The organism is Kribbella sp. NPDC056861 (assembly GCF_040687575.1).
Classification (GTDB): Bacteria; Actinomycetota; Actinomycetes; order Propionibacteriales; family Kribbellaceae; genus Kribbella.
On record NZ_JBFBNQ010000007.1, the window covers coordinates 306696 to 361770 of the forward strand.

Consider the following 55075-nt stretch of genomic DNA (forward strand, 5'->3'; position numbering starts at 1 on the left):
CCGGCTTCAAGGTGCGAGTGCTCAGCCGCAGCAGTCACCAGACCACGGACGGCATCGAGTACGCCGTCGGCAACCTGACCACCGGCGAAGGCATCGACGCCGCTGTCACCGGGGTCGACACCATCGTCCACCTGGCCGGCGAGGCCAAGGGCGACGACGAGAAGGCCCGCACCCTCGTCAACGCGGTGATCAAGGCCGGCGGCAAACCGCATCTCGTCTACATCTCCGTGGTCGGCGCCGACCACGAGTCCTTCGCGTACTTCGGTTTCAAGCGCGGCGCCGAGCAGGTGATCGCTGACTCCGGGCTGCCCTGGACCACGGTCCGCGCGACCCAGTTCCACGACCTGGTCCTGACTCTGGCCCAGGCCCTCGGCAAGCTGCCGGTCGTACCGGCGTTCAGCGGCTTCCGGGTCCAGCCGATCGATGCGCGCGACGTCGCCGACTGCCTGGTCGAGCTGGCCCAGGGGGAGCCGTCCGGTCTGGTCCCCGATATCGCCGGGCCGAGGATCTACACCCTGAAGGAGATCCTCGCCTCCTACCTCGCGGCGACCGGCCGCCGCCGCCCGCTGCTGCCGCTGCATCTCCCCGGCAAGGCGTCCTGCGTCTTCCGGACCGGCGTCAACCTCGCGCCCGCCCACGCCACCGGCGTCCATACCTGGGAAGCGTTCCTGGCCGACCGAGTGCGGTAGTAGATGATTTCCTGGTGACGAAGATCGAGGTACGCCGGGCCAAGCCGGACGACGCCGAGGCGCTGGTGCGGCTCCGCGCGCTGATGCTCGAAGCGATGGGCGCGGACACCGGCCCCGAGGATGCGCCCTGGCGACAGACAGCACTCCGGTTCTTCACCGAAGGCCTGGCCTCACCGGAGACCTTCGCCGCCTTCGTCGTGGACGACCCCGAGGCAGGAGTGGTGGCCAACGCGGTCGGCCACTGCAACCTCCACCCACCGGGCCCGAACGACATCACCACCACTCGCGGCTACCTCTACAACGTCAGCACCGAACCGGCCTTCCGTCGCCGTGGCCTCGCGAAGGCCTGCGTGATCAGCCTGCTCGACTGGTACCGCGACGAGACCGAGGCCGGCCAGATCGAACTGCACGCCACCGAGCAGGGCGACAGCCTGTACCGGTCCCTCGGTTTCGTCGACAGCAGCTACCCCGCGCAGCGGCTAAGAATCGTCCGCTGACCTCCACCAGGTATCGGTCGACCGGGTGTCTCGCAGAGCGTTGGTAGCGCAGTGCACCTCGCCACCCCCGAGGTGAGCCCAGAAGAAGTCCTCAACCCAGTGCACCCGTACGCCGTTACGCCGCAGCGCCCGCTCGGTCGCCTGCCGGAAGATGTCCCGGCCCGCCACCTTCGGCCCGTGCGGGTCAGGCGCGGCGAAGTCCTGCTTGGTCAGCGAAAGCCCGTTCACCAACCCCGGCGTCATGGCCCGAAGCAACCCGTAGCCGGCCACTCGCTCGAACAGGACCGGCAACCTGACCAGCTCACTGGCCGTCAACCCAGTTGCCTTCAGCAAGATCGCCAGCTGGTCGTCGATGTGCTGCGCCGCTGCCTCGTTGTCGGCCAGTTTCTTGCCATCAGCAAGCACTTGATCGATGGTCGGCTTCTTCTTCGCATTGGTGTCAGCGAACAGTTGCGCCTTCCCAGCGCCGTTCTGCTGCGCCTTCCGTAGCAGCTCGACCGCCAGCCGCGGATCCGCAACCGCCAGCGTCCACCCCCGCGCGTTGTCGGCCCGGACCACATGCGTCGTCTCATCCGCATGCCCCACCATCAACCACGACGTATCAACTACCACCGGTGGCTGAAACTCCTGCCCAGTCACCATCGTGATGAACCCAGCGTCCGGCCGCCGCGCTCCCGAGCCGTACAGCACCCGTCCGTGCGGATACCCGTCGTACGGTGGCAGCGCCTCGATGTTCCCGCCCATGTTCAGCAGATCGTCCAACCCATCGGACGCCACCGGGCTCAACTCCTGCACGATCCCGACATCAGGTCCACGCAGATCGCGGTACAGCAACCGGCCCGCCGGCCGCGGCGTCGCGACCATCTTCCCGTCGGCATCCGGCAACTCCCACACATTGCCCGACCGGATCAACACCCGCATCGTCTGGCTACCACCCGCGCCGTCCGTCGGCATGCTCGCCGTGGCCGGCTCAAAGGTGTCCTGCAGCCACATGTCCTTCCACCCGTCCGCAGTCCCCTGGATGAGCTTCACCTTCACCCGCGCCGCTCTGTCCAGAGACTTGACGAACGGCTCCCACTCGCCCGGAACCCCTTCTGGATAAGGCGCCTCACCACCCGGCCAACCAGCCCCCTTGTTCGGCTTGGCCGCCAACACGGTCTCAGCCCGCTGCAAGTCGTTCTGCAACATCAACGGCGCGACCCTGAGCTTGACCACATCCGTCGTGGACCGCCCCCGATCGGCAACCGTCAACGAGACCGACACCTGCCCATCCCACTTGGCCGGATCCCGAACCACATCCCGCCCCTCCAGCCCGACCCGTACTCCGCGCCGAAGCTGTTGGGCAGTCACCGTCGTGGTGGCCTTCCCCTCCACGAAGACCCGCGCCTTGTCTGCCGGTGTGACGCTGAGGCTGCCGACGGCCCGGCTGCTCAAGTTGCCATAGGCATTGACCTTGAGCGGCGCCAGATCGGCTGCATCCCGTGGTCCGTTGATCCGGTCGTCGGCCGCGTCATTGCAAGCAGCAAGCTTCCGGTCGACCTCCGCGCCGGCCCGATCGAGATCCGTTGGATCGACCCGGCAGCGGCGTTCGTCGTCATCGAGATTCGGCAGGAAGATCGCGCCCCGGGTGTTGGTCCAGCGATCCTCACCCACCTCGTCGGCGGCCGTCAGCCGCCCGTCCCTGTCCGTATCGGCCGTCAGTCCTGGTGAGGTCTGAGCTCCCCAAGCAAGCATCACCGGAGTACCGGAGAGGGTCAGCGTTGCGACGGCAAGGCCCGTGATCCAGCGCCCCATGTCACTCCCTGTAGTAATACGTCTGTGTTGTTTCCAGTAAACTAACACGGCTGTACCAAATCCGGGAGGTGGATTTCCTGCCTCCACCCCGGGGGAGGACAGAGAAGGGATTCCGCCTGATCAGGCAAGTACAGGGTGAGGACGCGCCCATCCGGGCGTGGAGTGAGGAGCCCGTTGATGCGCAAGACAAGGATCGCCGCCCTGGGAATCACGGCGGCGATCGCGGCCGGAGCCCTGTACCAGCTCCCCGCCAGCCCCTTCGCCCGCAACGGCTACCCAGAGCGACCAGCTTCGAACTCCACCGCCTCGACGCCCGCCCAGCCCCAGTCGGCCTCACCGGACCGCCGCGTCCAGCCCACCAGTCCGTCCGACCCAGGCAACGCGGTACCCCCAGATCCCGCGATCACCTACCCCACCCGCGGCACAACCACCCTCACGGTCCTCCCCGGCAACCCCACACCCATCGGCCGCTCCGGCAAGCTCTACACCTTCCAGATCGCCATCGAAGGCGGCATCAACGGCCTCGACCCCACCGCCTTCGCCGTCTTCGTCCGCGCAACCTACGCCGCCCCCCAAGGCTGGACAGCAGACGGCAAACGCAGATTCCGCCAGGTGGGCCCAGGCGAATCAGCCGACTTCCGCCTGATGCTCGTCACCCCCGCCACCCGCGACACCTACTGCGGCGGCACCTTCGACCGATACACCAGCTGCCGAATCGGCGACCGAGTAGTCCTCAACGTCGCCCGCTGGGCCAAAGGCGTCCCGAACTACGGCGCCGACCTCACGACGTACCGGCAGTACATGATCAACCACGAAACCGGCCACCGCCTGGGCAACGCCCACGAACTCTGCCCCGGCCCAGGCCAGCCGGCCCCCGTGATGCAGCAGCAAACCCTAGGCCTGCACGGCTGTACTGCGTACGCCTGGCCGTTCCGCGCCGGCCGGCGCTACGAGGGCGTCCTGGGCAAGTACGACGATCCGACGCCTACCAACTAGCCCGCGAGCTCAGTTGTTCGAGATCGTCGGCGGCAACTGATCGGCCACCGTCGCCGTGATCGCCGCCGACTCAAGCCCATCAGCAACCGTATGCAGCAACCGAATCAGCTGCGCCGCATCAGCCGGCCCAAGGATCCCCGTCACAACATCCAGCACCCGGACGGTCAACCCGTCCAACTGCGACAACCGAGCCTGCCCCAGCCCAGTCACGGCCAGTACCGGCGCAGTGCGCACCAGCCCAAGCGCGACCAGCTCAGCGATTGCCAGCTCGGCCTCGCCCGCAGTGGTCCCGACCTGCAGAGCGACAGCCTCGGCCGAATCCCGCCCGTTGGAGATGGCGCTCAGCACGAGCGCGGCCGGCATCTTGATCCCGACCGCGTCCTGCAGGCCGAGGATGAGTGGATGAGCGTGGCCGCGGACCCGCTCCACGGCGTCCAGCAGACGGAGTGCGTCGCTGATGTCGCCGATCAGGTGTTCGGTCTGGACGGTGGCGATCCCGGTCGGCATGACGACCCGGTCGGGAACCGCCAGGGCCTTGGTCCCAGCGTCTTCGATGGTCACCGCACCAGCCTACGGAGGCCACCAGGCCGGCTCGGCGTGTCGTACCTGAGGAAACGCTATGAATTGCGTCTCCCAAAGTATTCGAACAGGATTTCGAAGCGAGTAAACAAACGTTCACAAAATTCTGGACAATTGGCCAGAATTCGCGCGTGACCTTCGGTTCCGCTCGTCCGTTGGATCTGACGTGACGGTGAACACACGGCGCACCGGCACCGCGCTCGCTCCGCGATTAAGGCCGACCATCCTGGAACTGCATGGAGGACAAGTGACAACCGCCACCGCCACCCAGACGTCTGAGCGCCGACGCGTACGAGTCTGGTTCGGTGAGCACGTGATCGCCGACTACAACGCCGAGCCGGCGTTGGCCGAGCGGTACGCCCACGCCATGAGCCGTCGTTTCGCCGGACTGAAGGTCACCAACGACCCGATGCCGATCGTCGACCGGCTCCCCGACCCCCTGCCCGGCGAGCGCATGTGGGACGTAGCACCCCGCTGATCCATTGATCGGCGGCAGGTGAGAGCGGGCAATCTGCCCCTCGCCTGCCGCCCTCAATACTTCACATGCGCCTGAATGAATTACCCCCTGCTGTATTTACGCCCGAATACCGAAAAACATTCACCGTCCGCACCGGACATGCACGGACCCGCAAAGGCCCGCCGGTGCGGACGTTTTCCGTTCCGGCGTCTCAAGGAGTGATACCGCGACCTTTCCGAGCGGTCGCCGGCGGCTGACCGGTCGCCGCTCGTAGGGTGAGCAGTCATGCTCGGGTCGGTCGCCGAGTTCCTCGAGGTGATCGGCCCGCTGACCGACCCCGTGCAGTACGGCGGCCACCGCCGAGCCCGGCGACTTCACTGGGCGGAGTACACGAGGCAGCCACTTCGCCGCCCTCAAAGCCCCCGACCTGCTGGTGGAGGACCTCCGCACGTTCTTCCGTGGACTCCGCTAGAAAGCTGTCGTAAGGTCCGTGCAAAATCTATGCTGGCGGAAGTAGACATTCGGCGGCTGAGTGGGTAGTGTTCTTCGTGTTGACAGAGAAGAACAGCGAAGCTGACGTGGACAGCTAACGACCTGTCCAAAATTTTGAAGTCGCAGGACGGCGGACTCCGCCGGGCCGATCAGTGAAGGGGCTCGGGTTCCCGCCAGGATCTGGTCAGAGTTGCTGGAGCCAGTGGTCGAGAAGGGTTCCAGGCTTGACTTAAGTAGTTCGCAGTTGAGGTAGCAGTTCTGTGCTAGTGATCTATCCACCCAGGGCCCCGGTGCTTCGGCACCGGGGCCCTCCACTATGGATGCACCAGCAGGCCGACCAGGCTCAGAGCGGCCAGAGCGGCCAGCTAGTCAGCAGTACGAGCGGCAGGCGCGATCGACGCCGTACGCGCGCTTCGTCTGCGCCACCGCGGCGACGGGCGAGAGCTGCTTGCCGTCGTGCCAGGCGTTGAGGAAAGTTGCCGGCGGCACCGCGCCCCGCCGGATCCACCAGTGCCCGGCCTCGGTCGGCCAGCTGATCCCGAAGTGCAGATGCGGCGGCGTCCCCTGCGCGCTCCCGGTCTTCCCGGTCAGCCCGAGCGTCTGTCCCGCGCGCACCACCAGGCCGGGCTTGATGTCCGCCCCGACCACGGAGAGGTGCGATCCGTAGTACCGGACTCCGTCGACGCCGACCACCGAGACAGAGAGACCACCGCGATCGCGCCCGACGTTGGTCTTCTTGTCCCACGTGTCGACCAGGGTGATCTCGTCGACCCGGCCGTCGACCGGCGAGACGAACTTGCAGCCCTTCGCCGCGAAAATGTCCGACGCTGGATAGTCGTGATGACTCTGCGAGGCGTCCGCCCGGCAACCACCGACGGGGAACACGTACTTCGTGCCGCGGCTGACCGTGGTCGGTTGCGGGCTCGGGGCAACTGTCGGCACGGTCTCGACCGGAGTACTCCCGGTCGGTGCGAGGGGTTGCGACTGATTCGAGTCCGCGTCGTCGAAGCCGCCGGTCGCGGTGAACACGATCAGCCCGCCGCCGGCGACCACCAGAGCAGCAGACAGAAAGATCACCCACACAGAGCGCTTCACTGCGGCTCACCGTAACAGCCACCTGCACTCCATCTGCCGGTCATTCGACAACGCAATGATCCGGCCGGATTCAACCATCCGGGAGGACGCACGATGGAAGAGCACGGACACGGCCACGGGCATGGACACGGACACGGTCATGGGCACGGCCACGGACATGATCACGACCACCACCACCCGAACGCCGAGCTGGACGTCGCCACCACCGCGGCCCTCGACGAGTCGATCCCGGACACCGGCCTCTCACCGACCGAGCTGTCCCGCCGCGGCCTGCTCCGCTCGGCCGGCATCCTCGGTGGCGCCGCCGCGCTCGCCGTCTCCGGCACCGAGTTCGCCGCTGCGACCACGCCGACCGGATCCGTCTTCAGCTCCGGCAACCGCCCGAACGTCTGGCTGGCCGGCGATCACCACATCCACACCCAGCTGAGCTCCGACGGCATGTACCGGGTGATCGACCAGGCGCAGCACGCGGCCGCCAATGGCCTCGACTGGCTGGTGATCACCGACCACGGCGGCGCCACCCACGCCCGGATCGGCGTCGACCTGGTCAACCCGCAGATCAAGGCGGCCCGCTCGGAGCTGAAGGACACCCTGATCTTCCAGGGCCTGGAGTGGAACATCCCGGCCGCTGAGCACGGCACGGTCTTCGTCGCGCCGGGCAGTCGCGAGGTCGAGGTACTGAAGCAGTTCGAGAACTCGTACGACGGCAGCGTGAAGAACGCCTCCGGCAACACCCCGGCCAACGAACAGCTCGCGGTCTCCGGCATTCAGTGGCTCGGTCAGCAGGTCGACCGCCGCCGTGTCCAGGACGCTCTGTTCCTCGCGAACCACCCGGCCCGCAACGGCATCGACAGCCCGCACGAGATCCGCAACTGGCGCAACGCGGACCCGCGGATCGCCGTCGGCTTCGAGGGTGCGCCCGGTCACCAGGCCGGCGGTCTGCCCGTCGGTGTCGGTGCCGGTGGCGCGCGCGGCCTCTACGGCAACGCGCCGAACGCGAACTCCTTCCCTGGCTACCCGGCCGAGTCCTATCGGACCTGGGGTGGATTCGACTGGATGACGTCGACCGTCGGCGGCCTCTGGGACAGCCTGCTCGCCGAGGGCAAGCCGTGGTGGATCAGCGCGAACTCCGACTCGCACGTGAACTGGAACGAGACCTCCCGCCGTCCCGACGGCTCGGACCAGGCCCAGTTCGACCGCGACGGCCGCTACATGGACCCGGTCTACAGCGGCACGGTCAACCGCACCGCAGCCGACTTCTTCCCCGGCTACTACAGCCGCACGCATGTCGGCGCCGACCGCCGCGACTACCTCTCGGTGATGGAGGGCCTGCGCAACGGCCGCGTCTGGGTCGACCACGGCGCACTCGTCAAGGGCGTTGAGGTCGAGGTCCGGGAGGTCGGCAAGCGCCACGGTGAGCCGCTCGGCGGCGCGTTGCACGTACGCCGGGGTCGCGCGGTCGAGCTGGTCGTCCGGATCACCGCGCAGAACGTGCCGAACTGGGCCAACTTCGTCCCGTCCCTCAACCGCGTCGACGCGATCCGCGGCGCGGTGACGGGCGTCGTCAGCGACCGGGACACCTTCACTGCCCCCGGCACCAAGGTGATCCGCCAGTGGGACACCTCCGGCAAGCGCGGCACCTTCGAGCTCGTCCTGCCACTGGGCAAGGCCGAATCCCCGTACTACGTCCGCGTACGCGGTACCGACGGCAACCGCAGCCAGCCCGGCTACCTGGGCGCAGCGGTCGACCCGCAAGGCCCGCAACTGGATGTGGTCGGCGATGCTGACCCGTGGGCCGACCTGTGGTTCTACACGAACCCGATCTGGGTGCTGCCGACCCGATGATCATCGCTGTCGATGCCGACTCCGCCGACGCCGTGGAGGCCGAACACCTCCTCCACGGCCTACTGGAGTCCGCGACCGGTCCGGCAGTCGCCTGCACCCACGTGGTGCCAGGCGGCCACCTGGCCGTCTCCATCAGCGCAGCGGGCTTCGACCAGTCAGCACTGAACCAGGGAGTCGGCTCGGCGATCATCCGGGCGGGTGCAGCCGAGCCAGAGGTCGCAGGGCCGAGCCAGCTGATCCGCGGCGCGTATGTGGCCGCAGTACAGACAGCACTCGGTACTGCGGGCCGCCTGGTCGCCTTCCCCGGTCAGGAGAACGCCCGCGGCACCCTGACCGCCGCAGCCCTCCGCAACGACTGCGGCATCGACCAGCTGGAAGCACTCGGCGGACAACCCATCGAGGACACCACGCTGGTCGACACCCGTGACTACGTCCGCCCGATCCGCCGCGACGGCCAGGTGGTCCTACTGCTCCAGCCGGCCGCCGGCGGCGTACTGATCCCCTTTGAGGTCGAGGATCAGCTCAAGTGCTGCGCCAACCACTAACTGCGTTCGCCCCAGGCTGCTGAGCTCTGCAGCACGTCGGGCAGCGGGCCGATGACGCCCAGGCGTTGGGTGCAGCGCGTCAGGGCGACGTACAGGTCGCGGAGGCCTCGGGGCGACTCGATCAGGATGCCGTCGGGGTCGACGACCAGTACCGAGTCGAACTCGAGGCCCTTCGCTCCTGCCACCGTGAGGACGGTGACTCCAGCTACGTCGCCGACAGCCTCCCGCACCAGCTCGACCCGGTGCCGCGAGGTGATCACACCCACCTGCCCGTACTGCGTCTCCTCGTGCGCCACCTTGCTTACGTACGCCGCCTGCTCGGCCGGCGACGCATCTACGTGCCACGGCTTGATCCCGGTGGAGCGCACTGATTGCGGAGCGTTCAGGGTCGGGTCGATCTCCCGTAGTACGTCCGCTGCGAGCTCCATCACCTCAGCTGGCGTCCGATAGTTCAGCGTCAGCTCTGCCAGCCGCCACCGGTCCCCGAACGTCGGTGCCAGCGCTTGCCGCCAGCTAGTCCCGCCACCGGCCGCACCGGTCTGAGCGACATCGCCGACCAGTGTCATCGACCGCAACGGACAGCGCCGCGCGATAGCCCGCCAGGCCATCGGCGACAGCTCCTGCGCCTCGTCCACGATCACGTGCCCGTAGGTCCATCGCCGGTCGACCGACGCGCGCTCAGCCAGCGTGCGATCGTCATCGGCCTCGTAGCGAGCAGCCAGTGATTCGGCGTCGAGGATGTCCTTGGCGGACAGCACCTCCGCCTCGTCGTCCTCGTCGAAGTCGGTCGATCCCGACCCGGACAGCACGTCCAGCGACCCCTGCGCATAAGCGATCGCGCGGGCTCGCTCAGCCCGTTCGCGAGCCAGGTCGCGCCCGTCGTCTCCCAGAAGCTCGGCGGCTTCGTCGAGCAGCGGCACGTCGGCCGGGCTCCAGTCGTCGCCGTAGCGGAGCAGGTGCTCGCGGTCGAGCGCGCTGAGCTGTGGTGCCGCCGAGGCGAGCCGCTGCTCGTCGCCGTACAGGTCGATGAGCAGTTGCTGCGGGGTGAGCGTGGGCCAGAGCTGATCGAGCAACGCCCGTACTGCGGGCTCCGCGACCACCTCGCTGCGCAGCTCTTGCAGGTCGTACTCGTCCAGCAGGTTCTCGCCGCCGAGTGGGTCCTCGCCGATGATGTCGGCGTACTGCGAGACCAGGTGGTCGATCAGGCTGGTGGCGAAGTACGGCTGGGCCTGGTTGTGGGTCAGCTGCCGAGCCCTTGCCTTGCCGCGGAGCTCCTCGACGACGGACGGCTCGAGGCGCAGTACGGTCCGGTCGACGGTCACCTCGATCGGCCTCGGAGGAACCCACTGACGATCGGCGACCGCGGTCTCGATCACCTCGGCCAGCACCGCGCGGCCCTTGACCTCTGCCACCTCGGCCGGCTCAGGGCGGGTCGCGGTCAGGCCCGGGTACAACTCCGCGACGGTGACGAGCCGGACCCCGTCCTCGCCGAGTGACGGCAGCACCTGGCCGATGAACTGCAAAAAGGTGGAATTGGGACCGACCACCAGAATTCCGCGTTTCTCCAGCTGACTGCGGTGTGTATACAAAAGGAAAGCAGCCCGGTGCAGCGCGATTGCGGTCTTGCCGGTGCCCGGCCCGCCCTGGACCACCAACACGCCGGCCAGGTCGGAGCGAATGATGCGATCCTGATCGGCCTGGATCGTGCGCACGATCGACTCCATCGTGCCGGTCCGGCGGGCGTCCAGCGCGCTCAGCAACACCGCCTCGCCGACCACGCCGGTGCCGGGCTGGGAGGCGCCGTCGGCGGTCCGGTCCAGGTCGAGCTGCTCGTCCTGGACGTCGACGACCTGCCGAAGCCGGGTCTGGATGTGCCGGCGACGGACGATTCCCTCGTTCATCACCGCGGTGGCGATGTAGAACGGCCGTGCGGCGGGCGCTCGCCAGTCGACCAGCAGCGGTTCGTAGTCCTCGTCGTGCAGCCCGATCCGGCCGATGTGCAGGACCTCGCCGTCGGCGTCGTCGAGCCGCCCGAAGGCCAGCCCCTCCTCGGCAGCGGTCAGCCGGGACAGCCGGGCGTTCAGGTCGCGGACCCGGCCGTCGCGCTGGTGCAGCGCCTGCGCGTTCCTGGTGCCGGCGATCTGCTCGTCGCCGCGGCGACCCTCCGTACGCTCCCGCTCACGGTCGAGCGTCGCGTAGAAAGTGGTCAGGTAAACCTGTTCAGCCTGGACCGGATTCAGCAATTCCAACCCCTCGTGATAAACTGCCCCTCGTTGGTTCCCAGAGCCGATTTCAGTCATTTCTCTGGTCGCAGCCACAAATCCTTGAGTTTATCGCATTTCGCCCTTTGCCGAACCTCACCTAAAGGGCACGATCTGGACATGACGGTCCACCACATCGTCCCGCCGTACCTGCTCGAGCACCTCGAGCGCACCGCGGACGACCCGAACCTGCGCGCTCGCTACCGCCTGTCGCTGCAGCACGACGCCGTGCTCCGAAGCCGCCCCGCCGCGCCGGCCGAGGCTTCCGACCAGCCTGCAGGCGATGCCGCCGCAGCGCGACGGGCCGTCCACGATGCGGAGAACGGCACAAAGTTGCCCGGGTCGCTGATCCGGAGCGAAGGCGACCCGGCGGCGCCGGACACGAGCGTCAACCAGGCCTACGACGGCACCGGCGCGACCTGGACGATGTTCAAGGAATGCTTCGGCCGCGACTCGATCGACGGCGCCGGCCGGCCGCTGAGCTCGACCGTGCACTTCGACCACGGCTACGCGAACGCGTTCTGGGACGGCGAGCAACTGGTCTTCGGTGACGGGGACGGCGAGATCTTCGGCGACTTCACCCGATCCATCGACGTGATCGGTCACGAGCTGACGCACGGCCTCACGCAGTACGCGGTGGGGCTGGTCTACGAAGGCCAGTCGGGCGCGCTGAGCGAGAGCCTCGCGGACGTGTTCGGCTCACTGGCCAAGCAGCATCACCTGGGCCAGACCGCCGCCGAGGCCGACTGGCTGATCGGCGCCGAGCTCTTCCGCCCAGGCGTCGCCGGTGTCGCGCTGCGCTCACTGAGGGCACCCGGTACGGCGTACGACGATCCTCGGCTCGGCCACGACCCGCAGCCGTCGCACCTGTCGGCGTACATCGAGACCGCGGACGACCACGGCGGCGTCCACCTGAACTCCGGCATCCCGAACCACGCCTTCTACCTGCTGGCCACCGGCCTGGGCGGCAACGCCTGGGACCAGGCCGGCCAGATCTGGTACACCACCCTGACCTCGGGGACCCTCACTCCCACCACCACCTTCGCGGATTTCGCCAAGGCCACCCACAGAACGGCGACCACTCTGTTCGGCAACGATTCACCCGAAGCCTCAGCCGTCACCACCGCCTGGCAGTCCGTCGGCGTCGTCACGGTCCCCGACCCAGTTACGGTCTCCGACACAACAGAGCCGCGGGAGCAGTCGGCCGAAGCGGTCGAGCTGATGCGCGCGGCCAACACCTCGCTGGCCCTCAGCACCCCACCCTCGGCGCCACCCCCGGACCTGCCCGCCCAGCCCGAGGTTGACCTCAAGTCAAGTTGAGGTATTAGCGTCCGGAGTGTGACCGTTCATCCGCTCCGGCTGGCCCTGCTCGTCCGGAACTCCGAGCCGGGCCGCTTCGGCACCGTGCTGGCCGAGTGGTTCGGACGAGAGGTCGAGAACCGGGACGAGTTCAAGCTCGACCTGATCGATCTGGAGCACACCCCGCTGACCGAGCTGCCGGGCCGGATCGAGGAGGCGGACGCGATCGTCATCGTCTGCCCGGAATACAACCACGGCTACCCCGGCGACCTGAAGATCGCGATCGACGCCGTCCGGCGCCCTTGGTACGGCAAACCCGTGGCCTTCGTCGTGTACGGCGGCCGCTCGGGTGGCCTGCGCGCCGCCGAGCAGCTCCGCCAGGTTTTCGGCGAGCTCCACGCCGTCACCATCCGCGAGACGCTCAGCTTCCATCAACCCACTGACCCCTTCACGGCCGACGGCACCCCGGCCGATCCGACCACTCCGGTGGCAGCCGGCACCCTCCTCGCCCAGCTCGCCTGGTGGTCCCGTGCCCTCCGCGACGCCCGCGCCACTACGCCGTACCCCGCCTGACCCTCGCACTCACCGCGCCTGTCCGCAGTACCGTGTGGAGATCGGTGGAATACCTCGGCGGGGACCATGGTTGGCGTTCTACGTGACTGCTGAGCCGATTCCTCTGTCCGTGCTCGACCTCTCGCCGGTGCCGACAGGCACCCGCCCGTCCCAGGCGTTGCACGAGACGATCGAGTTGGCGCGCAGCGCCGAGGCAGCCGGCTACCACCGGTTCTGGCTGGCCGAGCACCACAACATCTCCAGCGTGGTCAGCACCAGCCCCGAGGTGATGATCGCGGCCGTCGCCGCCGCGACCTCCGCGATCCGGGTCGGCTCCGGCGGCATCATGCTGCCGAACCACTCACCGCTGAAGGTCGCCGAAGCCTTCCGCGTCCTCGGCGGCCTGTACCCCGACCGCATCGACCTCGGCATCGGCCGCGCTCCCGGCACCGACCAGCGCACCGCGCTCGCCCTTCGCCGCAGCCGCGAGGCCCTCGGCGCCGACGACTTCACCGAGCAGTACGCCGAGCTCCGCGCGTACGCCGAGGGCTTCCCGGCCGGTCACCCGTTCGCCCCGATCTCCGCGCAGCCCGACGACGTGCCGCTGCCCCCGGTGTGGATCCTCGGCTCCAGCGCGTACGGCGGCCAGGCAGCCGCAGCCCTGGGCACCGGCTTCGCCTACGCCGGCCACTTCGGCACCCTCAACCCGGCCGGCGTGATGCGCGCGTACCGCGAGCAGTTCCAGCCTTCCGCCGAGCAGTCGAAGCCGCACGCAATCCTCGCCCTCGCCGCGATCGTCGCCGAAACCGAGGAGCGCGCCCAGGCCTTGAGCCTGGCCAACCAGCTCTCGATGCTGAAGCTCCGCTCCGGCCGCCCCGGCCCGCTCCCGTCGCCCGAGGAAGCCGCCGCCTACCCCTGGTCCGACGGTGAACGCGCTGCGGTCGAGGAGTGGGCCAACCTCGTCTCCGTCGGCACCCCCGACCAGGTCGTCGAAGACCTCAGCGGCCGAGCCCACGCGGCCGGCGCCGACGAGCTGATCATCACCACCAACATCCACGACCCGGCCGAACGCCGCCACTCCTTCGACCTGCTGGCCACCGCCTGGGGCCTGAAGCCCCGCTAAAAGTTATCCACAGGCTAGCTGTGGGTACCGCGGACGTGTTCGAAGATCAGGCTGGTCTCCGCGTGGATCACCGCGGGGTCAGCGGTCAGATGGTCCAGCACGAAATCACGGAGCGCGTCCGGGGATTCAGCGGCGACGTGCATCAGATAGTCGTTCGCGCCGCTGACGTGGAACAGAGAAAGCACGCCGGGTAGCTGAGGAGCCGCTGCCCGGAAGCGGTCGATCTCGTCGCGCGAGTGCGCGCCGATCCGGATCGCCACCATCGCCTGCAGCGGCCGCCCGAGCGTGGCCAGGTCCACATCCGCGTGGAAACCGCGGATCACCCCGCGATCGCGGAGCGAGCGCACCCGCGCCAGACACGTCGACGGCGCGATCCCGGTCGCGTCCGCGAGCGCGTTGTTCGGCATCCGGCCGTCGGCCGTCAGCAGCCGGACCAGCTCCAGGTCGACCTCGTCGAGGGCAGCAGGTACCGGCCGTGGGGCCGGTCCAGGCGTCCGACGATCCTTCGGCATGCCTCCACTGTAAGACGCATCCACAGAATCCACAGCGTGTGGACAAGCCTGTGGACGAATTTTATTCGGAACTATTGCGCCTCAGCCGCAGAAGATTCCACCATCGGCGCATCACCGAGGAGGCGCCATGACCCAGCTGGACACCCGCTCCGTACACGCCGGCCGCGACGACCTGACCGCGCTCGGCGTCCACGTCCCGCCGATCGACCTGTCGACGACCTACCCGCTGCCCGGCGTGGAGAGTGGGGGAGCTTCGTACGACGCGCTGGCGCTCGGCAACGGCCCTGACGGCGGCAGCCTCGTCTACCAGCGCCTGTGGAATCCGAACGTCGCCCGCCTGGAAGAGGCCCTCGCAGAGCTCGAGTACTGCGAAGGAGCAGTCGCCTTCGGCTCCGGCATGGCAGCCCTCTCGGCCGCGTTGCTGGCCACCGTCGTCGCGGGTCGCCCGCACGTGGTCGCCGTCCGCCCGCTCTACGGCGGCTCGGATCACCTGTTGTCCACAGGCCTCCTGGGTACGACGGTCAGCTGGGTGACCCCCGGTGGCATCGCCGACGCGATCCGCCCCGACACCGGACTCGTACTGGTCGAGACCCCGGCCAACCCGACTGTCGAGCTTGTGGATATCTCTGCGGCCGTCCGCCAGGCCAACGGCGTACCGGTGCTTGTGGATAACACCTTCGCGACGCCAGTACTCCAGCAGCCGGCGCAGCACGGCGCAACGCTCGTGCTGCACTCGGCAACGAAGTACCTGGGCGGGCACGGCGATGTGATGGGCGGAGTGGTCGCCGCTGACAAGGAGTGGACGGCAAGGCTCCGGCAGGTCCGTGCGCTGACCGGAGGCCTCCTGCACCCGCTGGCGGCGTACGAATTGCACAGGGGGTTGCAGACGTTGCCGGTGCGGATCCGGGCCCAGCAGGCGTCGGCAGAGAAGGTCGCTGACTGGCTGAGCACCCACCCGGCTGTGGATAACGTCTACTACCCGGGTCTGCCTGAGTGCGACCCGCTAGGCCTGGTCGGACGCCAGCAGGCCGGACCGGGTGCCGTCCTCGCCTTCACCACCAGCGGCGGGTACGACGCTGCCGCCCGGGTGGCAGCGTCGCTCCAGCTCATCACTCACGCCGTCTCGCTGGGCGGGGTCGACACCCTCATCCAGCACCCGGCAGGTCTCACCCACCGGCTGGTCGCCGCGGAGGCCAAGCCCCACGACAACCTCCTCCGCCTCAGCATCGGCCTGGAGGCGTCGGAGGACATCACCGCGGACCTGGCCCAAGCACTCAGCTAACCGGTACCGGGTGCTGCAAGACCTTGTCGATGATTCCGTAGTCGAGCGCCTGCTCCGGCGTGAACCAGCGGTCGCGATCCGAGTCCGCCTCGATCCGCTCGGCCGGCTGCCCGGTCCGCTCGCTCAGCAGCCGGGCCAGGTCCTTCTTGGCCAGCACCGACTGCTCCGCCTGGATCTTGATGTCCGTCGCCGTCCCGCCCATCCCGCCGGTCGGCTGGTGCATCATGATCCGGGCGTGCGGCAGCGAGTACCGCTTGCCCTCCGCCCCACAGGCCAGCAGCACCTGTCCCATCGAGGCGACCAGCCCCATCGCGTAGGTCGCGACGTCGTTGCTGATGAAGTTCATCGTGTCGTAGATCGCCAGCCCGGCCGAGACCGAACCCCCGGGCGAGTTGATGTACAGCGAGATGTCCGCCTTCGGGTCCTCGGCGTTCAGCAGGATCAGCTGGGCGCAGAGGGCGTTCGCGTTCTCGTCCTTGATCTCGTCGCCGAGCACGATGATGCGCTGCCAGAGCAGGCGCTGGTAGATGTGGTTGTCGAGGGCATTCGGTGCGGTGGTCTCGCTCATGCTCTCCAGCGTGACCGCCGTCGGCGCGCCGGTCCCCGGAATCTGCCCTTGGCAGATCTGCCCTCCGCAGACCCGGCCGGGGTGGCACACTCGATACACAGGACCACGGACCATCGTTGGGGGAGGACCAGACGTGTTGCTACGCCAGGTGATCGGAAACGTCTTCCGCCGACTGCGGCGCGAGCGGGGGATCACCCTGCGCGAGCTCGCCGAGCAGGCCCAGGTCTCGGTGCCCTACCTGTCCGAGATCGAGCGCGGCCGCAAGGAGCCCTCCTCGGAGATCCTCGCCGCGATCTGCCGTGCGCTCGACCTGGAGCTGGCCGACCTGCTGACCGAGGTGCAGTTCGACCTGGCCACGGCAGTCCGCGCCACGTTGCCGCTGCGCCTGCAGACCACCTCCATCCAGGTGACCGAGTCCGCTCCGCAGCGCGTGGCCTCATCGCCGTCGGCGTACTCCGCTACCGCTCAAGTCTTCGCCCTGGTCGCCTAGTCAGTGCTCTGGCACAGCAACCCGGCCGCGAGGGCCTGGCGTACTACGGCTGCGCCCGCTGAGGTCCTGGCGTTCCACCAGGCGCTCGACGGCTACCAGCCGACCCCGCTGACCGCAGTACCGGCGTTGGCGGCTGAGTTAGGTGTCGGGCAGGTGCTGGTCAAGGACGAGTCGCAGCGGCTCGGCCTGCCTGCGTTCAAGGCGCTGGGAGCTTGGTGGGCCATCAACCGTGCCCTTCAGGACCACCCGGACACGGCTGAGCTAGTCACGGCGACCGACGGCAACCACGGCCGCGCAGTAGCTCGGATGGCCGCCATGCTCGGCCTCAAGGCGCACGTGTTCATCCCAGCCGTCGTCAGCGTGCGCTCGATCGAGGCGATCCGCTCGGAGGGCGCCGTAGTCACCATCGTCGACGACTCGTACGACGCTGCCGTGGTTGCTGCCGCCGATGCGGCGACGGGCGACAGTCTGCTGATCCAGGACTCGGCTTGGCCGGGCTACGAGGTCATTCCGCAATACATCGTCGACGGCTACTCCACACTCTTCCGGGAGATCGACGTCGAGCCCGACCTGGTCGTAGTACCGATGGGTGTCGGCTCTGTTGCCCAAGCAGCTGTCACCCACTACCGCAGTGGACTCGCGGCGCCAGCAGTGCTCGGAGTCGAGCCTGCCAACGCTGCCTGTGTCACGGCCAGCCTCCAAGCCGGCAAGCCAGTCACTGTGTCCACAGGCCACACAGTGATGGCCGGCCTGAACTGCGGCACCCCCTCCAGCCTCGCCTGGCCCGTACTGCGAGCCGGACTGGATGCCGCGGTCACAGTGGAGGAGGCCGAGGCGCTGCAGGCCGTCGAAGACCTCGGTGCTGCCGGCATCTCGTCTGGTGCCAGCGGAGCCGCCACTCTGGCCGGCCTGCGAGCAGCACGGGATCGTTTGGAGTTATCCACAGACAGCACGGTCATTCTGATCAGCACGGAGGCTGCGTCGTGATCGACTACGTGGTCCGCTTCCCTGTGGACGACACGACGTTGTCCACCTTGCACGCGCTCGCGTTCGAGTCGCCGGTCGAGGTGCAACCGTGGGCCGCGCGGCTGGAGCGGCACGCACTGACCTGGGTAGGGGCCTTTAGCAACGATCAGCTGGTCGGCTTCGTCCAGGTCTGCTGGGACGGCGGCGCCCACGCCTTCGTGCTCGACACGGCGGTGCATCCCGAGCACGGCCGGCAGGGCATCGGCAAGCAGCTGGTACTCGCTGCCGCCGCCGAAGCGAAAACGGCGGGTTGCGAGTGGCTCCACGTCGACTACGAGCCGCACCTGACCGACTTCTACGTGAAGGCCTGCGGCTTCTCGCCCACCGAAGCCGCCCTCCTCAAGCTCCGCTGAGCACAGCCGTCAGCCGCTCGGTGGAGACACACGAGATCAAGCAGCGCTCCTTGGCGTCGCCGAGCAACTCCGCGGTCCAGCGCGTGAACCCGCCATCGCCTAGTTCGGCATCACCGACGCCGACGCCCAGCGCAGTACCGAAGTAGTAGTTGGATCCCTTGTCCCGCTCGGGATCCTCGACGAACTCCACCTTCAATGCAGGCCGGACCGTGTCGTCGATCCGCTCCCGGACAGCAGTCTTGGCAAACGTCGTGAACGTCAACCGCGCCTCATCACCCAGTACGTCGTGCCAGAACCGCAAGTGGTCGACCAGCATCTCCGCCTCGACCCGCCCTGACCCGGTGTCGCGTGCACTCGAGACCAATGCGAACAGCTGGAAATGCGCGAACAACCCCGGCCCGTCGACAGCCTGAGCGCGAACCACCCGCTGACACGCGGCCAGATCCACCCGCGCCTGCCCCGCACGACGGCGTACGGCGGCCTCGATCGCGAGCTCGTTGGTCGGATCACTCGCGACCTCAGTACTGCGCATCGTGCTGACGATCTTGTTCTGGTCGACAGTCGCGACCGCCGAGCACGTCCCCAGCGGCGCCAACGGCGACAACTCCACCCCGGCGAACCGCTCGGGCAGCCGCTCCCACAACCTCGCCTGCGTCCGCACCAACGCCCGCGGATCAACCTCCGACGGCCGCACGAACCGATCCTCCCGCCACCGCTGCATCACCCGCGCCGGCGTCACCGCGGCCGCCCGCGTGCGACTCACCTCAAGCAGCGCCGTCTGCAACTCCGACGGACTCAACCCACGCCCCAACGCCTCCCGCGCTCCGTCGGGAACCTTCCGCCAGACCCGCTCGCCCACATCACCCATTGCCCAAGCCTGCCGGATCGACGCTCGGAATGCTGCTGGATTTCGGTCTGTACCTACTAGTATGTCTGGAATGGATGCGATGCAGTACGAGGTGAATCTGCCGGCCGACTACGACATGGGGATCATCCGGCGACGGGTGGAGCTGAACGGAGCGCGGACGGACGACTTCGAGGGGCTGGGGATCAAGGCGTATCTGGTCCAGGACCAGGCGAACGGCGCGGCGGTGAACCAGTACGCGCCGTTCTACCTGTGGAACGACACGGCAGGGATGAGCCGGTTTCTGTGGGGTGGCGGGTTCTTCAGTGGGATCTGCCAGTCGTTCGGGCGGCCGGTCGTGCGGCATTGGGCCGGTGCGGAGGCGATGGCCGGGCCTGACGTCGACCAGCCGGCGGTGGGGGCGACCAAGAGTATGCAGTTGCTGCCGCCTGATGTTGACCCGGCTGGACCGGTGACCGAGGCGTTGGAGGAACTGCGGCGAACGGCGGCGATGCCGGGTGTCCACAGCTCGGCGATCGCGGTCGATCCGGCGCGGTGGGAGCTGGTGCACTTCACCTTGTGGAGCGGCGAACCGGGGATCGTGCCGGGCACCCGGTATCAGGTGCTGCACTTGTCCACACCCGGAACAAAAGATCTGTTCGGGTCCTGAGTTCACGGATATCTTTTAAGGCATGACGTACTCGAGCCCGCACCTTTGACGCCCTGACCCTCGACCCCGCGCAGTACCTCGCAGTCTGTCCGTTCGTATCGTCGCTTACGAGGCGGTGCGGGACTTCATCCCGTTGTATCCGGTCTACGGCTTGCTGTTCACCGATCACGGGCTCTCGGCAGCGCAGATCTCGACGCTGTTCATCATCTGGTCGACGACCGCGTTCCTCCTCGAGGTGCCTTCCGGCGCCCTGGCGGACACCTTTTCCCGGCGAATGCTGCTGATCGTCGGGGCCCTGGTCAGCGCACTGGGCTATGCCTGCTGGATCGCGCTGCCCTCGTACGGCGGCTTCGCCCTCGGCTTCGTGCTGTGGGGGATCAGCTCCGCGCTGGTCTCCGGCACCTACGAAGCCTTCGTGTACGACGAACTCGCCGAGCGCTCCGCCGTCGACCGCTACGCCGGCCTGATCGGTCGCGGGAAGTCAGCTGCTTTGGTGCTGAACCTCGCCGCTACCGCTTTGGCGTCTCCGGTGTACGCCCTCGGTGGCTACCCGTTGCTGGGTGCCGTCAGCGTGTGCAGTTGTCTCGCCTGCGCAGCAGTTGCGCTGTCCCTACCTGAGGCGGCAAGAGTCGCCACAGCCGACGAAACAGAGGAGGTAGAAGCTGGGAGTAATCCGATCGGGCGGTACGTCGCGATGTTGCGGGCCGGCCTGACCGAGGTGGCGACCACCAGCACTGTCCGCAAGGCAGTCGCGCTGGTGGCTCTGCTCGGCGGGTTCCTCGCGTTCGACGAGTATTTCCCCTTGCTGGCCAAGGATATCGGCGCTCCGACGACACTCGTGCCGTTGCTGATCGCCGGGACGGTTGCCGCCCAGGCGATCGGTGGCGCGCTCGCAGGTCCGGCGTACCGGCTGCGTGGCAGGTTGCTGGCGACAGGGTTGGCGTTGTCGGCCGCGCTGTTGGCGTGGGGCGCGTTGAGCGGGACGGCGGAGGGGTTCGTGCCGATCGCGATCGGCTACGGGGTGATGCAGCTCGTCATCATCGTCTCCGAGGCGCGGTTGCAGGACGCCATCACGGGTCCGGCGCGCGCGACGGTGACCTCGGTGTCGGGGTTGTTCGCTGAGATCTTCGCGGTGCTGGTTTACGCGGGCTTCGCGCTGGGATCGCTGTGGATCACCCTGCCGGCTTTGGTGGCAGGCCTCACGGTTCCGGTGTTCCTGACCGCGCTGATCACGCCGTCAGCTCTCCCACCACCAGCTCCACCCGATCATCCATCAGCTGCTGAGAAGGGTGCCGACCGATGACGCCAGACGGTTGACGAAGGCAACGCGATTCTCGTCCGTGGTCAACGCCAGCGAAAGAAAGGGGTTGAGGTCTTCGAGCTCCACCAGCAACAGTTCGCCCGCCTGCGTCCGGCAGGCGTCCACGCGCTGGATGCCGTGATCGATGGCGTTCCAGTCGACGAAGCGCTGGGCGAAGACGAGATCGTCGTCGGTCGGCTGGTACGGCTGCAACTCCCAGCGCTGAGCAGGGTCGGGAGCGTACAGCGCGTACTGGAAGTCACGGTCGACGAAGTAGAACGACACCTCGTACTGGAAGTCGATCAACGGCTGCGCGAGCAGTCCGTCGAGAGGAAGGGTGGTGAGCTCGTCACGGGAGACCTTGCGCAGTCCGATCGAGTCGGAGCCCAGCTTCGGCTTGACGATGTACCCGGCTGACTCGGGCAGCGTCGACGGATCGCTGTCAGTGGTCGGGATCACCGGGTAGCCGGCGTCGCTCAACTCCACCAGGTACTGCTTGCCGATCTGGTCGGCTTTGCCGGTGAGCTGGGTGAACACGCGCGTCCCCCGGGAGATCGCGGCTGCCCGGAACTCGTCGTACTCGGCCTGGAAGTGCAGGACCGGGCCACTGTTGCGGACGACAACGGCCTCGAAGCCGTCCATCAGCGCGACGGCGTCGAGCGGGTGGCACAGGGCCAGGTCGAAGTGGTCGCGGAGTTGCCGGGTGAGGTACGAGTCCTCCTCGCCGTAGCGGCGGCCGCGGGCCGGGTAGGTGAGGTCGGTGACGTACAGGATCTTTGCGCGCATTGTCAGATTATTGGGTGTCGCTCGAGGAGTCCGACACCTACGGTCGACACGTGACCACGACTGACAGACGTGAAGGTGTTCTGGCCGCGGGCGCGGCCGCGGTGACCGTTGTGCTGTGGGCCTCGGCCTTCGTGGCGATCAGGCACGTAGGGCATGAGTTCTCGGCTGGAGCGTTGTCGCTGGGGCGGTTGCTGGTGGGGAGTCTGCTGCTGGGCGGGTTCCTGTTCAGCCGGCCGCGCACCTGGCCGGCCAAGCGGGACTGGAGGTTGCTGATCGTCTGCGGACTGTTGTGGTTCGGCGTCTACAACGTCGCGCTGAACGAGGCCGAGCAGCGCCTCGACGCCGGTACCGCGGCCATGCTGGTGAACATCGGTCCGCTGCTGATCGCATTGCTGGCCGGGTTGTTGCTGGGCGAAGGTTTCCCGAAGCAACTGGTGATCGGCAGCATCGCGGCGTTCGGTGGAGTGGTGCTGATCGGTGTGTCGTCATCGGACGGCAAGGCGGAGACCTGGGGAGTGATCCTCTGCGTGGCGGCTGCCATCGCCTATGCCATCGGGGTGGTTGCCCAGAAGCCGCTGCTCGGCCGGTTGCCCGCGCTCGAGGTCACCTGGATCGCGTGCACGATCGGTGCGATCAGTTGTCTGCCGTTCGGTCCGGCGCTGGTCCGGGAGACGGCTGATGCGCGGCCGTCGACGATCTGGTGGGTCGTGTTCCTCGGCGCTTTCCCGACCGCGCTCGCCTTCACCACCTGGGCTTACGCCTTGGCCAGGACGAGTGCCGGGAAGATGGGCGCGACGACGTACCTGGTGCCGCCGTTGGCGATCTTCCTCGGTTGGCTGCTGCTCGACGAGACGCCGGCGGGACTGGCGTTCCTGGGTGGTGCGCTCTGCCTGACCGGGGTGGCGATCTCCCGCTACAAGCCGAAGCGCGCTTCGATGCCGTCGACAACGAGTGAGATCCCGGTGACGAAACCGCTGTCGAAGTCGTAGGCGAGCCCTTCGGCGCCAAGCTCGGTGACGATTCGGACGAGGGTCGGAGCCTTGCCGAGAGGCAGGTTGCCGATCCGAGTGAGCAGGTCGGGGGCGAGATCGAAGGTGTCCGCGCGGACTGAGGCTTCACCCAGGCTGAAGCCGTGGATGAAGTCGACGATCGTGTTCACGGCCTCGAAGATCTGCCGCGGGGTCGCGCCGGCCCGGTCGAGCGCGCGGTAGAACGGCTCGACGGTCACCACCACGACATCGGAGACCGCGGAGGTGTCGGAGAGCACCTGCAACGCCAGATTCGGGTGCGCTCGCAACGCGTCGCGGTACGCGGTGGCGGCGCCCTTGAGTTCGTCCTGCCAAGGCACGCTGTCGTCCGGCGCCGAGGACTCCAGTTGGGCGAAGACGAGCTCGGCCAGGCCGGCGAAGACGGCCGCCTTGTTCGGCAGGTGGTGGTAGATCGACATCGGGTTCACCCCGAGAGTCGCGGCGAGCCGGCGCATCGTCATCGCCTCGATCCCCTCGTCGTCGACGATCCGCAGCGCCGCCTCGAGGATCGTCTGCCGGCTGAGCCGCTCCTCACCCGCCCGGGGACGTCCCGGCTTGCCAGCATTAACCATACGTCGTATGGTACGAAACCATACAGTGTATGGCTACACCGGGAGGCGCAAGAGATGACTGAGAGCACGAAGTCGACCGAGCAGACTCCTGCGGCCCTAGCCGCGTCGTCGCCGCGGGCGGGCGATGCTGCGGCAGGCAAGGCCGCGGGTGTCGCGGGACCAGCGCCGGCGGCTGGGGCGGCCGGGACAGCGTCGGCGGGTGAGGCGGCCGGGACAGCGTCGGCGGCTGGGGCAGCCGGGACAGCGTTGGCGGGTGAGGTGGCAGCCGGGGCTGGGTCGTTGGCTGGGAAGGTGGCGTTGGTGGCCGGCGGGACGCGGGCTGCTGGGCGGGGGATTGCGGTGCAGCTCGGTGCTGCCGGCGCGACTGTGTATGTGACCGGGCGCTCTACCCGGGCGCAGCGGTCGGAGATGGATCGGCCGGAGACCATCGAGGAGACTGCCGAGCTGATTGACGCAGCGGGCGGCCATGGCATTGCAGTACGGGTTGATCACACCGACCCCGAGCAGGTGAAGGCGCTGGTCGAGCGGATCGAGGCTGAGCAGGGCGCGCTGCACATCCTCGTCAACGACATCTGGGGCCAGACGGGTGAGCCGAACTGGGACAAGACCGTCTGGGAGTCACCGCTAGACGACGGGCTCAAGCTGCTTCGGCTCGGCGTCGAGACGCACGCCATCACCAGCCACTTCGCGCTCCCGCTGCTGATCAAGTCACCCGGCGGTCTGGTGATCGAGATGACCGACGGCACCGACGAGTACAACGCGGCCAACTACCGCGTCTCGTTCTTCTACGACGTCGCCAAGGGCGCGGTCAGCCGGATGGCGTTCGCGCTCGCGCACGAGCTCAAGCCGTACGACGCGACCGCGATCCTGCTCACGCCGGGCTGGTTGCGTTCCGAGTCGATGCTCGACGGCTTCGGCGTCACCGAGGAGAACTGGCGCGACGCGACCGAGAAGATCCCGCACTTCGCGATCTCGGAGAGCCCGTCGTACGTCGGTCGCGCGGTCGCCGCACTGGCCGCCGACGCGGAGGTCTCGCGCTACCACGGCAAGTCACTGTCGAGCGGCGAACTGGCCCAGGTCTACGGCTTCACCGACCTCGACGGCAGTCAGCCGGACGCCTGGCGCTACATCGTCGAGGTCGAGTCCCAAGGCAAGCCCGCCGACACCACCGGCTACCGCTGAAGCTAGAGCTTGTAGGGCGTACAGGCCGCACTCCCAGGACTCAGAGCAGCCAGCGGCACCCCAGAACCACTGATAGCGGTCTGCGGATGCGCAGCAGCAATCGGTACGCCGCTAGCCGCCGCCAACGCCAGCACCTCACGCCTAGATGTCACCGCCACCACCGGATCCCGCTCGTACACATAGGTCAGCTCCGGCCACCGCGCCTGCGCCGGATGAACCAGTACGTCGCCCCCGAGCACAGCCCGCTCAGTCACCACGCACTGATGCCCAGGCGTATGCCCCGGCGTCGGCAGCAACCGCAGCCCGCCCGCTAGCGTCACCTCGCCATCGACAGCCCGCAGCTGCTCACCAAGTGGCTTCACCAACTTCTCGTACGTCGCAGTCCCGCGCGCATGCTCCAACTCCACCTGCTGCACCACATAAGTCGCATTGGCAAACAGTGGCCCAGCCGACGCCATGTTCCACCCCGCATGATCCAAATGAATATGCGTCAGCACCACAGTGTCGATCTCATCAGCCCGCACCCCCGCCGACCCCAGCAGCGACGGCAGCCGCCCAGCAGTCCCCAACCACTCAGCCGCCTCGCCCCCAGCCGGCCCGATCCCCGTATCAACCAGCACAGCCCCAGCAGCGGAAGTCACCAGGTAGCTGTGGAAGTGCAGCCACCACCCACCATCAGCCGCCACATTCCCGGGCGCAGCAGCGACAGTCCACGCCTGCCGCTCCCCATCCCACCCAGGCAGCGCCTCCGAAACCCTCTCCGGAAACACCGCCACCGCGTCGCAGAGCACCGTCACATCCACACCCAGCACGCTAATGCGAAGGCACGAGCATCCACACCGCCAACGACGTCATGATCACCGCGATTCCGCCGTCGAGGAGCTGCCAGGCGCGAGGGCGGGCGAAGACGGGAGTGAGCTTGCGGGCGAAGAAGCCGAGCGCGAAGAACCAGCCGAAGCTCGCGACAAGGGAGCCGAGGCCGAAGATCCAGCGGCCGTCGGCGCCTTGCTGGTTGGCCAGCGAGCCGAGCAGGACGACGGTGTCCAGGTAGACGTGCGGGTTGAGGTAGGTGAAGCCGAGACAGGTCAGGACGACGCTGCGCAGCGCGGTCGGCGCGTGATCGGCCGGACTCAGAGCGGCTGGATTGAAGGCGCGGCGCGCGGCGATCACGGCGTACGTGAAGAGGAAGAGGGCGCCGCCGTACCGGGCGATGTCCAGCGCCAGTTGGTTGCCGCTGATCAGCGCGCCGAGGCCGGCGATGCCGCTCGAGATCAGGAGTACGTCGGACAGTACGCAGATCAGCACCACCGGCAACACGTGCTCGCGGCGCAGGCCCTGGCGCAGGACGAAGGCGTTCTGCGCGCCGATCGCGACGATCAGCGGGAGCGTGGTGACGAAGCCGGCGAGGAAGGGCATGTCTCGACCGTAGAAGGCGACAAAGCAACAAACCAGCTAAAGTTCTTTCAGGACCATTAGCAACTCTTAAGGCAGCACATGCAGCTCGACTCGGCTCAGCTGGATACCTTCGTGGCGGTCGTCGACGGAGGCAGTTTCGACGCCGCGGCACGCAGGCTGCAGATCACGCCGTCGGCGGTCAGTCAGCGGATCAAGGCGTTGGAGAGTCGTCTCGGCCACGTCCTGGTGCAGCGGACCAAACCAGCTCGCGCCACCGAAGCAGGCGAGGCCGTACTACGCCACGCCCGGCAGGTCTCGCTGCTGGAGGTCGAGGCGATCGCCGCGGTGCGCGGCAAGCTGGAGGGTCTGCGGCTGCCGATCGCGGTCAACGCGGACTCGCTCAACAGCTGGTTCCTGCCGGTGCTGTTCGCCGTACCGCCCGAGCTGGTGACCGCGTTCGATCTCAGGCAAGAAGACCAGGACCACTCCGCCGAGCTGCTCCGCAACGGCACCGTGCTCGCCGCGGTCACCGGTGATCCGCGACCGGTGCAGGGCTGCCGGGTCCAGCCGCTCGGCAAGATGCGCTACCTGTCGGTTGCGACGCCGGAGTTCGCCGACCGCTGGCTGACCGGGAGACCGTTGCCGGAGGCCCTCGAAACGGCGCCGATGATCGTCTTCAACGCCAAGGACATGCTCCAGCACCGGTTGCTCCGCAAGGTGACCCGCCGCCGGCTCGCCCCGCCGACCCACTCGATCCCGGCGCCCGGACCGTTCGTCCGGGCGATCCGGCTCGGCCTCGGCTGGGGGATGATCGAGGAGGAGATGGTCGAGGACAAGCTTGCCGACGGCCGATTGGTGGAAGTTGCCAAGGGCAAGTACGTCGATGTGCCGCTGTATTGGCAGCACTGGAAACTCGACTCCGCAGTACTGGCCGCGCTCACCGCCGCCGTGCTCCAGGCTGCTGAGACAGGTCTGCGGACACGCTAGCGCCGTACTCCGGAAGGTCGATCGCGTTGCCGACCTTCAACGGCAACTCGTCGATCAGCTTGCGCCAGGGCAGGTACGGCAGCAGCTTGAAGTTCAGGTTGCGAATCTTCAGGAACGCCTTGCTGGCTGGGACGAACCACTGCCCGCTGTCCTTGCCCTGCTTCTGACACGCCGCGACGAAGCCACGCATCCGCTCGTCGTACGCCGTGAATGCGCGCACGTGATCGCCGTCGGCAGCCTGCAACTCGCCGGCCAGCACGTAGGCGCCGACGACGGCGAGGCTCGTGCCCATGCCCGACAGCGGCGAGGCGCAGTACCCGGCGTCGCCGGTCAAGGCGATCCGGCCGGTCGAGTAGCTCGGCATCTTGATCTGGCTGACCGAGTCGAAGTACCAGTCGGGCGAGTTGTCCATACCGGACAGCAGTCGCGGCACCTCCCAGCCGACCCCGGCGAAGGCGTCGGTGAGGATCCGCTGCTGCGCCGCGACATCGTGTCGGTCGTAGGTCAGGGGCTTCGACGCGAAGTAGAAGAGCGCCTTGGCCTCGGTGTTGTTGCGGGCGCTGTAGGTGCCGGCCGTCCTGCCGGGCACGTTCACGAACCGGGCGCTGTGGTCCAGCCCGAGGTGGTTGTCGACGGTGAAGACGGAGTTGTAGTACCCGAGATCATGGCGGTACTCCGACTCCGGGCCGAACGCGAGCCGGCGCACGTTCGAGTGCAATCCGTCTGCGCCGATCACCAGATCGAAGCGCCGCGCATCGCTTCGCTCGAAGGTCACGTCGACACCGGTCTCGTCCTGATGCAGTGCGGTGATCGAGTCGTCGAACAGGTACTCGACGTTCGCCCGCGCGGCGGCGTACAGGATCTCGACCAGGTCGCCGCGGAGGATCTCGAGCTCGCCGCTGAGCACCTCTGACTTCATCACCGCGACCTGCTTGCCGGCCTCGTCGACATACGTCAGCTGGCCCATCCCGGTGGCCCGCGCCTGAACCTGCTCCAGCAGACCCATCCGGTCGAGCACGGTCAGCGAAGCGCCGCGGAAGTCCACCGCGTACCCGCCGGGGCGAGGCCCGGGGGCGCGCTCCACCACGGTCGGCTGGTAGCCGAAGCGCTCCAGCCAGAAGGCCAGCGCGGGCCCGGCGACGCTCGCGCCGGAGATCAGCACGGTCTTGTTCGTCATCTTCTGCTCCTTCGTCCAGGGTCGATGAGACGACTGTACGATGGTCTTAGACGCTTGTGCAAGACGTTTGTGTGAGACGTCCGGTAGGATCGCGGTCATGGGAAACCGGGAGGCGCTGATCGAGGGCGCGAAGAGCTGCCTGATGGAGAAGGGCTACAGCCGGACCACGGCGCGGGACATCGCGACGGCGGCCGGGGTCAGCCTGGCTGCGATCGGCTACCACTTCGGTTCCAAAGAAGCCCTGATGAACGAGGCGATGCGGCAGGCGCTGGACGAGTGGGGCGCCCAGGTCGCCGAGACGATGAGCCCCGACCAGCCCGACGAGGCCGGCGAACCCGCCGCGCCGCTCGCCGATCGGCACGTGGCGCAGGAGCGGTTCTCCGCGATCTGGGCGCAGGCGGTGAAGACGTTGGCGTCGCCGGAGAGCCGGGCGCTCTGGGTCACGCAGTTCGAGGTACTGAGCCTGGGCGCGCATCAGCCGGAGCTGCTGCAGGATCTCTCGAAGCTGCAGGGCGAGGCGCGCGAAGGGCTGGCGGCGCTGTTCGGCTCGGCGGACGAGAGCACCGACCAGGAGACGACCCAGCAGCTCGGGACCTTCTATCAAGCCTTGATGCTCGGCGTGATCGCCCTCTCCCTGTTCGACGCGGAGAAGGCCCCAACCGGCGACGACCTGGCCACAGCCATCCAACTTGTGGCTGCACAGCTAAGGTCGTGAAATGAAGAAAGCACTGCCGATAGCCTTCGGCGTCCTGTTGACGGTCGTCGGTGTGGTCTGGGCGTTGCAGGGCCTCGGCTATATCGGTGGCAGTTCGATGTCCGGGAAGAGCCTGTGGGCGATCATCGGGCCGGTCGTGGCGGCGATGGGGATCTCGCTGCTCTACGTCACCGTTCGGGGTCCGCAGAAGAAGCGGTAGGCAGGTCTGCGGTGTCTCAGCGCATCGCCATCGGGTTGTCGTCCGGGATCACGCCGGACGCCATGATCGCGCCGCTGATCGGCCGGACCAAGCGGTCGAGCTCGGCCGCGTTGTCGTCGCCGAAGGCAGCCCACCCCTGCTCGGCCAGTCTGTCGGTGGTGTCCTCGACCTCTTGCCGCAGGGCGCGCCCCGCCTCAGTCAGTACGCCGTCCGCGAGCAGTCCGCGGGTCTGAAGGTCCTCCGACGCAGCTGCCCACTCCTCGTCGCTCCAGCGCCGGTTGAGCTGGAAGACCTCCTTGGACGGGCCGCCCGCGGCGGAGATGGTGATGCACGCCTGGCACGGTGAGAGCCCGGCTCCGACCAGCGCGGCCACATGCCCGTCGCCGCGCGACTCCCTGATGATCGTGGTGGCCTGCCACAGCACCAGGTGCGGTTCGTCGGGCCAGTCGAGCGCCGCGTTGGCTGCGGCGAGTGGTCGGCCGGCGGTCGGCGCCAGCTCAGCCGCCCGACGCGCCAACTCAGCCGCCCGCCGCAGCGGCGCGCCGGCGGCGCCGACGCTGGAGGCGGATGCCGAGGCGAAAGCCTCCGGGAACCGGCGTACTGCGCTGTCGATCGCCTGCAAACGGGCGTCCAGCAGTTGCGCAGGCGTAGCAAGCCTCCACGCATCCGGAATAGCCCGCCCGACCATCGACGGATGGAAGTTGTAGAACACCGCCGTCACCAACTCCGGACCCACCGCCCCCAGCGGAGCCGCCCGGCAGGCGAAGTAACTCATCCACCCACCGCGGAGGCCGAGCGCATCGGTCGCCTTCCGGGTGTCCGGCGCGAAGTAGGTGATCGCGTGGAACGGTTCGAGGACTTTCCACAGCCGGCGAGCGCGAGAATCCGTCATGGTCCCGATCAAAGCAGACCTCTCGCGATGAGAGGCTTTCCGGCATGAGCATCCGGGTGCAGTGTGTGAACTACGACGCGATCGATCCCTCCGCCCAGGCGCGGTTCTGGGCCGAGGTACTCGGCTGGCGGATCACCCTCGAGGTCGAGAAGGAGTCCGTGATCGAGCCGCCGGAGGGCAGCCCGGAGGACGGCATCGTGCCGGACTTCCTGTTCCTCCGGGTGCCGGATGACGAGACCAAGACGGTGAAGAACCGGGTCCACATGGACCTGCGACCGGACGACCAGGAGGCGGAGATCGCCCGGATCGAGCAGCTCGGCGGCAAGCGGGTCGACGTCGGCCAGGACGAATCCGCGAGCTGGGTCGTGATGGCTGACCCCGAAGGCAACGAGTTCTGCGTACTGCGTGCCTTCACCGCCGAGGAGCTGGCTTCGTTCTAGAGCGGCCGGTGCATGACGTGGAGTCCGACGTAACCGTGCGTGGGGCTGAGGAACGCCTCGGGCACGGTGCCGACGATCGCGAAGCCGAGTGACTGCCAGAGCTTCACTGCGCGCGTGTTGGACTCGACCACCGCGTTGAACTGGATCGCCCGGAACCCACTGCGGCCGGCCCAGTCGATCATGTCCGAACACAGCGCCCTGCCCACGCCCTGGCCGCGCGCCGCAGCGTCGACCATGAAACTCGCGCTCGCGACGTGCGCGCCCGGGCCGGGCCGGTTCGGGTACATGTTGGCGCTGCCCAGAACCTTGCCGTCGGCATCGACCTTGACCGTCGTACGGGCCAGCGGTGACGACGACGGCGACATCCAGATCGCCTCGGCCTGCTCGTAGGTCAGCGCCGGATCGTAGGTGTAGGTCTCCTGGGTGGTGATGATCTCGGCGAAGAACGGCCAGATCGCCGCCCAGTCGGTCACAACGGCCGTTCTGATTGTCATGACCAGATAGAATCACAGGGGATGACAACCACAGCATTCCAAGGGTTGCCGCGCTGGAGTCTGGCCGTGCCCCCACTCGCCATCGTCGTTCTCGTGCTGTCCTGGGGCCGTAAACCAGGCACGATCCTGCTGATCCTGATCTGCGCCGGCCTCGGCGCGGCGGTGATCGCGGCCGTTCACCATGCCGAGGTGGTGGCGCACCGGGTGGGCGAACCGTTCGGCACCCTGATCCTGGCGCTCGCGGTGACGGTCATCGAGGTCGCCCTGATCGTCACGCTGATGGCATCAGGCGGTGACAAGGCGGCCACGCTGGCTCGCGACACCGTGTTCGCCGCGGTGATGATCACCCTCAACGGCATCCTCGGCCTGGCGCTGGTGGTCGGCTCACTGCGGCACAAGACGCAGGAATTCCGGGTGCACGCCTCCGGCAGCGCGCTCGCCGTGACGACCGCGCTGGTCACCCTCAGCCTGGTGTTGCCGACCTTCACGACCAGTACGCCGGGCGCGACCTTCAGCGGGCCGCAGCTCGCCTTCGCCGGCGTCACCTCACTGGTGATGTACGGCGTCTTCGTCTTCGTCCAGACCATCCGGCACCGCGACTACTTCCTCCCCAACGCCGATCCCGCGGTCGATCCCACGGCCAAAGCGGCCCGTGAGGCCGAGGCTGCGGGGGAGGCCGACCGGGACGGCGACGGCGAGGACGACACCCACGCCGACGCTCCCAGCACCAAGACCTCGCTGGTGAGCCTCGCACTGCTGTTCGGCTGCCTGATCGCGGTCGTCGGTCTCGCCAAGACCGTCTCGCCGAAGCTGGAGTCCGCGGTCGAGTCAGTCGGCGCGCCGCTCTCGGTGGTCGGCGTGATGATCGCCCTGCTGGTGCTGCTGCCGGAGACGGTGGCCGCAGTACGGGCCGCACTGCGGAACCGCCTTCAGACCAGCTTGAACCTCGCGCTCGGCTCGGCCCTGGCCAGCATCGGACTGACGATCCCGGCGATCGCCGTCGCGTCGATCTGGTTGACCGGGCCGCTCGTCCTCGGCCTGGACAGCAAGGAGCTGGTGCTGTTCATCCTGACCGTGGTGGTCAGCATGCTCACCCTGGCGACCGGCCGGGCCACCCTGTTGCAGGGCGCGGTCCACCTGATGATCTTCAGCTCCTTCCTGTTCCTCGCCGTCAGTCCTTGAGGCCGTCCAGGTAGTCGACGACCTCTTGCTGGTGGTTGTGCTCGGCCCACCCGCGCGCGGTGCCCTGGTAGGCGGGCTCCACCAGCGACGGGTCGGCGCCGAGCTCCAAGAGCTTCTTGACGGTCCCGAGATGCCCCCAGAACGCCGCCTGGTGCAGCGGAGTGATCCGGCCAGGCATGAAGAGGTCGAAGCCCAGCTGCCTCAGCGGCTCCAAGGCTTCGGTACGACCTAGCTCGGCCGCCGCGAGCGGCAGGTGCGGATTCCGCCGTACTGCGCGCGCAGCCAACTCCGCATCCGCCTCGACCGGGCCACCCCGGAAAGCCGCCGCGAACAGCTCGTGTACGTCGTCGAGCGGCGCTGCGCCGGCCGCTCGCAGGAGCGCCGCCACCTCGTCGTACCCGACGACCGCGGCCAGCTCATAAGCACGGTGACCGACGAAGATCGGGTGCTCGGTACCGCGCGCGTCGGGGTCGACGCCTTGCGCAAGCATCAGCTCGACCCGGTGCAGCAGCCCTTTGGAGGCAGCGAAAACGAGCTCGTCCTCCAGCAGCTGTTTCGGGGTCGGATGCTCGGTGGTCATCCGTTCGTGCCAAGGACCGCCGTCGCCCTGCCCCAGCCCGAACTCGAGCAGCAGCTCCAGGTGGTCGTCGTCGTACGGCGGCGGACAGCCCGGGCCGCAGTTGTACATGGTCTGGCTGTCATTGGCGTCAGCGCCGGCTTCGAGCAGGATCCGGGCCAGCTCCAGCCTGTTCTGGTGCGGCGGCTGGTCGCCCTCGCCTCGACCAAAAGCACCAGTCAGGGCGGTGAACGGCGAGGGCAGGCCTTGCCAGAGGTAGCCGGCGTTCGGGTCGGCGCCGTTGGCCAGCAGTAGTCGAGCGATCTCCAGCGGAGCCTCGGGTGGCAGCGGAAGGCGCGAATAGGCCAGGTAAACAAGGGGTTCCCAGCGGAACGGACCGCCTTCGCGACGAGCCAGTGAGGGATCCGCTGCCAACGTCGTACGGACAGCATCGACCGCACCGGCCACTACCTGGGTATAGATGTTGCTTAGGGCAACCTCGTCGACCAGGGTGAGTGCCGCGACCTGACGGGCCGGATCGTCCTGGCCGTAGTGCAGCGTCGCGAGCCGCAGGAACTCGTCGATGCGCTGCCCGGGTGTGTCCAGCGGCCCGCCGATCTCCTGCCGGTGCGGATACCGGCTGTACTGCTCGACCAGCTCCAGATGATGCACGAGCCGCGGCCAGCTGGCGAAGCCGTAGCTGCGGGCGATCGCGACCTGCGCGTCGGCCAGCGTGCTCACCGGATAGAACTCGGCGGCCAGCGCGAGCGCCGCGGGGTCCTCGGCGCGGACCTGCTTGAGCAGACTCTTGGCCTGCTTCTTCAGGTGGTCCAGGCTCGGCGGATTGGGAAGATTCCGGGTCGGCATGGCGACCTCCTCTCAACAGCCTGCTGTCCGCGTCGTCAGGCGAGAAAGGAGGTAGGTACAACAGACTCGACCTCGAGATCAGGTGGGCTGAGCCCTTCCCGCGGACCGGTGGCACCCTGAGTGCCTGGTCCCGATGCTAGACGACTACGGCTTCTCCATCCACCATTCGGTGAACTCGTAGGCCCGCCCGTCCTTGTCCAGCCGGATCACCCACAGGTTGCTGAACTCGCCCGGCGGCTCGGTCCGGTACGTCGTCCAGCCGCGGACGAAGCCGACCCCGTCGCCGAACCCGAGCACCTCGTACTCGAACAGCGTCTCGCCCGGCGCGTCGGCGACCTCCAGCCAGGCGCTGACGATCGCGTCCCGGCCGAGTACCGGCTCCTCGTCGGGGCGCCGGTGGAACGCGGCGTCCTCGGTCCACAGCGCGGCGATGTGCTCGGGATCGTTCGACTCCCAGGCCCGCCGGTACGCCGCCACCCACCGATCGAGGTGCTTCTCCTTCAGCGCCATGGCGAGCATTCTGCCGCGCACGGTGCTCAAGGCCGCGGAGGCGCTGAGACCCAGGTCACCCGGCAACCGACTTGAACATGTTCAAAAGCCGGGTCTACTCTCGTCGTAGCAGAGAGTTGAACGTGTTCAAATCGTGAGGACGTGGTGAGAATGACGGTGATCACTTACCTGATCTACCTGGCCATCGCAGTACCGCTGACCATCTGGGTGGCCCGCACGCTGAGCCGCAACGGCCGGGTCTTCCTGGTCGACGTGTTCCACGGCAACGACGACTTCGCCGACGCGGTGAACAAGCTGCTGGTGGTCGGCTTCTACCTGGTCAACCTCGGCTTCGTGACGCTGTTCCTGCGGACCGGCGGCACCGTGGTCGACACCCGGGGCCTGATCGAGCAGTTGAGCGTGAAGGTCGGCATCGTGATGGTCGTGCTGGGCGTGCTGCACCTGATGAACGTGTGGATCTTCAACGCGATCCGCCGTCGCAGCCGGCTGGAGGAGATGACCGCGCCGCCGGTCCGCCCCAACGCCTTCGTCGGTACCAGCCCTTTTCAGGGACCCGGTCCGTTCCAGGGCCCGGTAGGACCGCCGCAGCCGATGCCTCAGGGCTTCTGATCGGCCATGCGGCACCTGGTGGTGTTGTACGACGCGCAGTGCGGCCTCTGCCGCCGCTTCAAGGAGTGGCTGGCAGGGCAGCAGCCCGGGCCGAACGGCCGGGGCGGGGTGGTACGGCTCGGATTCGTCGCGGCGGGGTCGGCGGAGGCCAGGCAGCGGTACCCGGGGCTGGATCACGCGGCCACCCTGCGCGAGGTGACGGTGGTCGCCGACGACGGAGCGGTCTACATCGGCGACCGGGCCTGGATCGTCTGCCTCTGGGCGACCTGGGAGCACCGGGCGACCGCGGTCCGGCTGTCGAGTCCGGCGATGCGGCCGGTGGCGCGGGCGATGGTGCAGGTGGCAGCGGGGCTACGGAGCAGGAACCTGGAGTTGAGTGAAGGTGACTACGCTGACGGATGTGACGGACAGTGCGACCGCCAAGGGTGAGCAGACGCGTGAGTTGATCCTGTCGACGGCGCTGCGGCTGTTCCGCGAGCAGGGCTACGGCAAGACGACCATGCGCGCGATCGCGGCCGAGGCCGGCGTCTCGGTCGGCAACGCGTACTACTACTACAGCTCCAAAGAGCACCTGATGCAGGCGTACTACGACCACCTGCAGGCGCAGCATCGCGAAGCGACCGTGGAGATTCTGGCCGGCGACAAGTCGTTCACCAAGCGGCTCACCGGCGTACTGCGGAGCTGGCTGGAGGTCTCGGCGCCGTACCACGAGTTCGCCGGCACCTTCTTCAAGTCGGCGGCCGAGCCGAAGAGCCCGCTGTCACCGTTCAGCGAGCAGTCCCAGCCGGCCCGGGAGGCGAGTATCGAGATCTTCCGTCAGGTGGTGGAAGGCTCGGACCTCAAGCTCCCACCGGACCTGCGGGCCGAGCTGCCCGAGCTGCTCTGGCTGCTGCAGATGGGCATCGTGCTGTTCTGGGTGCACGACGACAGCGAGGGACTGCGACGGACGCACCTGCTGATCACCAGCACAGTGCCGCTGATCGACCGGCTGCTGCGGCTGACCCGGATCCCGGGCGTCCGTGGCGTGGTCAATGACCTGGTCGGCGTGATCCGCCAGGTCAAGACCATCTGAGCCCTACTCGCCGGTGAGTCCGTCGGTCTGCTCGCGGAGCAGATCGACGTGCCCGTTGTGCCGGGCGTACTCCTCGATCATGTGGATGTAGAGATAGCGCACGGAGTACTCCGTCGTGCCCTTGGGCCTGGTGAAGGTGTCGTCCAGCGCGTGCGCGGCGGCGATCTCGTCGGAGATCCGGATCGCCTCCCGAAGATCGGCCAGATCCTCCGCGGCGCGGGCCGGGTCGACCAGATCGAAGTCGCCGTCGGGGTACTCGTCGGTCCACAGCTTCAGCTCGACCGGGCGGCCGGCCAGGCAGACCTGGTACCAGTACCGCTCGACCTCGCTCAGGTGCCGGACCAGCCCGAGCAGCGTCATCGTGGACGGCTCGATCCTCGCCTGGGTGAGCTGCTCGCCGGTCAGCCCGGCGGTCTTCCACAGCAGCGTGCCGCGGTGGAAATCGAGGAACCCCTGCAGCAGTTCGCGCTCGCTCGCGGCCGTCGCCGGATCCCTCCGGAACTCCTGGTCGGAAATCATGGCCAGAAGATACCCAGTTTCGGTAACTCCGAGGGGTTGGTCCGCCGGTGCCGTACACTTCAGGTAACGGCCCGCCCAGTTCTGCCTCGGGCCGCCTCAGTGCATACGCTGCGCTAGCAGTCGACCACCACGCGCCGCGGCCCATTGGCTGCGCCGGGCAGGACGACCCCCCGATCTTTTGGAGTACTTCATGGCGGCACGCCGCCCCAGCACGACCACGCCCAATTCCGCCCCCTCCACCAGCACGTCGCGCGCCCAGGGTGAGGCTTCGGCGCGTCGCCCGCGCCGTCGCCGTACCGGTGCCAATGGCAACAATCCGACGAGCGGCCCGACCCTCGGCGGAGTACAGCTGCTGGCCGAGAGCAAGCCCGCCGTCGAGATCACGCCGACCGTCGTCGACGAGAGCCTGACCTTCGAGGACCTCGGCGTTCCCGCCGGTCTGGTGAAGGCGCTCGCCGCCGCGGGCATCCTGAAGCCGTTCCCGATCCAGGCGGCCACGCTGCCGGATTCGCTGGCCGGCAAGGACGTTCTCGGCCGTGGCCGGACCGGTTCCGGCAAGACCTACGCGTTCGTCCTGCCGCTGCTGGCCCGGCTCACCACGAGCACCAGCAAGCGCCGGCCGAACCAGCCGCGGGCGCTGATCCTGGCCCCGACGCGTGAACTCGCCACCCAGATCCAGGCCTCGATCACGCCGCTGACCGACGCGCTCGACCTGCGCACGATGACCATCTTCGGTGGCGTCGGCGCGGGCCCGCAGATCACCCAGCTGCGTCGCGGCGTCGACGTCGTGATCGCCTGCCCCGGCCGGCTCGAGGACCACGTCAAGACCGGTCACGCGAAGCTCGACCAGGTCGAGATCACGGTGCTGGACGAGGCCGACCACATGGCCGACCTCGGCTTCCTGCCCGCCGTCCGGCGGATCCTGGAGGCGACCCCGGCGAACACCCAGCGGCTGCTCTTCTCGGCCACCCTGGACGCCGGTGTCGACGTCCTGGTCAAGCGGTTCATGAAGTCGCCGGTGACGCACAGTGTCGACTCGGCCCAGTCGCCGGTCGCCAAGATGACCCACCACGTGCTGCACGTCCAGGCCGACAGCCGGCTGCCCGTGCTGGTCGACCTGACCGCCGCACCGGGCCGCACGCTGGTCTTCACCCGGACGAAGTACGGCGCCAAGTCGCTCACCAAGAAGCTCATCGCGCAGGGTGTCCCGGCCGTCGAGCTGCACGGCAACCTGTCGCAGGGCGCCCGCACGCGGAACCTGGAGGCCTTCTCCGACGGCTCCGCCAAGACGCTGGTCGCCACTGACATCGCCGCGCGGGGAATCCACGTCGACGACGTCACCCTGGTGATCCACGCCGACCCGCCGATCGAGCACAAGGCCTACCTGCACCGCTCCGGCCGGACCGCGCGGGCCGGCGCCGAGGGCACCGTCGTCACGCTGATGACCGACGACCAGGTCCGCGACGTCCGCGACCTGACCCGCAAGGCCGGCATCTCCGCGACCGTGACCAAGCTCCGCGTCGGCGACCCGCTGCTCGAGAAGCTGGCACCGGGTGAGCGGACCTTCGTCACGCCGACCCTCAAGGTCGTCTCCGACGACGAGTCCGTACGCCGTACCGGCGGTGGCGGCGGCCGTGGCCGCGGCGCCCGCCGCGGTGCAGGCGCTGGTGCAGGCTCCGCACAGGGCCGTGGTGCTCGCGGTGCGGGCTCCGGCCAGGCATCCCGCGGTGCAGGCTCCGCGCAGAGCGCCGGCGACGGGTCGCGGGGCGTCCGCTCCGCGGGCGGTCGCGGCTCCGCCTCCACCGGGAGCGCAAGCTCCGGCCGTGGCGGCAGCGGTGGCGGTCGTGGCGGCGCAGGCGGTGGCGGCGGCCGGGGCGCAGGCTCCGGCGCAGCTCAGACCAAGACCCGCTCGCAGGGCCGCGGTGGCTCGTCTGCTCCGAAGTCCTACAGCACCACCACCCCCGGTGCCAGCAGCCGTCCGGCAGGTGCCGCAGCCTTCTCGGCCGGCACCCGCGCGGGCCGCTCGCGCTAGCAAGTACTAGATAGCTGGTAGAGCCCGGTCAGGCATAGCCTGATCGGGCTCTGCTGCGTCTACGGAAGGATCGGGTGTGCAGGTCAGGACGGTGCTGGGTGACTTACCCGCCGATCAGCTGGGCGTCACCGATGCTCACGATCACCTGTTCTTCCGGAGTGCGCTGCTGCCGGGCCAGGAGCTGGACGACCTCGACGCGGCGACCGCCGAGGTCCGCGACTTCGCCGCGGCAGGTGGCCAGGCGATCGTGCAGTGGACGCCGTACGGGCTGGGGCGGCGGGTCGCCGAGCTGGTCAAGATCTCTGCTGACACAGGGGTTCACCTGGTGGCGGCGACGGGGCTGCATCGTGCCGAGCACTATCCGGCCGGGCTGGTTGACGAGGTGCGGCCCAGGTTGGCCGAGGTGTTCGTCCGTGAGCTGACCGAGGGGATCGGCGACACCGGGGTGAAGGCCGGGCTGATCAAGGTGGCCAGTGGATTCCACATCCTCGACGAGCACGCGCGCGTGGTGATGGTCGCTGCCGCCGAGGCGCAGCTCGCGACCGGGGTGCCGATCGCGATCCATCACGAGCTCGGGACGGCGGCGGACGCAGTACTGGAGCTGTTGGTCGATCGGTCCGGGGTGGCGCCGGAGAGTGTGATCCTCGGGCATCTGAACCGGTTCCCGGATCATCGGTTCCACCTCGAATTGGCCGCGCGAGGGTCGTTCCTGGCCTTCGACGGGCCGTCGCGAGCCAACAACGCGACCGATCCGCGGTTGTTCGACTGCCTCGCGACGCTGATCGACGCCGGGTACGCCGACCGCTTGCTGCTCGGCGGCGACACCACTACCGCCCGGGCGCGGGCATCGACCGGTGAGGGCCCGGGCATCCCCTATCTTCTGACCGGGCTGCGGCCGCGGCTGATCCGTGCCTTCGGCCCCGAGATCGCTACCCAATTGTTCGTCACCAATCCGGCCCGGGCCTTCGTCACTCGCGGTACGGTTCGCTCGTGAACACGATCGCGCAGATCTTCGTCGTCCTGGCCGGGCTCTTCCACCTGGCCGTCTTCGCTCTGGAGAGCCTGCTCTTCATGCGGCCGAGCACCTACAAGCGGTTCCTGATCCGGGACGAGACCGAGGCCAACGTCGCCAAGTCGTGGGCCTTCAACCAGGGCTTCTACAACCTGTTCCTGGCGCTCGGCGCGATCGGCGGATTGATTGCCGGAGGCGACAAAGGCCACGCGATCTCGTTGTTCGCCTGTGCCTGTATGGCGGGTGCCGGGATCGTGCTGGTCGCGACCAACCGCAAGATGCTCCGCTCGGCTGCTCTGCAGGCCGGTCCGCCGATCATCGCGTTGGTGCTCGCCGCCGTACTCTGAGGTTGACTTCAAGCGCGCTTGAAGTTGGAGGGTGGTCGGCATGACCACCACTGCCGACCTGCCGCCCGCCACCGCGCCCGCGACTGCGACTGCGACTGCGACGAAACCAGCCGGGGTGCTGGCGCCGCAGTACCGGGCGTTGACGATCGGGATGGTCGCGCTGATCACCCTGATCGCGTTCGAGTCCCTCGCCGTCACCACCGCGATGCCGACCGTCGCGCTGGCCCTCGACGGACTGTCGTTGTACGCGCTCGCCTTCGGTGGGCCGCTCGCGTCGAGCGTGGTCGCGATGGTGGTCTCGGGAACTTGGAGCGACCTGAAGGGGCCGACCCGGCCGCTCTGGTTCGGCACCGCCTGGTTCCTGCTCGGGCTGGTCATCGCGGGGTCGGCGCCGACGATGGAGTTGCTCGTCGCCGGGCGAATCATCCAGGGCTTCGGCGGCGGGCTTGTCACCGTCGCGCTGTACGTCGTCGTGGGTCACCTGTACCCACCGGAGCTCCGGCCGCGGATCTTCGCCGCGTTCGCGACCGGCTGGGTCGTGCCGTCGTTGGTGGGTCCGGCGATCGCCGGGCTGATCGTGGAGCACACGAGCTGGCGGATCGTGTTCCTCGCAGTACCGGCGCTGGCGATCCCGGCGGTGCTGGTGATGCGTCCCGGGCTGGCCGGCGCGAACTCGGGGACGGTCGAGAAGTCGGGTTCGCTGTGGGATCGGCGCGCGCTGTGGGCGGTCGCGGCCGCTGTCGGCGTCGGGCTGCTCAGCTTCGGCGGGCAGCAGCACGGAGTACTCCAGGCTTTGCTGGTCCTGCTCGGCCTGGCCGGCGTCGCGACCTTCGCGCCGAAGCTGCTGCCCAAGGGGACATTCCGGATCGGCGCCGGGCTGCCTGCGGTGATCGCGCTGCGGGGACTGGTCGCGGCGGCCGGGTTCGGCGCCGAGGTGTTCCTGCCGCTGATGCTGACTCGCGAGCGCGGGCTGTCCCCGGCGTACGCCGGGCTGGTGCTGACCGTCAGCGCCCTCTCCTGGACCGCAGCCTCGTGGTACCGCGGCCGACCCAAGCAGCCGTTCTCACACTCGGTCTTCCTGCAGGCCGGAATGATCTCGATCGTGCTCGGCATCCTGACCGCGACCCTGACCCTGAACCCGCACGTGCCGGTCATCGTCGGCATCCTCGGCTGGGGCCTCACCGGCCTCGGGATGGGCACAGTGTTCCCGACCGCCTCAGTGCTGGTCCTGGAGTACTCCAGGCGCGAAGAACAAGGCGCGAACAGCTCGGCCATGCAACTCAGCGACTCCCTGGCCACCGCCACGGTCCTGGCAATCGGCGGCTCCCTCTTCGCCGCGATCGAGCCGCACTCACCCACCACGGCCTACCTAACAGCCTTCGGCCTCCCGGCCCTGCTCGCCCTAATAGGCGTCTTCGCCGGACGGCGGGTCTAGTCCTTGGCGCCGGTTACGGCGATGCTGGCGCCGAGGCCGATGATCATCAGGCCGCCGGTGCCGCCGACCAGTTCGAGGCGGCGGGGTGAGCGGGCGAACCACTCGCGTGCGGTGCCGGCGACCAGTGCCCAGAGGCCGTCGGAGCAGAGCGCGATCAGCAGGAAGATCGCGCCGAGCAGCAGGATCTGCAGGCCGGCGGAGCCTGCGCTCGTGTCAACGAACTGTGGCAGGACTGCGGCGAAGAAGACGGCGGTCTTGGCGTTGGTCGCGCCGACCCAGAAGCCCTGCCGGATCGCCCGGCGACCGCTGTCAGGCTGTATGCCGCTCGCCATCGCCTCGGCCAGCGACTTGCGGGTGCGGAAGGCGTGCACCCCGAGATAGACCAGGTACGCCGCTCCCGCGAGCTTGACGGTCATCAACGCGATCGCGCTGGCGGCGATCACCGCGCCGAGTCCCAGCGAGACGGCGAGCAGCATCACCAAGGCGCCGAGGGTGTTGCCGACCATCGTCAGCACCGCTTCCCTGCGGCCGACGGCCAGGGCACGGCCGACGATGAACAGCACGCTCGGTCCGGGCACGACGATGATGACCAGGGCGGTGATCGCGAAGGCGATCAGGTGATGGCTGGACGGCATCTGCCCAGGGTAGGCGCGGACCGCCGTCCGCGCCGCTGAATTCTGCAGGTCGAACAGTCGCTTCAAGCGATTTGTTCGCTGAACTCCCTGTAATACAAGGCTGTTGTTCGCGTCTTGCCGAGAGCGGCGAAGTGAGCGCATCCTGGGAAAACACCACTCACACGTACCGCTCGGGGGGCCGGACGTTGCGTGCCGGCGGTGCGTTCGGCCGGCGGGGGGACCGGGGTCGCAGAGGCGCCTGGGTCGCTGGTCGCGTGGGGGGAGGTAACTGCTGTGCTCGAGCTTCGTGTCCACCTGTTCGGGCCGTTCCAGATCGTGTCCGCCGACCGTGAGGTCGCCGGCTCGATTCTGCGCAAGGCCCAGGAACTGCTGGCACTGGTGCTGCTCGCACCACAACGCAATATCCGCCGGGAGTCGGCCGCCGAGGTGGTCTGGCCGGACGCCGGTCCGGAGGCGTCCCGCAAGGCGATCCGGCAGGCGCTCTGGCAGATCCATCAGGTCACCGACACCGGTGGGCCGGACAGTCAGCGGCTGGTGCTGACCGACGGCGACCTGCTCCGGGTGAATCCGGACCGGCCGCTCTGGACCGATGTCGACGTCTTCACCGAGCAGGCCAAGGCCGCTCAGCTGGCCCAGGTCGAGGACCTCACCGACGCGGACCTGGCCGCGATGGACCAGGCCAGCGCGCTGTACCGCGGCCCGCTGCTGACCAGTTGCTACGAGGAGTGGTGCCTGGCGGAGCGGGCGCAACTCGAGGACCTGCACATCACGCTGCTGGACAAGCTCAGCAGCGGGTGCGAACGCCGCGGCCACCTGGAGGCGGCGATCTGCTGGGCCCAGAAGTTGCTGGAGATTGAAGCAGCCCACGAGAGAAGCCATCGCCGGCTGATGCGCCTGTACTACCTGACCGACGACAGGACCCGGGCGCTTCGCCAGTACCGGCGTTGCCAACAGGTGCTGGCCGACGAGCTGGGTGTCCGGCCGCAAGCACGCACCGAGGCGCTGGCTGCCGAGATCGGGGCGGACAACGAGTCACGGGCGGTGCTCTCGGCTCACAGTCCACCGATACGAGCTGGTTCGCCGCTCGGACCGCCGGCCACGTTGGACAGCTTCCGCGCGGAACTGGCGGCCCTCCGGGCGAGCGTCGACGCCATCAGTCACCAGCTCCGCAACTCCCCAGCCTGAGCTCTGCGCCTCGGACGGGCCCGTCAGCCGCATCCGGGACGACAGAGCCACCCTCCGGTTGGGAAGGGACCGGCCCGATCCCCAGAACGTTTTGGGGGTCGGGTCGGTTTTTTGTGCCCGGGCTGAGGCGTTCGGGAGACGGCGGCGAGACGGGGCGGAGACCGGCGGCGGCTGGAGTGGGATCCGGGAGAGCTCGCTGGTGGACACGCGAAGGGGGATCGCGGACCGATGAGGCGAGGGCAGACGGTGTGAACGGCGAGGGCAGTGGGGGCAGCGGTGGAGCGATCGACCCGATCGACGACGACCTCGTGTCGGCACGCTCGTTCGTGGTCCGGGCGCTGCTCGAACTCCCCGCCGGCGGTACTGCGCCCGCGGCCGGCGGCGCCGGAGGTCTCGGCTGGACCGGCTACGTCACCGACACCGTCACTGGGGAACGACAGGGCTGGCGGCGAACCGCCGACATCGCCCGCTTCGTCGACCGCCAGCTCGCACGAGCCAACCCGTCCGGCAGCGACCTGCCGGGTGGGCGATCAGACGTCACGGTGTCGGGTGGGCGGCGGTTGGTGATGGCTGGGCCTTCGTTGACCGAGGTGGTGGCGGACATGCTGGCGGTGCTGGCGGCCCGGCTGCCTGCTGCGGTGCCCGCCTTGCCGGAGCCCAACGTGACGTTGGAGCGGGTTACCGAAAAGCTTGCTGGGCTGGGGAATCAGGCCGGTGTGGAGCAGTCGGCGATCGGCGTACGGACGTTGCGGGCCGGGCGGCTCGACGCGCGAGTGCGGTTCCAGTTGTGGGCCGCGTCGGCGCCACTGGTCGACGCTGCCGTGCTGACGCTGCACTCCGACCTGCTGGATGACCGGGAGCAGTTGCGGTCGGCCGGCTTCCTGCGCTTCAACGTCGCCGACACCCCACCCGCCGACGAGTTCGGCTCCGTCACGGGCTGGCGCAAGACCACCAGCTTCGACCTGCTCTACGAGTACCGGTACGACGCCGGCGACGACGCGGACAGCCTGATCACCAGGATCCAGATGACCACGGACCCGGAGCAAGCACCGAGCCCGGCACGGGAGCAGGAGACCATCACCGACGACCTGGTCCGCTGGGACGACGAGGCGGCGCCTGACTTCGCGCTGACCGGTCCGGCGACGATCCGCCGGGTCAGCGCCCTGGTGTTCCAGTCCGGCCCGCCGCTGGGCGGCACGGTGACAGTACGCCGTACTGACGCCTCCGGGACGCCTCCTGCGGTCCAGCCGGACCTCGCGACCTTCCTGCTCGCCACCGGCCCCGCGGAGGTGTCCCTGTCGCCAGGGGTCTTCTTCGCGAGCCTCGGCCCGGCCGGCCCGACCCTGAAGCTCGGCGACTGGAATCTCGACACCGTGCCGGACGAGTACGCCGGGTTCGACCGCGCACTGGACCCGGCGATCGAGCTGGCGACCAGGTTCGACCGGCTCAGCATCACCTACTCGGGGCCTGGCCTCGACCAGACCGCCGTGGTCTACCTACGGCTCACGGAGAAGAGGGAGACATGACCGAAGCAGTTCTGCCCGGCGTACTGATCGAGGTACGTCCCGAGGCGCTCATCGTCCCCGGTGCCATCACCGTGGGAAACCTGGGAGTCGTCGGCACTGCCGGCAAGGGCCCGGTCGGCGTACCGCAGGTGCTCGGCAGCTACGCCGACGCGCTCAGCAAGTACGGCGGGTACGACCGCTGGGTCGATGGGACGTCAGGTGAGCTCACGCTGACCCGGGCGCTCGAACAGGCCTACAAGTACGGCGCTACTACCGTCTGGGCGGTCCGGATCGCCGACAACAACGCAGCAGCCGCAGTACTGGACCTGGCTTCGCCGGGCGGTCCCTGCGTGCAGTTGACGGCCAAGTCGCCTGGCACCTGGGGCAACGCGCTCACTGTCGCGGTGTCGACCGCAGACGCCAATGCGCAGGTCCGCAGCGAGGAGGTTGGCGGTACTCCGCCGACACTCGGGCATGCACCCGTGATCCAGAGCGCGACCAACAGGATCGTCGTACGGCCCTCTGCTGGCGGCGCTGACCAGGTGCCGGGCATCGTCTACGACACTGCGCCCAACCCGACGCAGGTGGGCGTCGACACGACCACTGGCGAGCTGACCTTCGGTACTGCGCCTGGTGCGGGCGACACGGTGCTTGCGACGTACACGGTGGCCAAGTCGGCTGCCCGCAAGGTCACTGTGAAGCTGGGGATCCAGGCGGAGGAGACCTACAACGTCGTGTCGGGCGATGACCTCATCTCCGACCTCGCGGCTTCCGCACTCGTCACTGCCTCAGCGCCGGCTTCACCGCCCGCGCCTGCGGCCTACCACCCGGATGACCTGCCAGGCGAGGTTGCTGCGACTCCCCTGACCGGTGGAGCGAATGGCGCGGCAGGTGCCGACTATCAGACCGGGCTGGACGCGCTGCTTGGCGTAGACGCCCACATCATCGTGGCGGCTGGCCAGGACCAGACCTTCGGCGACGACCTGGCCGCACACTGCGCAGCAGCGTCCGGGGACGAGATCAAGCGAGAGCGGATCGCAGTAGTCGGTACTGCGCCTGCGGCCGACCGCCCGACCTTCCTGTCCAACACCTCCGCGCACAGCCTCAACAGTGATCGGCTGCTGTTCGTCGGACCCGGTATCGGGACCAGCGACCGGTCGCAGAGCCCGCCGCTGCCAGTAGTACTGCCAGGCACGTACTCCGCTGCCGCTGTGGCCGGTCTGCTGTCGTCGCAGTCGCCGCACATCAGTCTGACCAACAAGGTGCTCGCAGCCGACAAACTGGAGCACGACTTCAGCAGCGCCGAGCTCAAGCAGTTGGTGCTGAGCCGCGTCCTCACACTGGAGAACCGGCAGGGCTTCCGGGTGGTGAAGGGCATCACCACCTCGACCAACACCGCCTGGACGCAGATCACCACCCGGCGGATCGTCGACTACGCCAAACTCGGCGTCCGGTCCGCGGTGACGCCGTACATCGGACTGCTGAACAACGAGCGGGTCCGCGGCGCCCTGCGGGCCACCATCAACGGCTTCCTGGCCTCGATGGTGACCAGCGAGATGCTGGTCAGCTACCAGCTCGACGTGCACGCCAGCCGGGACGACGAGATCCGCGGCCGCGCGCTGGTCGACCTCGTCATCCTGCCGACCTTCAGCATCGACTTCGTCGTCGTCACCATCTTCCTCGGCTAAACGGGCCCAACGGTAAGGACAGTCATGGCACTCACAGAGGTGTTCACGGGTGCGCACGGCACCCTCACACTGGCCGGCGAGGACACGCCGGAAGGCGCGGACGCGAAGGCCGTCGTCGACACGTTCGCGATCCAGACGGTCGGCCGGCTGACCGACGTCAAGGTCCGGGTCGACACCGCGCTCAAGGAGTTCTACGAGGTCGGCCGCCGGCACCCGGTCTCGCTCAGCCCGGGTGACATCGGGATCTCCGGCTCGGTCGGCCGGGCCTACGTGAACGGCGCGCTGCTGTTCCTGCTGCTCGGCCGGGGCGCGACCCCGACCGCGACGCCGGAGCCGTACGTGCAGCCGACCTTCAGCATCACCCTGCGGCTGGCCGACCCGGCCCGGCCGGGGAACTCGCTCAGCCTGGAGCTGGGCGGGGTGAAGTTCGCCAACTGGAGCTGGTCGCTGCCCGAGGACGAGTTCGTGATGGAGAACCTGTGCTTCAAGGCGCTCACCGTCCGGGTGGTCGACCGGGACGGCTCCGGCGGCGACGCCGGTGGTGGCGAGGCGCCGCCGACCAACGTCGCGTTCGCCTGAGGACGGCGCCGTGCTCACCGCGGACGACCTGCTGGCCGGCAGTGCGCTCACCCACGAGGTCGAGCTGCCTGCCGGCGGGCCGGTGGGCGCCGTCACGATCCGGCCGTTGACCGTTCGCGACGTACAGCGGATCGCGCATGCCGCGCGGGACGATCGCGAGCTCGCTGCTGGGTTGATGATCCAGCAGGCGCTGGTGGAGCCACCGCTGTCGGTCGACCAGGCGGGGCGGTTGCCTGCTGGTTTGGCGCGGTTCCTGGTGGACCGGATCAACGAGCTGAGTGGGATCGATACACCACGCGATCGGCTGGGTGAGCTGGTGCAGACGCCGTTGGCGAAGGCCTGTTTCGTGTTGGCTGACGAGTTCGGCTGGACGCCGGCGGAGGTCAGCGCGATGACGGTTGGGCAGATCTTGATGTACGTCGAGATGGCCGGCCGTAGTGCGGAGGTCGGCTGATGACCGGGCTGTCGGGTGCTGGGAGATTGGTTGCTTGGCGCAACGAGATGCGAGCGGAGGTGGATCGGCTCGATCGGGCCGGTGTCGGGGTGCGTGCGTGTTGTGCGGTGGCTGTGCCGGTGCCCAGTGTGGTGGGTGAGGGGGTGCTGAGGTGGGGTTGCTCGGTCAAGCCGGTGGAGCCTGTGCTCGAGGCTCCGACGGTTGAGCTGGTGCGGCCCAGGGTTCGTCGTGAACGTGTCGCTGCTCCTCAGGTCGAACTGCCTTGTGGGGTTGAGGAAAGTCGTCTTCGGGAGTTGGTTGAGCCGCCGCGGGGTGTTGCTGGGCCGCCTCGGCCTGATCCTTGGCCGGTACGTCGGCCGCGGTTGCGGGTTGTCGAGCCTGAGGAGTGTGGGCCTGAGCTGCCGGAGTTGCTGAGTGAGGCGGTGGGGCGGCGGATTGCTGCTGAGCCGGAGAAGCTTGCCGACGTACTGCGGTGTCCGCCGCGGGTTGGGCGGTCGGCGCCGGTGGAGCTGCTTGAGCGGCTGGTGCAGCAGAGCTCCGGCGGGGAGCTGGTAGATCGCCCGCGACCCGAGCGAATTCAGCCGGAGGATCGTCGGGGTGAGAGGGCTGGGAAGAACAGTCATCAGTTGCCTGGGTCGCCTCCGGCAGTTGGTGGGAGGTCGGCTGATGCGGCCGGCCTGGTTGACGGCAAGCGAGGCAGTGCTGCAGCAGAGCCGGAGTCGCGGCACGTCGGCCGCAGGCAGAACAGGCTGAGCGGACTGAGCAGGCAGACCGGGCTGAGCGGGCCGACCGAGCTGGAGCAGACACCCCGTACAGCGGCGCCGGATGACTTGCCACGGCCTCAGGCGCCGGGAACACCAACAGCAGCAGCCGAGCAGGGCCAGTCTTATCCCCTGCACACACAACGTCAGGCGCGCGAAGTGGATGAGTTGGATGCGCCACCTCAGCGAGCCAACTACAACAGCAATAGCAGTACGTATAGCAGTAGCTACAGCGACGACGCCGACGTCGAACGCGTACTGGAGCGCGTGCTGGGCGACGCCGCCCGCCGGTACGGGATCGAGGTGTGAGCAATGCGCCCGATGCTGGCAGGCACCGAACTACCGCAGGTCCAAGAGATCGGCACCAGCGACCACCGCGCGCTGGCCGAGCACAAACCGATCGGCAAGGACGGCAGCCTGCTGCAGAACCTCGGGCGCGCGCCGACGACCGTGACAGTCACAGGCGTGGCGACGGATCCGAAGGCGCTCGAGCTGGTGGAGACGTTGAAGAAGGACCTGCGGACCGGGAAAGCGGTGCCGTTCGTCGCGGACATCACCACGGACTGTGCGATCGACGCGGTGCTGATCGACGACCTGCAGGTCAGGCAACTGGCCGGCAAGCCGGGCCGGTTCGGGTACGTGCTGACGCTGCGGGAGTTCATCGAGCCGGTCGAGCCGGCCGCTGCCGATCCGCTCGGGGCGGACATTCTCGGCGACGCGACGGACCTGCTGGACGGCGTACTGGACGGGCTGGACCTCGCGGTGCCGTTCGCGACCGGGCTGGAGCAGTTCGTCGAGCCGCTCAGCGGGCTGCTGCAGCGGCTGACCGAGTTCAAGGCCGCGCTGCCGTAAGCGCGAAGAAGCAACGGGGACCAATCAGGGGGAGAAGAGAAGACCATGGCTGACCAGAACCTGTTCGAGGAGCTCAAGGTGGTCCTCGCGGACTTCAAGAGCTTCCTGGACGCCAACGTGCCGACGATCAAACCGGCGATCCAGGCGATCGCCTCGCTCGTCCCGCAGGTGAACGATTTGCTGGACCTGCTGGTCGAGTTGCTCAACAAGCTGAAGACCGAGCTGGACAACCTCGATGTCGGCGCGATCCCGGGACTGGCCGAGGTGTCGGCGTTCACCGGCAAGATCCCGGCGCTGCTGGACGCGGCCCGCAAGCTGCTGCCGAACGAGACCACCAGCATCCAGTCGATCGCGGACGTCGCCGACGTGGTCACCGGGCTGCCGAGCGTCGATGCCGTGAAGGCCGAGATCCTGGCGCTGATCGCCGCCATCGTCGCGCACCTGAACAGCCTGAAGGGCTGACGCCGTGGTCCGGCCGATGCTGGGAGACCTCGAGCTGGAGCAGGTGCAGCTGGTCGAGACCGGTGAGGACCAGGTGGTCGCCCGCCACCAGGTCCCCGGGCTCGAGGGGGACTTCCTGCAGGACCTCGGCCGGCGAGCGGCGCGGGTCCGGTTGACCGGGGTGCTGACGGCGGCGGACACGCTGCCGCACCTGGCCGACCTGCGCAAAGCCTTCCAGGCCGGTGAACCGGTCGCGTTCGTCTCCGACATCACCTCGGCGACCCTGGTCGACCAGGTGCTGATCGAGCGGATGGACGTCCGGGAAGCCGCCGGGCGGCCGAACGCCTACGAGTACCGGTTCGCGCTGCGCGAGTTCCTGGAGGCGCAGCAGATCGACACCGAGGACGTGATCATCCCGCCGCCACCGCCACCGGAGGTCGAGACCGGCAAGCTGTCGGTGACGGTGGTGGTGGAGGGCGATCCGGCCTTCGACATGGACCGGGTCAAGGTCACCGTGCACGGGGTCGAGGCCGAGTCGAAGAAGGACCTCAACCGGGTGCTCACCACCAGGATCCGGCCGGACGTCTGGTTCGAGGACCCGTTCCCGGCCGGTGAGTACACGGTCGACGCGCTGGTCGACGACACCGCGACCCCGACCGGTCAGCGTGAGGTGCTGACCGGCTCGGCGACGGTCCGGGTGCAGGACGGGCAGGTCGCGTCGGTGACGATCGTGCTGCGGCGCGGCGCGAAGGTCGGCACCGTGTTCGCGATCCACTTCCGCTTCGACAAGGCGTTCGTCGAGCCGTGTATGCGGCACGTGCTACAGGCAGCCGCGGCGTTCTCCGACCAGCACCCCGACGAGTTGCTGGTGATCTCCGGGCACACCGACCTGGTTGGCTCGACGGCGTACAACCAGGCGCTGTCCGAGCGACGCGGGCGGGCGACGTACGCGATGCTCACGTTCGGCAGCGAGCCGCAGAAGTCGATCGCCGAGTGGAACGAGCTGCGCCGGGAGCGGCCGAGCGGCACGATCACCACCGTCCGGGACAGCTGGGGGACGCGCGAGATCCAGCACATGCTGCAGGACCTCGGCCGGTACCTCGGTAACGTCGGCAAGACGTCCGGCGAGGACGGCACCTTGACCGACGCGGCGATCCGGCAGTTCCAGCGCGATCATGGCCTCACCGACGACGGCGTGGTCGGGGACGGCACCTGGCCGGTGCTGATCGAGGCCTATCTGGCGCACGAGGCGATCAATCTGCCGACGGCCCGGTTGCTGCCGAACAAGAACGCGACCGGCTGCGACTCGGGTCCGCTGCGCTGGCTCGGCTGCAGCGAACAGGACCCGGTCCTCAACACCGAGAACGCGTGGCGGCCGAACCGGCGGACCGAGTTGATGTTCGTGCACGAGTCGACGATGCCGGCCCAGGTGCCGAAGCCGGTCACGCTCGACCTGGTCCCCGAAGGTGCGGGCGGTGGCGGCTGGTGCCTCGACGACGGTACGGCGACCGCGGTCGACGCCTTCGTCGTCCCCTGGGACCAGCCGTGTCCGACCGGCGCGCCGGATCCCAAGCGCCCTTGGTGCCGCAAGCCGGCCGAGCAGGGGTCATTCGTTGTCCAGGGCAAGATCCACTTCGAGGACGGCACGCCGTTCGTCGGCAAGTACATCCTGACCGCGGCCGACGGCGAGTACCTGGACGGCGAGATCCCCAAGACCGCCGGTACGACGCCCGCCGGTACGCCGGTCCAAGGGCGCACCCAGCCGGACGGCAGCTTCCACTACGACAAGCAGAAAGGCCCGGGCACCTACAGCGTCGAGGTCGACGGGCCGGTGGTGGTCAGTGCCGGCACCCAGTCTCTCGATGATGTGAAAGGCAACGCGGTCTGTTTCCGGCTGGACGGTTCGGCCGATTCGGACATCGTGGTGGTCGACCGGGCGGTCGCGTTCGTTCAGCCCCAGATCATCCTCGACAACCCGGCCCCGCCGCCCAACCCGCCACCGCCCGCGCCGACACCCACGGTCACCGGCCTGGACGCCGTCGTGGTGAAGAAGGGGTTGTCCGTGCCGGCCCGGCGCCCCGTCGTACTCAAGTGCTCGACCGCCTTCACCGGCAGCGGAACGCTGACGATCGCTCCCGCCGACCGGATCAGGTTCTTCGACGCCGTGACCGCCGGGGCCGCGGTGGCCAGTGGCGCGACCTTCACCAGTGCGCAGTTGCTGGCCGGCGTGACGATCTTCGCCGAGGGCGTGAAGGCGAGCGACAAACTCGGCGACGTGGTCCTCACCCTGAGCCTGACCGTCGACGGGAAGAAGGGCCTGTCGGCCAAGAAGGCGATGACCGCCGTCGAGCTCTTCCTCGACCTGCACCAGAGCCGGCGGTCGCTGGCGGCCGACCCGCTGCCGCTGACCGCCGCGGCCAAGCTGGATCCCGGCCGATTCGTCCACCTGCAGGATGCCGACCTGCACCACGGTCGCGCGCTGATCACCGTCCGCCCACCGAAACCGGCCGGGTTCACCGGCACTCTGGTGCTGAGCGCGTTCGACGTCCTGGACGCCAGTCCGCGCGAGCGGCTCTTCGCCGCCGCGGACGAGATCGCCGCCACCGGTCAGGCATCGCTGGGGGCGACCGTGAAGGTGCCGGCACCGATCCCGGCCGCGGGGGTGAAGTTCTGGGTCGAGGGCGCGAAGGTCAGTACGACGATCCGGGACGCGGGTTTCCAGCTCGGCGTGGACGGTCTGGAGGTGGACGGTGACCGGGTCCGGCTGACGGTGGTCGAGTTCAGCAACCTGGTCGCGACCGTTCCCGGTACGCCGCCGAAGACCGCCCGGCTGGCCAACGGCCCGACCGCCGACCACACCTTCACCGTCGGCGCGAAGGGTTTCGACGAGGACCCGACTGTCAACCTCCCGCTGCCGCTGCTGGAGAACGCCGTCACCGCGCTCGCCCCGGTCCGGCTGACGGTCGACGTCAAACCACCCGGTACGCCGGTCAGCTGGGACGCGCAGCGCGCGGCCGGCATCTCCGCCGCCCACGGTGGCGACGACGCGCCCGCGATCGTCGCCCTGCACGTGGCCAAGAAGCCGACCGTAAAAGTGGCCTCAGGCAACAATCTTCAGGCCACCCTGCTGGCCGACAACTGTGGCACCTTCCATGTCCGGCCGTTCGTCGACGGCAACGGCAACGGCGTGTTCGACCACAAGATCGACCGGGAGCCGAACCTGATCCTGAATCTGGTGCTCGGCCGCGGCACGCTGTTCCTGGACAGTTCCGTGGCCAGCGACGCCAACCACACGGTCGCCCCGGTCGTCGGCGGTGGGATCGCCACCTCGTCGGGCACGTTCGACATCGCCAATCCGGCCACCGCCGCGCTGCACATGAACGCCCAGGTCGACGTGGTCACCGGTGGTGCTGACGGTCGCCGCGTGATCGAGCAGTTCTTCGGCGGCTGGGTCAACAACCTGACGGCCGGCACCACCTTCAACGCCGCCTACACCGATCCGGCGGTGACCCCGAACAAGGTGCACCCGGCCCCGTTCGTACTGGCGTCGAACCGGGGCGACGCGTCCGGTGCGTCCACGTCGTTCGTCGCCGGGGATCCGGCTCCGGCTCTCGTCCTGCCCCCGATCCTCGACACCGGCCGAACACCGGGCGAGGGCGCCGGTGGCGACACCGCGACGCTCGGCCGCAGCCGGATCAGGTCGCGGACCAACCAGCCGGTCGGGCAACGCTGGATCGTCGAGGCGGTCGACAGCCCGGGCGCGCCTGCCGGAGCGGTGCGGCCGACGCACCCGACCTTCGCCACCGCGAAGCTCTCCAGCCTGGAGGTGAAGCTCCGGTTCAGCTGTCACCTGATGCTGTGGACCAACCAGAACGCGGTCAGCGGCGCCAGTCCGGTCGCGACCCCCGCGGTCCAGGCGGCGAACCGCTCGTACGTCGTCCTGGAGCGGCTCAACTGGCAGCTCGACGGGAAGTGGAGCGTGGCCATCGCGACCGGTGTGGTCGCCGAAGTGAGCGCACCGAGGACAAGGCTGACCGGCAAGACGAAGACCTCACCGGCGGTGGTCGCGACCACCGCCGCCGTCGAGGTCCGGCCCCCAGCGGCCGTTCCGCTGGCGACCAGGGACGCGCGCTTATGACAACGACACCGGTGATCTCGGAGTACGCCGCGGCGGGGCTGGTCGTCCGGCTACGGATCGAGGACGAGCAACTCCCGTCCTGGCAGGGTGCGGCCAGCCGGAGCGGGACGCTCGGCGTCCGGGTGCTGGAGACGTTCAAGGGCGCAGTGGCAGCGAACGGCGTGGTCCAGTTGCCGGTGGTCGAGCACGGCGGTGGCGGGCTGGTCTTCGACAGCTACGGGATCTGGGCGCAGGTCCCGACCGTGCCCGGGACCGAGTTGGTCGCCTTCTGCGACGGGACCGATCCGGACCTCGCAAGTCAGGTGTCCGACGAGCACTGCTCGTACCTGGTACCGGCCGAGGTGGTGCTGGCCGACCTGAGGCTGCTGCAACGGCTTCGGCCGCTCACGGCCGACCAATGGCTGGTGGAAGCGGATCGGGTCCGAGCCGATGCCGGTGCTCTGTTCGCCCGCTGTGTCTGGGTGCAGGTTCGCGAGGCCGTGGTCACGGACGCCGACCGCTTCAACTTGCTGATGCGGATTGCCGAGAACGGTGAGACTGCCACCGAGGCGCAAGACGCGTACCTGTTGGCGGCGTACGAGGATGCGACCGTCACTGGGGACTTGCCGACTCCGTCGCGGGCGAGATTGGTACGGGCGATGTTCCGCGCCGCCTTCGACCCGGGCAGTTCTGCCTTGCACGAGCGGCTGGTGGAGACGTTCATCCCGAACCTGCTGCAGGCGCCGGCGCCGATCGGCGTACCGGAGGTGTTCGCTGATCAGCGTGAGCTGGCGGAGCGGATCCGGTCGGAGCAGTTGCCCGGCGTACTGCGGGACTGGATCGGGGGTGCGTGACCATGCTGCGACCGGCGTACCGGATCGTTGTGGGGGACAAGGTCGTCGACACGACGGTCGAGGCACGAGCCAGTACCGCGATCGAGCTGACCGTGCGACTCGACCTGGACGCGCCGGCCGACTCGGTGACGCTGCGACAAGGGCAGGTCGGCGGACTGCGTGCGACGCCAGGTGACGACTTGTCGATCGACCTCGGGTACGCCGACGAGGAGAAGCTGTTCCGGGTGCTCACCGGGAGCGTGGTCGCCGTCGAGCCCGGTCTGCAGACCAAGCGGATCACTGGGCACTCGGGTGGTGACCAGCTGCTCAGAACCTTTGTGGACAAGACTTTTGAGGACACCACCGCCGGTGACATCGTGCGGGCGTTGGCGAACGAGGCGGGGATGGAGATCGACTCGGTCGAAGACGGGCCGCCGTTCCCGGCGTACGTGATCGACGGGCGGCGGCCGATCGCGCGGCACCTGCGCGACCTGGCCTATCTGGCGGGCTTCGACACCTATGTCACCGCCGACGGGAAGCTGGTCTTCGAAGGCTTCACCGGGAATCGGACCGTGCACAAACTCAAGTACGGCGAGCATGTGCTGCACGCCGAGCTGCACCGGACCCGTCCGCGCGCCGGGACCGTGCAGGTGTGGGGCGACAGCCCTGGCTCTGGTGGCGACGAGTCGTGGGCCTGGCTGACCAAGGACTTCGGGCCGAGACACGGCACCTCCGGTACGACGAAGCC

At 68.4% G+C, this 55075-nt stretch carries 58 protein-coding genes (2 of these 58 only partly in view); 40 read left to right on the plus strand and 18 right to left on the minus strand.

Annotated elements, in window-relative coordinates:
* Both AB0P21_RS33120 and AB0P21_RS33125 read left to right on the plus strand, forming a co-directional pair.
* A protein-coding gene (locus tag AB0P21_RS33120; RefSeq protein WP_363701843.1) for an SDR family oxidoreductase crosses the window boundary here: on the plus strand, nucleotides 1–689 show its 3' portion. 73 nt of this gene lie to the left of the window's left edge; the window shows 689 of its 762 coding nt (coding positions 74–762); the start codon falls outside the window, past its left edge; the stop codon is at nucleotides 687–689.
* 14 nt (nucleotides 690–703) lie between these two features.
* A complete protein-coding gene (locus AB0P21_RS33125; RefSeq protein WP_363701845.1) occupies nucleotides 704–1186 on the plus strand; it encodes a GNAT family N-acetyltransferase in 483 nt (160 codons plus the stop codon).
* On the opposite strand, the gene AB0P21_RS33130 is transcribed toward AB0P21_RS33125, so the two are convergent.
* Complete coding sequence (locus AB0P21_RS33130) at nucleotides 1169–2980, minus strand: protein-arginine deiminase family protein (protein WP_363701847.1); 1812 nt, start codon at nucleotides 2978–2980, stop codon at nucleotides 1169–1171. The two genes, AB0P21_RS33125 and AB0P21_RS33130, sit on opposite strands and share 18 nt — an antisense overlap.
* 177 nt (nucleotides 2981–3157) lie before the next feature.
* Between AB0P21_RS33130 and AB0P21_RS33135 the strand changes: the two genes are divergently transcribed.
* Nucleotides 3158–3976 carry a DUF3152 domain-containing protein gene (locus AB0P21_RS33135; RefSeq protein WP_363701849.1) on the plus strand — a complete coding sequence of 273 codons (819 nt, stop codon included), beginning with the start codon at nucleotides 3158–3160 and terminating at the stop codon, nucleotides 3974–3976.
* Nucleotides 3977–3985: 9 nt separating this feature from the next.
* Here AB0P21_RS33135 and AB0P21_RS33140 read toward each other — a convergent pair whose 3' ends face one another.
* Nucleotides 3986–4537 carry a MarR family transcriptional regulator gene (locus AB0P21_RS33140; RefSeq protein WP_363701851.1) on the minus strand — a complete coding sequence of 184 codons (552 nt, stop codon included), beginning with the start codon at nucleotides 4535–4537 and terminating at the stop codon, nucleotides 3986–3988.
* Between the two features lie 265 nt (nucleotides 4538–4802).
* Here AB0P21_RS33140 and AB0P21_RS33145 point away from each other — a divergent pair, with 265 nt between their 5' ends.
* Entirely contained in the window at nucleotides 4803–5033 is a 231-nt protein-coding gene (locus AB0P21_RS33145; protein WP_363701853.1) for a hypothetical protein, read from the plus strand.
* An 840-nt stretch (nucleotides 5034–5873) separates the two neighbouring features.
* Here the strand turns inward: AB0P21_RS33145 and AB0P21_RS33150 are convergent.
* The gene (locus AB0P21_RS33150) at nucleotides 5874–6599 is read right to left on the minus strand and encodes a M23 family metallopeptidase (RefSeq protein ID WP_363701855.1); all 726 of its coding nucleotides are present in this window, start codon (nucleotides 6597–6599) and stop codon (nucleotides 5874–5876) included.
* Between the two features lie 93 nt (nucleotides 6600–6692).
* Here AB0P21_RS33150 and AB0P21_RS33155 point away from each other — a divergent pair, with 93 nt between their 5' ends.
* Nucleotides 6693–8444, plus strand: a complete 1752-nt coding sequence (locus AB0P21_RS33155; protein ID WP_363701857.1) for a PHP domain-containing protein — start codon at nucleotides 6693–6695, stop codon at nucleotides 8442–8444.
* Nucleotides 8441–8989 carry a hypothetical protein gene (locus AB0P21_RS33160; RefSeq protein ID WP_363701859.1) on the plus strand — a complete coding sequence of 183 codons (549 nt, stop codon included), beginning with the start codon at nucleotides 8441–8443 and terminating at the stop codon, nucleotides 8987–8989. Before AB0P21_RS33155 ends, AB0P21_RS33160 begins: the two co-directional genes overlap by 4 nt.
* On the opposite strand, the gene AB0P21_RS33165 is transcribed toward AB0P21_RS33160, so the two are convergent.
* Nucleotides 8986–11238: an AAA family ATPase gene (locus AB0P21_RS33165; protein WP_363701861.1), complete on the minus strand. Its 2253-nt coding sequence runs from the start codon at nucleotides 11236–11238 to the stop codon at nucleotides 8986–8988. The two genes, AB0P21_RS33160 and AB0P21_RS33165, sit on opposite strands and share 4 nt — an antisense overlap.
* 132 nt (nucleotides 11239–11370) lie before the next feature.
* On the opposite strand from AB0P21_RS33165, the gene AB0P21_RS33170 reads away from it, so the two are divergent.
* From AB0P21_RS33170 to AB0P21_RS33180, 3 genes are all read left to right on the plus strand, one after another.
* Complete coding sequence (locus tag AB0P21_RS33170) at nucleotides 11371–12570, plus strand: M4 family metallopeptidase (RefSeq protein ID WP_363701862.1); 1200 nt, start codon at nucleotides 11371–11373, stop codon at nucleotides 12568–12570.
* A gap of 18 nt (nucleotides 12571–12588) precedes the next feature.
* Nucleotides 12589–13122, plus strand: coding sequence for an NAD(P)H-dependent oxidoreductase (locus tag AB0P21_RS33175; RefSeq protein ID WP_363701864.1), 534 nt, complete (start codon nucleotides 12589–12591; stop codon nucleotides 13120–13122).
* 70 nt (nucleotides 13123–13192) lie between these two features.
* The gene (locus AB0P21_RS33180) at nucleotides 13193–14224 is read left to right on the plus strand and encodes an LLM class flavin-dependent oxidoreductase (protein WP_363701866.1); all 1032 of its coding nucleotides are present in this window, start codon (nucleotides 13193–13195) and stop codon (nucleotides 14222–14224) included.
* A gap of 14 nt (nucleotides 14225–14238) precedes the next feature.
* On the opposite strand, the gene AB0P21_RS33185 is transcribed toward AB0P21_RS33180, so the two are convergent.
* Nucleotides 14239–14736, minus strand: coding sequence for an Lrp/AsnC family transcriptional regulator (locus AB0P21_RS33185; protein ID WP_363701867.1), 498 nt, complete (start codon nucleotides 14734–14736; stop codon nucleotides 14239–14241).
* Nucleotides 14737–14863: 127 nt separating this feature from the next.
* On the opposite strand from AB0P21_RS33185, the gene AB0P21_RS33190 reads away from it, so the two are divergent.
* Nucleotides 14864–16018 (plus strand): PLP-dependent aspartate aminotransferase family protein, encoded by a 1155-nt coding sequence (locus tag AB0P21_RS33190; RefSeq protein ID WP_363701869.1) that lies wholly within the window; start codon nucleotides 14864–14866, stop codon nucleotides 16016–16018.
* Here AB0P21_RS33190 and AB0P21_RS33195 read toward each other — a convergent pair.
* Nucleotides 16011–16586, minus strand: coding sequence for an ATP-dependent Clp protease proteolytic subunit (locus tag AB0P21_RS33195; RefSeq protein ID WP_363701871.1), 576 nt, complete (start codon nucleotides 16584–16586; stop codon nucleotides 16011–16013). The two genes, AB0P21_RS33190 and AB0P21_RS33195, sit on opposite strands and share 8 nt — an antisense overlap.
* Before the next feature lie 133 nt (nucleotides 16587–16719).
* Between AB0P21_RS33195 and AB0P21_RS33200 the strand changes: the two genes are divergently transcribed.
* Genes AB0P21_RS33200 through AB0P21_RS33210 form a run of 3 tightly spaced genes read left to right on the plus strand, consistent with a single transcriptional unit; the run spans nucleotide 16720 to nucleotide 18455 of the window.
* Nucleotides 16720–17076 carry a helix-turn-helix transcriptional regulator gene (locus tag AB0P21_RS33200; protein WP_363701872.1) on the plus strand — a complete coding sequence of 119 codons (357 nt, stop codon included), beginning with the start codon at nucleotides 16720–16722 and terminating at the stop codon, nucleotides 17074–17076.
* Nucleotides 17077–17079: 3 nt separating this feature from the next.
* Nucleotides 17080–18063: a pyridoxal-phosphate dependent enzyme gene (locus AB0P21_RS33205; protein ID WP_363701874.1), complete on the plus strand. Its 984-nt coding sequence runs from the start codon at nucleotides 17080–17082 to the stop codon at nucleotides 18061–18063.
* Entirely contained in the window at nucleotides 18060–18455 is a 396-nt protein-coding gene (locus tag AB0P21_RS33210) for a GNAT family N-acetyltransferase (RefSeq protein ID WP_363701876.1), read from the plus strand. Before AB0P21_RS33205 ends, AB0P21_RS33210 begins: the two co-directional genes overlap by 4 nt.
* On the opposite strand, the gene AB0P21_RS33215 is transcribed toward AB0P21_RS33210, so the two are convergent.
* Nucleotides 18442–19323 (minus strand): hypothetical protein, encoded by an 882-nt coding sequence (locus tag AB0P21_RS33215; protein ID WP_363701878.1) that lies wholly within the window; start codon nucleotides 19321–19323, stop codon nucleotides 18442–18444. The genes AB0P21_RS33210 and AB0P21_RS33215 overlap by 14 nt on opposite strands.
* A gap of 70 nt (nucleotides 19324–19393) precedes the next feature.
* Here AB0P21_RS33215 and AB0P21_RS33220 point away from each other — a divergent pair, with 70 nt between their 5' ends.
* A complete protein-coding gene (locus AB0P21_RS33220) occupies nucleotides 19394–19969 on the plus strand; it encodes a DUF4865 family protein (RefSeq protein ID WP_363701880.1) in 576 nt (191 codons plus the stop codon).
* A 115-nt stretch (nucleotides 19970–20084) separates the two neighbouring features.
* Nucleotides 20085–21272 (plus strand): MFS transporter, encoded by a 1188-nt coding sequence (locus tag AB0P21_RS33225; protein WP_363701882.1) that lies wholly within the window; start codon nucleotides 20085–20087, stop codon nucleotides 21270–21272.
* Here AB0P21_RS33225 and AB0P21_RS33230 read toward each other — a convergent pair.
* Nucleotides 21243–22055: a hypothetical protein gene (locus AB0P21_RS33230; protein ID WP_363701884.1), complete on the minus strand. Its 813-nt coding sequence runs from the start codon at nucleotides 22053–22055 to the stop codon at nucleotides 21243–21245. The two genes, AB0P21_RS33225 and AB0P21_RS33230, sit on opposite strands and share 30 nt — an antisense overlap.
* 50 nt (nucleotides 22056–22105) lie before the next feature.
* On the opposite strand from AB0P21_RS33230, the gene AB0P21_RS33235 reads away from it, so the two are divergent.
* Nucleotides 22106–23044 (plus strand): DMT family transporter, encoded by a 939-nt coding sequence (locus AB0P21_RS33235; protein ID WP_363701886.1) that lies wholly within the window; start codon nucleotides 22106–22108, stop codon nucleotides 23042–23044.
* Here AB0P21_RS33235 and AB0P21_RS33240 read toward each other — a convergent pair.
* Complete coding sequence (locus AB0P21_RS33240; protein ID WP_363701888.1) at nucleotides 22969–23655, minus strand: TetR/AcrR family transcriptional regulator C-terminal domain-containing protein; 687 nt, start codon at nucleotides 23653–23655, stop codon at nucleotides 22969–22971. The two genes, AB0P21_RS33235 and AB0P21_RS33240, sit on opposite strands and share 76 nt — an antisense overlap.
* A gap of 54 nt (nucleotides 23656–23709) precedes the next feature.
* Between AB0P21_RS33240 and AB0P21_RS33245 the strand changes: the two genes are divergently transcribed.
* Entirely contained in the window at nucleotides 23710–24837 is a 1128-nt protein-coding gene (locus tag AB0P21_RS33245) for an SDR family oxidoreductase (RefSeq protein WP_363701889.1), read from the plus strand.
* Nucleotides 24838–24839: 2 nt separating this feature from the next.
* Here AB0P21_RS33245 and AB0P21_RS33250 read toward each other — a convergent pair whose 3' ends face one another.
* Both AB0P21_RS33250 and AB0P21_RS33255 read right to left on the minus strand, forming a co-directional pair.
* Nucleotides 24840–25640 carry an MBL fold metallo-hydrolase gene (locus tag AB0P21_RS33250; RefSeq protein WP_363701891.1) on the minus strand — a complete coding sequence of 267 codons (801 nt, stop codon included), beginning with the start codon at nucleotides 25638–25640 and terminating at the stop codon, nucleotides 24840–24842.
* Nucleotides 25641–25650: 10 nt separating this feature from the next.
* Nucleotides 25651–26253 carry a LysE/ArgO family amino acid transporter gene (locus AB0P21_RS33255; protein WP_363701893.1) on the minus strand — a complete coding sequence of 201 codons (603 nt, stop codon included), beginning with the start codon at nucleotides 26251–26253 and terminating at the stop codon, nucleotides 25651–25653.
* Between the two features lie 78 nt (nucleotides 26254–26331).
* Here AB0P21_RS33255 and AB0P21_RS33260 point away from each other — a divergent pair, with 78 nt between their 5' ends.
* A complete protein-coding gene (locus tag AB0P21_RS33260; protein WP_363701895.1) occupies nucleotides 26332–27219 on the plus strand; it encodes a LysR family transcriptional regulator ArgP in 888 nt (295 codons plus the stop codon).
* Here AB0P21_RS33260 and AB0P21_RS33265 read toward each other — a convergent pair.
* Nucleotides 27170–28396 (minus strand): FAD-dependent monooxygenase, encoded by a 1227-nt coding sequence (locus tag AB0P21_RS33265; RefSeq protein WP_363701897.1) that lies wholly within the window; start codon nucleotides 28394–28396, stop codon nucleotides 27170–27172. The genes AB0P21_RS33260 and AB0P21_RS33265 overlap by 50 nt on opposite strands.
* A gap of 97 nt (nucleotides 28397–28493) precedes the next feature.
* On the opposite strand from AB0P21_RS33265, the gene AB0P21_RS33270 reads away from it, so the two are divergent.
* On the plus strand, nucleotides 28494–29111 hold the full coding sequence (locus AB0P21_RS33270) for a helix-turn-helix domain-containing protein (protein ID WP_363701899.1): 618 nt from the start codon (nucleotides 28494–28496) through the stop codon (nucleotides 29109–29111).
* Nucleotide 29112: 1 nt separating this feature from the next.
* Nucleotides 29113–29310 carry a hypothetical protein gene (locus AB0P21_RS33275; RefSeq protein ID WP_363701900.1) on the plus strand — a complete coding sequence of 66 codons (198 nt, stop codon included), beginning with the start codon at nucleotides 29113–29115 and terminating at the stop codon, nucleotides 29308–29310.
* 16 nt (nucleotides 29311–29326) lie between these two features.
* Here the strand turns inward: AB0P21_RS33275 and AB0P21_RS33280 are convergent, their stop codons facing one another.
* Complete coding sequence (locus tag AB0P21_RS33280) at nucleotides 29327–30202, minus strand: hypothetical protein (RefSeq protein WP_363701902.1); 876 nt, start codon at nucleotides 30200–30202, stop codon at nucleotides 29327–29329.
* Between the two features lie 44 nt (nucleotides 30203–30246).
* On the opposite strand from AB0P21_RS33280, the gene AB0P21_RS33285 reads away from it, so the two are divergent.
* Nucleotides 30247–30642, plus strand: a complete 396-nt coding sequence (locus AB0P21_RS33285; RefSeq protein WP_363701904.1) for a VOC family protein — start codon at nucleotides 30247–30249, stop codon at nucleotides 30640–30642.
* Here the strand turns inward: AB0P21_RS33285 and AB0P21_RS33290 are convergent.
* Nucleotides 30639–31136, minus strand: coding sequence for a GNAT family N-acetyltransferase (locus tag AB0P21_RS33290; RefSeq protein WP_363701906.1), 498 nt, complete (start codon nucleotides 31134–31136; stop codon nucleotides 30639–30641). The two genes, AB0P21_RS33285 and AB0P21_RS33290, sit on opposite strands and share 4 nt — an antisense overlap.
* 21 nt (nucleotides 31137–31157) lie before the next feature.
* Between AB0P21_RS33290 and AB0P21_RS33295 the strand changes: the two genes are divergently transcribed.
* Nucleotides 31158–32318 carry an ionic transporter y4hA gene (locus AB0P21_RS33295; RefSeq protein WP_363701908.1) on the plus strand — a complete coding sequence of 387 codons (1161 nt, stop codon included), beginning with the start codon at nucleotides 31158–31160 and terminating at the stop codon, nucleotides 32316–32318.
* Here AB0P21_RS33295 and AB0P21_RS33300 read toward each other — a convergent pair.
* A complete protein-coding gene (locus AB0P21_RS33300) occupies nucleotides 32308–33741 on the minus strand; it encodes an ankyrin repeat domain-containing protein (RefSeq protein WP_363701910.1) in 1434 nt (477 codons plus the stop codon). The two genes, AB0P21_RS33295 and AB0P21_RS33300, sit on opposite strands and share 11 nt — an antisense overlap.
* Before the next feature lie 144 nt (nucleotides 33742–33885).
* Nucleotides 33886–34251, minus strand: a complete 366-nt coding sequence (locus AB0P21_RS33305) for a nuclear transport factor 2 family protein (protein ID WP_363701912.1) — start codon at nucleotides 34249–34251, stop codon at nucleotides 33886–33888.
* A gap of 150 nt (nucleotides 34252–34401) precedes the next feature.
* Here AB0P21_RS33305 and AB0P21_RS33310 point away from each other — a divergent pair, with 150 nt between their 5' ends.
* From AB0P21_RS33310 to AB0P21_RS33320, 3 genes are read left to right on the plus strand one after another with little or no spacing between them, the layout of a single operon-like run.
* Nucleotides 34402–34860 (plus strand): hypothetical protein, encoded by a 459-nt coding sequence (locus AB0P21_RS33310; protein WP_363701914.1) that lies wholly within the window; start codon nucleotides 34402–34404, stop codon nucleotides 34858–34860.
* Between the two features lie 6 nt (nucleotides 34861–34866).
* Nucleotides 34867–35289 (plus strand): DCC1-like thiol-disulfide oxidoreductase family protein, encoded by a 423-nt coding sequence (locus AB0P21_RS33315; RefSeq protein ID WP_363701916.1) that lies wholly within the window; start codon nucleotides 34867–34869, stop codon nucleotides 35287–35289.
* The gene (locus tag AB0P21_RS33320) at nucleotides 35261–35932 is read left to right on the plus strand and encodes a TetR family transcriptional regulator (RefSeq protein WP_363701918.1); all 672 of its coding nucleotides are present in this window, start codon (nucleotides 35261–35263) and stop codon (nucleotides 35930–35932) included. Before AB0P21_RS33315 ends, AB0P21_RS33320 begins: the two co-directional genes overlap by 29 nt.
* A gap of 3 nt (nucleotides 35933–35935) precedes the next feature.
* Here the strand turns inward: AB0P21_RS33320 and AB0P21_RS33325 are convergent, their stop codons facing one another.
* Complete coding sequence (locus AB0P21_RS33325) at nucleotides 35936–36451, minus strand: DinB family protein (protein ID WP_363701920.1); 516 nt, start codon at nucleotides 36449–36451, stop codon at nucleotides 35936–35938.
* A 190-nt stretch (nucleotides 36452–36641) separates the two neighbouring features.
* Here AB0P21_RS33325 and AB0P21_RS33330 point away from each other — a divergent pair, with 190 nt between their 5' ends.
* The 4 genes from AB0P21_RS33330 to AB0P21_RS33345 all read left to right on the plus strand — a co-directional run bounded on the left by AB0P21_RS33330 (nucleotide 36642) and on the right by AB0P21_RS33345 (nucleotide 41277).
* Nucleotides 36642–38483 carry a DEAD/DEAH box helicase gene (locus AB0P21_RS33330; protein WP_363701922.1) on the plus strand — a complete coding sequence of 614 codons (1842 nt, stop codon included), beginning with the start codon at nucleotides 36642–36644 and terminating at the stop codon, nucleotides 38481–38483.
* 76 nt (nucleotides 38484–38559) lie between these two features.
* Complete coding sequence (locus AB0P21_RS33335; RefSeq protein WP_363701923.1) at nucleotides 38560–39477, plus strand: hypothetical protein; 918 nt, start codon at nucleotides 38560–38562, stop codon at nucleotides 39475–39477.
* A complete protein-coding gene (locus AB0P21_RS33340) occupies nucleotides 39474–39842 on the plus strand; it encodes a DUF1304 domain-containing protein (protein ID WP_363701925.1) in 369 nt (122 codons plus the stop codon). The genes AB0P21_RS33335 and AB0P21_RS33340 overlap by 4 nt, the downstream gene beginning before the upstream one ends.
* Nucleotides 39843–39882: 40 nt before the next feature.
* On the plus strand, nucleotides 39883–41277 hold the full coding sequence (locus AB0P21_RS33345; protein ID WP_363701927.1) for an MFS transporter: 1395 nt from the start codon (nucleotides 39883–39885) through the stop codon (nucleotides 41275–41277).
* Here AB0P21_RS33345 and AB0P21_RS33350 read toward each other — a convergent pair.
* Nucleotides 41274–41912, minus strand: a complete 639-nt coding sequence (locus AB0P21_RS33350) for a LysE family translocator (RefSeq protein WP_363701929.1) — start codon at nucleotides 41910–41912, stop codon at nucleotides 41274–41276. The two genes, AB0P21_RS33345 and AB0P21_RS33350, sit on opposite strands and share 4 nt — an antisense overlap.
* Nucleotides 41913–42185: 273 nt before the next feature.
* On the opposite strand from AB0P21_RS33350, the gene AB0P21_RS33355 reads away from it, so the two are divergent.
* The 11 genes from AB0P21_RS33355 to AB0P21_RS33405 form a co-directional block, all read left to right on the plus strand.
* Nucleotides 42186–43097, plus strand: coding sequence for a BTAD domain-containing putative transcriptional regulator (locus tag AB0P21_RS33355; protein ID WP_363701931.1), 912 nt, complete (start codon nucleotides 42186–42188; stop codon nucleotides 43095–43097).
* A 248-nt stretch (nucleotides 43098–43345) separates the two neighbouring features.
* Nucleotides 43346–44623, plus strand: coding sequence for a hypothetical protein (locus AB0P21_RS33360; protein WP_363701933.1), 1278 nt, complete (start codon nucleotides 43346–43348; stop codon nucleotides 44621–44623).
* The gene (locus tag AB0P21_RS33365; protein ID WP_363701935.1) at nucleotides 44620–46290 is read left to right on the plus strand and encodes a phage tail sheath subtilisin-like domain-containing protein; all 1671 of its coding nucleotides are present in this window, start codon (nucleotides 44620–44622) and stop codon (nucleotides 46288–46290) included. Before AB0P21_RS33360 ends, AB0P21_RS33365 begins: the two co-directional genes overlap by 4 nt.
* A 24-nt stretch (nucleotides 46291–46314) precedes the next feature.
* A complete protein-coding gene (locus AB0P21_RS33370; RefSeq protein WP_363701936.1) occupies nucleotides 46315–46869 on the plus strand; it encodes a hypothetical protein in 555 nt (184 codons plus the stop codon).
* 10 nt (nucleotides 46870–46879) lie between these two features.
* On the plus strand, nucleotides 46880–47323 hold the full coding sequence (locus AB0P21_RS33375; protein ID WP_363701938.1) for a hypothetical protein: 444 nt from the start codon (nucleotides 46880–46882) through the stop codon (nucleotides 47321–47323).
* Nucleotides 47324–48243: 920 nt separating this feature from the next.
* A complete protein-coding gene (locus AB0P21_RS33380) occupies nucleotides 48244–48393 on the plus strand; it encodes a hypothetical protein (protein ID WP_363701940.1) in 150 nt (49 codons plus the stop codon).
* Nucleotides 48394–48396: 3 nt separating this feature from the next.
* Entirely contained in the window at nucleotides 48397–48936 is a 540-nt protein-coding gene (locus tag AB0P21_RS33385; RefSeq protein ID WP_363701942.1) for a hypothetical protein, read from the plus strand.
* A 45-nt stretch (nucleotides 48937–48981) separates the two neighbouring features.
* Nucleotides 48982–49398 carry a hypothetical protein gene (locus AB0P21_RS33390; RefSeq protein WP_363701944.1) on the plus strand — a complete coding sequence of 139 codons (417 nt, stop codon included), beginning with the start codon at nucleotides 48982–48984 and terminating at the stop codon, nucleotides 49396–49398.
* A gap of 16 nt (nucleotides 49399–49414) precedes the next feature.
* The gene (locus tag AB0P21_RS33395; RefSeq protein ID WP_363701946.1) at nucleotides 49415–53515 is read left to right on the plus strand and encodes a peptidoglycan-binding protein; all 4101 of its coding nucleotides are present in this window, start codon (nucleotides 49415–49417) and stop codon (nucleotides 53513–53515) included.
* Entirely contained in the window at nucleotides 53512–54348 is an 837-nt protein-coding gene (locus AB0P21_RS33400) for a hypothetical protein (protein ID WP_363701948.1), read from the plus strand. The genes AB0P21_RS33395 and AB0P21_RS33400 overlap by 4 nt, the downstream gene beginning before the upstream one ends.
* Before the next feature lie 2 nt (nucleotides 54349–54350).
* Nucleotides 54351–55075 carry the 5' portion of a hypothetical protein gene (locus tag AB0P21_RS33405; protein WP_363702333.1) on the plus strand. Its footprint extends 292 nt past the window's final position, so only the first 725 of its 1017 coding nucleotides appear in the window; the start codon lies at nucleotides 54351–54353; its stop codon lies beyond the right edge, outside the window.

Excerpts from the sequence above, each read along its gene's own strand:
- AB0P21_RS33130 (WP_363701847.1), bottom strand. The coding sequence starts at position 2,980 with ATGGGGCGCTGGATCACGGGCCTTGCCGTCGCAACGCTGACCCTCTCC.
- AB0P21_RS33135 (WP_363701849.1), top strand. The coding sequence starts at position 3,158 with ATGCGCAAGACAAGGATCGCCGCCCTGGGAATCACGGCGGCGATCGCG.
- AB0P21_RS33155 (WP_363701857.1), top strand. The coding sequence starts at position 6,693 with ATGGAAGAGCACGGACACGGCCACGGGCATGGACACGGACACGGTCAT.
- AB0P21_RS33160 (WP_363701859.1), top strand. The coding sequence starts at position 8,441 with ATGATCATCGCTGTCGATGCCGACTCCGCCGACGCCGTGGAGGCCGAA.
- AB0P21_RS33170 (WP_363701862.1), top strand. The coding sequence starts at position 11,371 with ATGACGGTCCACCACATCGTCCCGCCGTACCTGCTCGAGCACCTCGAG.
- AB0P21_RS33185 (WP_363701867.1), bottom strand. The coding sequence starts at position 14,736 with ATGCCGAAGGATCGTCGGACGCCTGGACCGGCCCCACGGCCGGTACCT.
- AB0P21_RS33190 (WP_363701869.1), top strand. The coding sequence starts at position 14,864 with ATGACCCAGCTGGACACCCGCTCCGTACACGCCGGCCGCGACGACCTG.
- AB0P21_RS33195 (WP_363701871.1), bottom strand. The coding sequence starts at position 16,586 with ATGAGCGAGACCACCGCACCGAATGCCCTCGACAACCACATCTACCAG.
- AB0P21_RS33215 (WP_363701878.1), bottom strand. The coding sequence starts at position 19,323 with ATGGGTGATGTGGGCGAGCGGGTCTGGCGGAAGGTTCCCGACGGAGCG.
- AB0P21_RS33220 (WP_363701880.1), top strand. The coding sequence starts at position 19,394 with ATGGATGCGATGCAGTACGAGGTGAATCTGCCGGCCGACTACGACATG.
- AB0P21_RS33230 (WP_363701884.1), bottom strand. The coding sequence starts at position 22,055 with ATGCGCGCAAAGATCCTGTACGTCACCGACCTCACCTACCCGGCCCGC.
- AB0P21_RS33240 (WP_363701888.1), bottom strand. The coding sequence starts at position 23,655 with ATGGTTAATGCTGGCAAGCCGGGACGTCCCCGGGCGGGTGAGGAGCGG.
- AB0P21_RS33245 (WP_363701889.1), top strand. The coding sequence starts at position 23,710 with ATGACTGAGAGCACGAAGTCGACCGAGCAGACTCCTGCGGCCCTAGCC.
- AB0P21_RS33255 (WP_363701893.1), bottom strand. The coding sequence starts at position 26,253 with ATGCCCTTCCTCGCCGGCTTCGTCACCACGCTCCCGCTGATCGTCGCG.
- AB0P21_RS33260 (WP_363701895.1), top strand. The coding sequence starts at position 26,332 with ATGCAGCTCGACTCGGCTCAGCTGGATACCTTCGTGGCGGTCGTCGAC.
- AB0P21_RS33265 (WP_363701897.1), bottom strand. The coding sequence starts at position 28,396 with ATGACGAACAAGACCGTGCTGATCTCCGGCGCGAGCGTCGCCGGGCCC.
- AB0P21_RS33270 (WP_363701899.1), top strand. The coding sequence starts at position 28,494 with ATGGGAAACCGGGAGGCGCTGATCGAGGGCGCGAAGAGCTGCCTGATG.
- AB0P21_RS33275 (WP_363701900.1), top strand. The coding sequence starts at position 29,113 with ATGAAGAAAGCACTGCCGATAGCCTTCGGCGTCCTGTTGACGGTCGTC.
- AB0P21_RS33280 (WP_363701902.1), bottom strand. The coding sequence starts at position 30,202 with ATGACGGATTCTCGCGCTCGCCGGCTGTGGAAAGTCCTCGAACCGTTC.
- AB0P21_RS33285 (WP_363701904.1), top strand. The coding sequence starts at position 30,247 with ATGAGCATCCGGGTGCAGTGTGTGAACTACGACGCGATCGATCCCTCC.
- AB0P21_RS33290 (WP_363701906.1), bottom strand. The coding sequence starts at position 31,136 with ATGACAATCAGAACGGCCGTTGTGACCGACTGGGCGGCGATCTGGCCG.
- AB0P21_RS33295 (WP_363701908.1), top strand. The coding sequence starts at position 31,158 with ATGACAACCACAGCATTCCAAGGGTTGCCGCGCTGGAGTCTGGCCGTG.
- AB0P21_RS33300 (WP_363701910.1), bottom strand. The coding sequence starts at position 33,741 with ATGCCGACCCGGAATCTTCCCAATCCGCCGAGCCTGGACCACCTGAAG.
- AB0P21_RS33305 (WP_363701912.1), bottom strand. The coding sequence starts at position 34,251 with ATGGCGCTGAAGGAGAAGCACCTCGATCGGTGGGTGGCGGCGTACCGG.
- AB0P21_RS33310 (WP_363701914.1), top strand. The coding sequence starts at position 34,402 with ATGACGGTGATCACTTACCTGATCTACCTGGCCATCGCAGTACCGCTG.
- AB0P21_RS33315 (WP_363701916.1), top strand. The coding sequence starts at position 34,867 with ATGCGGCACCTGGTGGTGTTGTACGACGCGCAGTGCGGCCTCTGCCGC.
- AB0P21_RS33325 (WP_363701920.1), bottom strand. The coding sequence starts at position 36,451 with ATGATTTCCGACCAGGAGTTCCGGAGGGATCCGGCGACGGCCGCGAGC.
- AB0P21_RS33330 (WP_363701922.1), top strand. The coding sequence starts at position 36,642 with ATGGCGGCACGCCGCCCCAGCACGACCACGCCCAATTCCGCCCCCTCC.
- AB0P21_RS33345 (WP_363701927.1), top strand. The coding sequence starts at position 39,883 with ATGACCACCACTGCCGACCTGCCGCCCGCCACCGCGCCCGCGACTGCG.
- AB0P21_RS33350 (WP_363701929.1), bottom strand. The coding sequence starts at position 41,912 with ATGCCGTCCAGCCATCACCTGATCGCCTTCGCGATCACCGCCCTGGTC.
- AB0P21_RS33365 (WP_363701935.1), top strand. The coding sequence starts at position 44,620 with ATGACCGAAGCAGTTCTGCCCGGCGTACTGATCGAGGTACGTCCCGAG.
- AB0P21_RS33370 (WP_363701936.1), top strand. The coding sequence starts at position 46,315 with ATGGCACTCACAGAGGTGTTCACGGGTGCGCACGGCACCCTCACACTG.
- AB0P21_RS33385 (WP_363701942.1), top strand. The coding sequence starts at position 48,397 with ATGCGCCCGATGCTGGCAGGCACCGAACTACCGCAGGTCCAAGAGATC.
- AB0P21_RS33390 (WP_363701944.1), top strand. The coding sequence starts at position 48,982 with ATGGCTGACCAGAACCTGTTCGAGGAGCTCAAGGTGGTCCTCGCGGAC.
- AB0P21_RS33395 (WP_363701946.1), top strand. The coding sequence starts at position 49,415 with ATGCTGGGAGACCTCGAGCTGGAGCAGGTGCAGCTGGTCGAGACCGGT.
- AB0P21_RS33400 (WP_363701948.1), top strand. The coding sequence starts at position 53,512 with ATGACAACGACACCGGTGATCTCGGAGTACGCCGCGGCGGGGCTGGTC.